47 protein-coding genes and 3 tRNA genes (2 of these 50 running past the window's edge) are annotated in these 57,671 nt (G+C 57.9%); 36 read left to right on the forward strand and 14 right to left on the reverse strand.

Going from position 1 to position 57,671, the window contains the following annotated elements; genetic code table 11:
* Positions 1-1,575, forward strand: the 3' portion of a protein-coding gene (gene recD / locus ID864_RS12515; RefSeq protein ID WP_048917163.1) for an exodeoxyribonuclease V subunit alpha. Its footprint begins 264 nt before the window's first position; the window shows 1,575 of its 1,839 coding nt (coding positions 265-1,839); its start codon lies off the left edge, out of view; the stop codon is at positions 1,573-1,575.
* Positions 1,576-1,738: 163 nt separating this feature from the next.
* Here the strand turns inward: recD and argA are convergent, their stop codons facing one another.
* Positions 1,739-3,112 carry an amino-acid N-acetyltransferase gene (argA, locus tag ID864_RS12520; protein ID WP_180276712.1) on the reverse strand — a complete coding sequence of 458 codons (1,374 nt, stop codon included), beginning with the start codon at positions 3,110-3,112 and terminating at the stop codon, positions 1,739-1,741.
* 213 nt (positions 3,113-3,325) lie between these two features.
* Here argA and amiC point away from each other — a divergent pair, with 213 nt between their 5' ends.
* Positions 3,326-4,573: an N-acetylmuramoyl-L-alanine amidase AmiC gene (amiC, locus tag ID864_RS12525; protein ID WP_048917161.1), complete on the forward strand. Its 1,248-nt coding sequence runs from the start codon at positions 3,326-3,328 to the stop codon at positions 4,571-4,573.
* An 84-nt stretch (positions 4,574-4,657) separates the two neighbouring features.
* Here the strand turns inward: amiC and ID864_RS12530 are convergent.
* The 3 genes from ID864_RS12530 to ID864_RS12540 all read right to left on the reverse strand — a co-directional run bounded on the left by ID864_RS12530 (position 4,658) and on the right by ID864_RS12540 (position 4,999).
* Positions 4,658-4,734: transfer RNA gene (locus ID864_RS12530), tRNA-Met, on the reverse strand.
* A 43-nt stretch (positions 4,735-4,777) separates the two neighbouring features.
* A tRNA-Met gene (locus ID864_RS12535) sits at positions 4,778-4,854 on the reverse strand.
* Between the two features lie 68 nt (positions 4,855-4,922).
* Positions 4,923-4,999, reverse strand: a tRNA-Met gene (locus tag ID864_RS12540).
* Between the two features lie 202 nt (positions 5,000-5,201).
* Here ID864_RS12540 and mltA point away from each other — a divergent pair.
* Together mltA and tcdA are read left to right on the forward strand one after the other, a co-directional pair.
* Positions 5,202-6,344 carry a murein transglycosylase A gene (gene mltA / locus ID864_RS12545; protein ID WP_048917160.1) on the forward strand — a complete coding sequence of 381 codons (1,143 nt, stop codon included), beginning with the start codon at positions 5,202-5,204 and terminating at the stop codon, positions 6,342-6,344.
* 49 nt (positions 6,345-6,393) lie between these two features.
* Positions 6,394-7,197, forward strand: coding sequence for a tRNA cyclic N6-threonylcarbamoyladenosine(37) synthase TcdA (gene tcdA / locus ID864_RS12550; protein ID WP_048917159.1), 804 nt, complete (start codon positions 6,394-6,396; stop codon positions 7,195-7,197).
* An 84-nt stretch (positions 7,198-7,281) separates the two neighbouring features.
* On the opposite strand, the gene csdE is transcribed toward tcdA, so the two are convergent.
* Together csdE and csdA are read right to left on the reverse strand one after the other, a co-directional pair.
* On the reverse strand, positions 7,282-7,725 hold the full coding sequence (gene csdE / locus ID864_RS12555) for a cysteine desulfurase sulfur acceptor subunit CsdE (RefSeq protein ID WP_099753458.1): 444 nt from the start codon (positions 7,723-7,725) through the stop codon (positions 7,282-7,284).
* Positions 7,726-7,727: 2 nt separating this feature from the next.
* The gene (gene csdA / locus ID864_RS12560; protein ID WP_191149889.1) at positions 7,728-8,933 is read right to left on the reverse strand and encodes a cysteine desulfurase CsdA; all 1,206 of its coding nucleotides are present in this window, start codon (positions 8,931-8,933) and stop codon (positions 7,728-7,730) included.
* Positions 8,934-9,088: 155 nt separating this feature from the next.
* On the opposite strand from csdA, the gene ID864_RS12565 reads away from it, so the two are divergent.
* The 4 genes from ID864_RS12565 (at position 9,089) to rlmM (ending at position 12,145) form a co-directional block, all read left to right on the forward strand.
* Positions 9,089-9,313, forward strand: a complete 225-nt coding sequence (locus ID864_RS12565; RefSeq protein ID WP_048917156.1) for a YgdI/YgdR family lipoprotein — start codon at positions 9,089-9,091, stop codon at positions 9,311-9,313.
* A 347-nt stretch (positions 9,314-9,660) separates the two neighbouring features.
* The gene (locus ID864_RS12570) at positions 9,661-10,578 is read left to right on the forward strand and encodes a transcriptional regulator GcvA (RefSeq protein ID WP_048917155.1); all 918 of its coding nucleotides are present in this window, start codon (positions 9,661-9,663) and stop codon (positions 10,576-10,578) included.
* Positions 10,579-10,656: 78 nt separating this feature from the next.
* Positions 10,657-11,052: a DUF423 domain-containing protein gene (locus ID864_RS12575; protein WP_048917154.1), complete on the forward strand. Its 396-nt coding sequence runs from the start codon at positions 10,657-10,659 to the stop codon at positions 11,050-11,052.
* Positions 11,045-12,145, forward strand: a complete 1,101-nt coding sequence (gene rlmM, locus ID864_RS12580; RefSeq protein ID WP_048917153.1) for a 23S rRNA (cytidine(2498)-2'-O)-methyltransferase RlmM — start codon at positions 11,045-11,047, stop codon at positions 12,143-12,145. The genes ID864_RS12575 and rlmM overlap by 8 nt, the downstream gene beginning before the upstream one ends.
* An 89-nt stretch (positions 12,146-12,234) precedes the next feature.
* On the opposite strand, the gene xni is transcribed toward rlmM, so the two are convergent.
* The 3 genes from xni to queF form a co-directional block, all read right to left on the reverse strand.
* Positions 12,235-12,984 carry a flap endonuclease Xni gene (xni, locus tag ID864_RS12585; protein ID WP_099753455.1) on the reverse strand — a complete coding sequence of 250 codons (750 nt, stop codon included), beginning with the start codon at positions 12,982-12,984 and terminating at the stop codon, positions 12,235-12,237.
* Positions 12,985-13,022: 38 nt separating this feature from the next.
* The gene (gene ppnN / locus ID864_RS12590; protein WP_048917151.1) at positions 13,023-14,387 is read right to left on the reverse strand and encodes a nucleotide 5'-monophosphate nucleosidase PpnN; all 1,365 of its coding nucleotides are present in this window, start codon (positions 14,385-14,387) and stop codon (positions 13,023-13,025) included.
* Positions 14,388-14,542: 155 nt separating this feature from the next.
* A complete protein-coding gene (gene queF, locus ID864_RS12595; RefSeq protein WP_048917150.1) occupies positions 14,543-15,388 on the reverse strand; it encodes an NADPH-dependent 7-cyano-7-deazaguanine reductase QueF in 846 nt (281 codons plus the stop codon).
* Positions 15,389-15,504: 116 nt separating this feature from the next.
* On the opposite strand from queF, the gene syd reads away from it, so the two are divergent.
* The 5 genes from syd to ID864_RS12620 all read left to right on the forward strand — a co-directional run bounded on the left by syd (position 15,505) and on the right by ID864_RS12620 (position 19,492).
* Positions 15,505-16,056, forward strand: coding sequence for a SecY-interacting protein (gene syd, locus ID864_RS12600; protein WP_048917149.1), 552 nt, complete (start codon positions 15,505-15,507; stop codon positions 16,054-16,056).
* Between the two features lie 598 nt (positions 16,057-16,654).
* Positions 16,655-16,981, forward strand: coding sequence for a YqcC family protein (locus ID864_RS12605; protein WP_099753453.1), 327 nt, complete (start codon positions 16,655-16,657; stop codon positions 16,979-16,981).
* The gene (gene truC / locus ID864_RS12610) at positions 16,981-17,766 is read left to right on the forward strand and encodes a tRNA pseudouridine(65) synthase TruC (RefSeq protein ID WP_191149890.1); all 786 of its coding nucleotides are present in this window, start codon (positions 16,981-16,983) and stop codon (positions 17,764-17,766) included. Before ID864_RS12605 ends, truC begins: the two co-directional genes overlap by 1 nt.
* A 14-nt stretch (positions 17,767-17,780) precedes the next feature.
* Complete coding sequence (locus ID864_RS12615) at positions 17,781-18,230, forward strand: flavodoxin (RefSeq protein ID WP_048917146.1); 450 nt, start codon at positions 17,781-17,783, stop codon at positions 18,228-18,230.
* A 119-nt stretch (positions 18,231-18,349) separates the two neighbouring features.
* Complete coding sequence (locus ID864_RS12620; RefSeq protein WP_191149891.1) at positions 18,350-19,492, forward strand: glycerate kinase; 1,143 nt, start codon at positions 18,350-18,352, stop codon at positions 19,490-19,492.
* 76 nt (positions 19,493-19,568) lie between these two features.
* Here ID864_RS12620 and barA read toward each other — a convergent pair whose 3' ends face one another.
* Positions 19,569-22,295 (reverse strand): two-component sensor histidine kinase BarA, encoded by a 2,727-nt coding sequence (gene barA / locus ID864_RS12625; RefSeq protein WP_191149892.1) that lies wholly within the window; start codon positions 22,293-22,295, stop codon positions 19,569-19,571.
* Between the two features lie 140 nt (positions 22,296-22,435).
* On the opposite strand from barA, the gene rlmD reads away from it, so the two are divergent.
* The 8 genes from rlmD (at position 22,436) to queE (ending at position 34,730) form a co-directional block, all read left to right on the forward strand.
* Positions 22,436-23,752: a 23S rRNA (uracil(1939)-C(5))-methyltransferase RlmD gene (gene rlmD, locus ID864_RS12630; protein ID WP_048917143.1), complete on the forward strand. Its 1,317-nt coding sequence runs from the start codon at positions 22,436-22,438 to the stop codon at positions 23,750-23,752.
* A 32-nt stretch (positions 23,753-23,784) separates the two neighbouring features.
* Positions 23,785-26,022: a GTP diphosphokinase gene (gene relA / locus ID864_RS12635; RefSeq protein ID WP_048917142.1), complete on the forward strand. Its 2,238-nt coding sequence runs from the start codon at positions 23,785-23,787 to the stop codon at positions 26,020-26,022.
* A 73-nt stretch (positions 26,023-26,095) separates the two neighbouring features.
* Complete coding sequence (gene mazG, locus ID864_RS12640; RefSeq protein WP_180276711.1) at positions 26,096-26,878, forward strand: nucleoside triphosphate pyrophosphohydrolase; 783 nt, start codon at positions 26,096-26,098, stop codon at positions 26,876-26,878.
* Between the two features lie 199 nt (positions 26,879-27,077).
* Positions 27,078-28,715 carry a glutamine hydrolyzing CTP synthase gene (pyrG, locus tag ID864_RS12645; RefSeq protein ID WP_048917140.1) on the forward strand — a complete coding sequence of 546 codons (1,638 nt, stop codon included), beginning with the start codon at positions 27,078-27,080 and terminating at the stop codon, positions 28,713-28,715.
* 83 nt (positions 28,716-28,798) lie between these two features.
* Positions 28,799-30,094, forward strand: coding sequence for a phosphopyruvate hydratase (gene eno, locus ID864_RS12650; RefSeq protein ID WP_048917139.1), 1,296 nt, complete (start codon positions 28,799-28,801; stop codon positions 30,092-30,094).
* A 207-nt stretch (positions 30,095-30,301) separates the two neighbouring features.
* Positions 30,302-32,188 carry an acyltransferase family protein gene (locus tag ID864_RS12655; protein WP_048917137.1) on the forward strand — a complete coding sequence of 629 codons (1,887 nt, stop codon included), beginning with the start codon at positions 30,302-30,304 and terminating at the stop codon, positions 32,186-32,188.
* A gap of 108 nt (positions 32,189-32,296) precedes the next feature.
* Positions 32,297-33,964, forward strand: coding sequence for a methyl-accepting chemotaxis protein (locus ID864_RS12660; RefSeq protein ID WP_048917136.1), 1,668 nt, complete (start codon positions 32,297-32,299; stop codon positions 33,962-33,964).
* A 94-nt stretch (positions 33,965-34,058) separates the two neighbouring features.
* Complete coding sequence (queE, locus tag ID864_RS12665) at positions 34,059-34,730, forward strand: 7-carboxy-7-deazaguanine synthase QueE (RefSeq protein WP_048917138.1); 672 nt, start codon at positions 34,059-34,061, stop codon at positions 34,728-34,730.
* A 51-nt stretch (positions 34,731-34,781) separates the two neighbouring features.
* On the opposite strand, the gene ID864_RS12670 is transcribed toward queE, so the two are convergent.
* On the reverse strand, positions 34,782-35,654 hold the full coding sequence (locus ID864_RS12670) for an MBL fold metallo-hydrolase (RefSeq protein WP_048917135.1): 873 nt from the start codon (positions 35,652-35,654) through the stop codon (positions 34,782-34,784).
* Between the two features lie 99 nt (positions 35,655-35,753).
* Here ID864_RS12670 and ID864_RS12675 point away from each other — a divergent pair, with 99 nt between their 5' ends.
* The gene (locus ID864_RS12675; protein WP_191149893.1) at positions 35,754-36,650 is read left to right on the forward strand and encodes a LysR family transcriptional regulator; all 897 of its coding nucleotides are present in this window, start codon (positions 35,754-35,756) and stop codon (positions 36,648-36,650) included.
* A gap of 50 nt (positions 36,651-36,700) precedes the next feature.
* Here ID864_RS12675 and queD read toward each other — a convergent pair whose 3' ends face one another.
* Positions 36,701-37,060, reverse strand: a complete 360-nt coding sequence (queD, locus tag ID864_RS12680; protein WP_048917133.1) for a 6-carboxytetrahydropterin synthase QueD — start codon at positions 37,058-37,060, stop codon at positions 36,701-36,703.
* Positions 37,061-37,346: 286 nt separating this feature from the next.
* On the opposite strand from queD, the gene cysJ reads away from it, so the two are divergent.
* From cysJ to ID864_RS12695, 3 genes are read left to right on the forward strand one after another with little or no spacing between them, the layout of a single operon-like run.
* Positions 37,347-39,149: an NADPH-dependent assimilatory sulfite reductase flavoprotein subunit gene (gene cysJ, locus ID864_RS12685; RefSeq protein ID WP_191149894.1), complete on the forward strand. Its 1,803-nt coding sequence runs from the start codon at positions 37,347-37,349 to the stop codon at positions 39,147-39,149.
* Positions 39,149-40,864 carry an assimilatory sulfite reductase (NADPH) hemoprotein subunit gene (cysI, locus tag ID864_RS12690; protein WP_191149895.1) on the forward strand — a complete coding sequence of 572 codons (1,716 nt, stop codon included), beginning with the start codon at positions 39,149-39,151 and terminating at the stop codon, positions 40,862-40,864. Before cysJ ends, cysI begins: the two co-directional genes overlap by 1 nt.
* A gap of 12 nt (positions 40,865-40,876) precedes the next feature.
* Positions 40,877-41,608 (forward strand): phosphoadenylyl-sulfate reductase, encoded by a 732-nt coding sequence (locus ID864_RS12695; protein WP_191149896.1) that lies wholly within the window; start codon positions 40,877-40,879, stop codon positions 41,606-41,608.
* 126 nt (positions 41,609-41,734) lie between these two features.
* Here the strand turns inward: ID864_RS12695 and ID864_RS12700 are convergent, their stop codons facing one another.
* A complete protein-coding gene (locus ID864_RS12700) occupies positions 41,735-42,019 on the reverse strand; it encodes a YciI family protein (RefSeq protein ID WP_048917129.1) in 285 nt (94 codons plus the stop codon).
* A 15-nt stretch (positions 42,020-42,034) separates the two neighbouring features.
* A complete protein-coding gene (locus ID864_RS12705) occupies positions 42,035-43,021 on the reverse strand; it encodes an aminopeptidase (protein WP_191149897.1) in 987 nt (328 codons plus the stop codon).
* A 255-nt stretch (positions 43,022-43,276) separates the two neighbouring features.
* Between ID864_RS12705 and cysG the strand changes: the two genes are divergently transcribed.
* The 11 genes from cysG to ID864_RS12760 form a co-directional block, all read left to right on the forward strand.
* The gene (cysG, locus tag ID864_RS12710; protein ID WP_133622883.1) at positions 43,277-44,692 is read left to right on the forward strand and encodes a siroheme synthase CysG; all 1,416 of its coding nucleotides are present in this window, start codon (positions 43,277-43,279) and stop codon (positions 44,690-44,692) included.
* 9 nt (positions 44,693-44,701) lie between these two features.
* On the forward strand, positions 44,702-45,610 hold the full coding sequence (gene cysD, locus ID864_RS12715; RefSeq protein WP_048917126.1) for a sulfate adenylyltransferase subunit CysD: 909 nt from the start codon (positions 44,702-44,704) through the stop codon (positions 45,608-45,610).
* 9 nt (positions 45,611-45,619) lie between these two features.
* Complete coding sequence (cysN, locus tag ID864_RS12720; RefSeq protein WP_191149898.1) at positions 45,620-47,050, forward strand: sulfate adenylyltransferase subunit CysN; 1,431 nt, start codon at positions 45,620-45,622, stop codon at positions 47,048-47,050.
* A gap of 1 nt (position 47,051) precedes the next feature.
* Complete coding sequence (gene cysC, locus ID864_RS12725) at positions 47,052-47,657, forward strand: adenylyl-sulfate kinase (protein ID WP_048917124.1); 606 nt, start codon at positions 47,052-47,054, stop codon at positions 47,655-47,657.
* Positions 47,658-47,746: 89 nt separating this feature from the next.
* A complete protein-coding gene (locus ID864_RS12730; RefSeq protein WP_048917123.1) occupies positions 47,747-48,067 on the forward strand; it encodes a DUF3561 family protein in 321 nt (106 codons plus the stop codon).
* Positions 48,068-48,259: 192 nt separating this feature from the next.
* On the forward strand, positions 48,260-48,574 hold the full coding sequence (ftsB, locus tag ID864_RS12735; protein ID WP_048917122.1) for a cell division protein FtsB: 315 nt from the start codon (positions 48,260-48,262) through the stop codon (positions 48,572-48,574).
* 8 nt (positions 48,575-48,582) lie between these two features.
* On the forward strand, positions 48,583-49,290 hold the full coding sequence (gene ispD, locus ID864_RS12740; RefSeq protein WP_191149899.1) for a 2-C-methyl-D-erythritol 4-phosphate cytidylyltransferase: 708 nt from the start codon (positions 48,583-48,585) through the stop codon (positions 49,288-49,290).
* Between the two features lie 12 nt (positions 49,291-49,302).
* On the forward strand, positions 49,303-49,776 hold the full coding sequence (gene ispF, locus ID864_RS12745) for a 2-C-methyl-D-erythritol 2,4-cyclodiphosphate synthase (protein ID WP_048917120.1): 474 nt from the start codon (positions 49,303-49,305) through the stop codon (positions 49,774-49,776).
* A 2-nt stretch (positions 49,777-49,778) separates the two neighbouring features.
* Positions 49,779-50,828 carry a tRNA pseudouridine(13) synthase TruD gene (gene truD / locus ID864_RS12750; RefSeq protein WP_048917119.1) on the forward strand — a complete coding sequence of 350 codons (1,050 nt, stop codon included), beginning with the start codon at positions 49,779-49,781 and terminating at the stop codon, positions 50,826-50,828.
* A gap of 261 nt (positions 50,829-51,089) precedes the next feature.
* Positions 51,090-52,745 (forward strand): ShlB/FhaC/HecB family hemolysin secretion/activation protein, encoded by a 1,656-nt coding sequence (locus ID864_RS12755; protein WP_191149900.1) that lies wholly within the window; start codon positions 51,090-51,092, stop codon positions 52,743-52,745.
* 48 nt (positions 52,746-52,793) lie between these two features.
* Positions 52,794-57,671 carry the 5' portion of a two-partner secretion domain-containing protein gene (locus ID864_RS12760; RefSeq protein WP_191149901.1) on the forward strand. Its footprint extends 570 nt past the window's final position, so 4,878 of the gene's 5,448 nt are visible here — the first part of the coding sequence; its start codon is at positions 52,794-52,796; its stop codon lies off the right edge, out of view.

Genomic DNA, 57,671 nt, shown 5'->3' on the forward strand with positions numbered 1-57,671 from the left:
CTGCTGGCGCAGCCGGCGGTCAGCGACGGTAGCGCGGCAACGCCGCTGGTGCTGCACCAGCAGCGCCTGTATCTGCACCGCATGTGGCAGAGCGAAGGTGAAGTGGCGCAGTTTATTCAGCGCCAGCCGATCCCGCAGGTGCGGGAAGAGGCGCTTATTCGTCTGACGCTGGACCGCTACTTTGGTCAGCAGCCTGATGACTGGCAGAAGATAGCCGCGGCGGTGGCGCTCACGCGGCAGGTGGCGGTGATTTCCGGTGGCCCTGGCACGGGCAAAACCACGACGGTGGCGAAGCTGCTAGCCAGCCTGATCGAACTGTCGCCGGGTACGCCACGCATTGAGCTGGCGGCACCGACCGGTAAAGCGGCGGCGCGCCTGACGGAGTCGCTGGGCAAAACTCTGCAGAGCCTGCAGCTGGATGCTGCGGTGCTGAAAAGCTTTCCGCAGGAGGCGACCACGCTGCACCGGCTGCTGGGCGCGCTGCCCGGCAGCCAGCGGATGCGCTATCACGCGGCGAACCCGCTGCACCTCGACGTGCTGGTGGTGGATGAAGCCTCGATGGTCGATCTGCCGATGCTGGCCAGCCTGATCGCCGCGCTGCCGCCGCAGGCCCGGGTGATATTCCTCGGCGATCGTGACCAGCTGGCCTCGGTGGAAGCCGGTGCCGTGCTGGGCGATATCTGCCGCTGTGCCGAGTCTGGCTACAGCGTGCAGCGTGCCGCCGAACTGTCGCGCCTTACCGGCTGTGAAGTGGCAGGGCGGGACGATGCTGATGCGCCCCAGGTGCGCGATGCTCTCTGCCTGCTGCGCAAAAGCTACCGCTTCACGGAGTCTTCAGGGATTGGCCAGCTGGCACTGGCGGTGAATGCCGGAGAGGTGAAGCGGGTGGAGCAGGTCTTTGCCCAGGGCTTTAGCGATATCAAGCGTCACGCGCTCAGCAGCAGCGAAGACTATCAGCAGCTGCTGAATGAGTGCGTGGCGGGCTATCGTGACTATCTGATGCGGCTGAAGAGCGGAGCATCACCTGCGGAGGTGCTGTCGGCCTTCAGCCGCTTCCAGCTGCTGTGCGCGCTGCGCGAGGGGCCATTTGGCGTGGCGGGATTGAATGAGCGCATTGAGCAGGTGCTGCGTGCCGCCGGACTTATCCGCCGTAATGTGGCGCTGTACGGCAAGTGGTATGCCGGGCGGCCGGTGATGATCGCCCGTAACGACCGTGCGCTGGGGCTGTTTAACGGCGATATTGGTATTGCGATGCTGGATGACGAGCAGCAGCTAAAGGTATTTTTCCCGCTGCCGGACGGCACGATTAAAGCGGTGCAGCCCAGCCGCCTGCCGCCGCACGATACGGCTTTTGCGATGACGGTGCATAAATCCCAGGGATCGGAGTTTGAGCACACGCTGATGGTGCTGCCAAACCAGGTAATGCCGGTATTAACGCGGGAGCTGGTCTACACCGCGATTACCCGCGCCAAACAGCAGCTGACGCTGTACGCCGATAAAGCGGTATTTAGCAGTGCGGTGAAAATGCGCACCCGGCGCCGGAGTGGATTAGTAGAGCGCCTGACGATTGCGTAGGGGCGGAGCGCTGTTTGGGACCGCCCGAGGGTCGACCGGAAAAAATGGTCGACCCCTACAGTTCACTTCAGGATGTTCGGCTGCTGCAGGTTTTTTGTAGGGGCGGAGCGCTGTTTGGGGCCGCCCGAGGGTCGCCCCCTACGGTTAATCGCGCGGTGCGGGATTAACTCTGCCGGGTATGCACGCTGGCTTCGCGCAGGTCGACCATCAGCACTTTTGAACGGCGCTGATAGTTATACATCTCTTTTTTGCTCTCCGGCAGCAGCTCGACATCCACCGGCATAAAACCGCGCTCCTGGAACCAGTGAATGCTGCGGGTGGTCAACACGAACAGCTTTTTCAGCCCCATCTGCCGCGCCTGCAGCGCGACGCGCTCCAGCAGCGCCTCGCCGCGTGAAGAGCTGCGATAATCCGGGTGAACCGCCACGCAGGCCATCTCGCCGATCTGCTCTTCCGGGAACGGATAGAGTGCCGCACAGCCGATGGTCAGGTTGTCGCGTTCAATGATGGTGAACTTGTCGATCTCCATCTCCAGCTGTTCACGCGAGCGGCGCACCAAAATACCCTGCTGCTCCAGCGGGCGGATCAGCTCCAGAATGCCGCCGATATCGTTAATGGTGGCGCGACGGATCTGCTCGGCGCTCTCCATGACAATCTGGGTACCGATACCGTCGCGCGAGAACAGCTCCTGCAACAGGGCGCCATCCTCCTGATAGCTGATCAGGTGGCTACGGCGCACGCCGCTGCGGCAGGCCTTCACCGCACCGCGCAGGAAGCGCACCGTGCCGGAGTGATAATCCTCGTCGCTCTCCAGCTCTTCAATGCGCTTTTGCGCCTCGTTCGGGAACAGCTCAGAGACAATCATGCCATCGCGGTTGGTCACGCCCTGCTCGGAGCAGAAGCCGATCATCTTCTCGGCCTTGAGCTTAATCGCCAGCTGCGTCGCCACCTCTTCTGAGGTCAGGTTAAAGCTTTCGCCGGTCACGGAGACCGCCACCGGGCCCATCAGCACGATAGCGCCGCTGTCGAGCTGACGATGGATCGCCTCTTCATCAATGCGGCGAATGCGCCCGCTGTGGCAGTAATCTACCCCGTCATCGACGCCGAGCGGCTGGGCGATAATAAAGTTACCGCTGACGACATTAATATGCGCACCCTGCAAAGGCGTATTGTTGAGGCTCATCGACAGGCGGGCGGTAATATCCAGCTGTAGACGGCCAGCGGCCTGCTTCACCAGCTCCAGCGACTGAGCATCCGTGACGCGGGTGTGTTTATGGTAGAGCGGTTCCAGATTGCGCTCGGCAAGGCTGGCGTCGATCTGCGGGCGGGCGCCGTACACCACCACCAGGCGGATGCCGAGGCTGTGCAGCAGGCCGATATCATTAATGATGCCGGAGAAGTTCTCGTGCTCGATGGCTTCACCACCCAGCATAATGACAAACGTTTTACCACGGTGGGCATTGATGTAGGGAACGGTATGACGAAATCCCTGAACCAGCTCGGTACTACGTTCCTTCACGGCAAACCCTCTCTGCATTATTATTCGGTAAAAGTGTATTTTTATTCTTTTCTCGCCCTGGGTGCAAGTGACTTTTATCCTTACTTATCACCCGCTCGCGCATTTCCAACAGTCTAATATGCTGCATTTATTCGCTTTTTCGGGGTGACACTGCCTGGTGGATTCGTTAAAGTTTTTGCAAAATTTTCTCTGTTGGCTTTTTATTAGACAAATTACAGCATCTGGAGTGGCATGACCGATTCAACTTCGCTTAACCGGCGGCGATTTCTACAGGGCGCCGGGGCCGTCTGTCTGCTCAGCGTTAGCCGGGTAGGCTGGGCAGCCAGCAGTCACGTGGTGGCCATCCGCATCTGGCCTTCCACCACCTATTCGCGCCTGACCATTGAGTCGAATACCGCCCTGAAATATAAGCAGTTTGCGCTGAGCAACCCTGACCGCGTGGTGGTGGATATTGAAAATATTCATCTTAACCACGTGCTTAACGGCGTCGCCAATCTGGTACGCCAGGATGACCCCTACATTAAAAATGCGCGCGTGGGTCAGTTTGATCGCAACACCGTGCGGCTGGTGCTGGAGCTAAAACAGAACGTCAGCCCGCGGGTGTTCACCCTCGATCCGGTCGCCGGGATTAAAAACCGTCTGGTGCTCGATCTCTACCCGGCGCGGGACCGGCCGCAGGATGATGATCCGCTGCTCGCGTTGCTGAAAGATTACAACCAGGGGGATCTGGAACGTAGCCAGCCAGCGGAGGCCGCGCTGCCGGGCAAAGCAGGGAGAGACCGGCCAATTGTGATAATGATCGACCCTGGCCACGGCGGGGAAGATTCCGGCGCAATTGGTAAGCATAAGACGCGGGAAAAAGATGTGGTGCTGAAAATCGGCCGCCGCCTGAAGCAGCTCATCGACAAGCAGCCGAATATGCGCGCTTATATGACGCGTAATGAAGATGTGTTTATCCCGCTGAAGGTGAGGGTGGCCAAAGCACGCAAGCAGCGCGCCGATCTGTTTGTTTCGATTCATGCCGATGCCTTCACCAGCCGTGCGGCGCGGGGCTCTTCGGTCTTTGCCCTGTCGACTAAAGGGGCAACCAGCACCGCTGCGCGTTTTCTCGCTCAGACGCAGAATGAATCGGATCTGATCGGCGGCGTCAGCATGAGCGGCGACCGTTATCTCGACCACACCATGTTTGATATGGTGCAGAGCCTGACCATCAACGACAGCCTGAAGTTTGGTAAAGAGGTGCTTTCGCGCATGGGGAAGATTAACCATCTGCACAAGCGCAGCGTTGATCAGGCCGGGTTTGCGGTGTTGAAAGCGCCGGATATCCCGTCAATTCTGGTTGAGACGGCTTTTATCAGCAATGTTGAAGAGGAGCGCAAGCTGCGCACCACGCGTTTTCAGCATCAGGTGGCAGATTCGATTCTGGCGGGGATAAAAGCCTACTTTGCCAACGGCGCGTCACTGGCACCGCATAAATAGTCAGCGGGCGGAAAGGATTCTGCCGGGATATTGGGTAAGGGGACAAATTTCAGATACAAAAAAACACCCTTAAGGGTGCTTAATTGGTTGCGGGAGCCGGATTTGAACCGACGACCTTCGGGTTATGAGCCCGACGAGCTACCAGGCTGCTCCATCCCGCGTCCGATTGACGCTTTAACTCTACTTCTCACCACGAGACAAAATTGGTTGCGGGAGCCGGATTTGAACCGACGACCTTCGGGTTATGAGCCCGACGAGCTACCAGGCTGCTCCATCCCGCGTCCGCGTGGTTTGTCGCTTCCATCACGACACTATCTTTTACTGCTGCTTCACTAAGCTACTAGTGAATTGGTTGCGGGAGCCGGATTTGAACCGACGACCTTCGGGTTATGAGCCCGACGAGCTACCAGGCTGCTCCATCCCGCGTCCGTGGAAGCGCACTATACGCCTGATGGGTTTTGTTGCAACCCCTTTTTGCGGATAAGTGGGTAAAATCGTGCTTATAACTCATTTTTTAACCCAGCTGCTGAATTGTTGCACAAATGCGTACTTTTTCCGGCGGCACGTTTAAATCTGACCACGCCTTTGCTATCTTCGCGCAGGGTTCCCGTATAAAGGTAAACAAGGCATGAAAGGACGTTGGGCGAAATATCTGGTGACCGGCACGCTGCTGGCACTGCTGGCGGGCTGTTCGTCAAAACCCACCGATCGTGGGCAACAGTATAAAGACGGGAAACTGGATCAGCCGCTCGGGCTGGTCAACCAGCCCAACGCCAAAGGCCGACCGGTTAATGGCAGAGACTTTGCCGACCAGGTGGGGCAGATCCGTTCATATTCATCGGGCATGTATTCGCGCCAGTCGGGCACCTACAGCGCGATTGAGAGCTGGCTGATGGCCGGGGGCGATACGCGCCAGCTGCGCCAGTTCGGGCTGGATGCTTATCAGATGGAAGGCACCGACAACTATGGCAACGTGCAGTTTACCGGGTACTACACGCCGGTGATTGAAGCACGATATACCCGCCAGGGTGAGTTCCAGTATCCGCTGTACCGCATGCCGCCAAAACGTGGCCGCCTGCCAAGCCGTGCAGATATCTACAGCGGTGCGCTGGGTGAACGCTATATCGTGGGCTACAGCAACTCACTGATGGATAACTTTATTATGGATGTGCAGGGCAGCGGCTACGTTGACTACGGCGACGGGCGCCCGCTGACCTTCTTCGGCTACGGCGGGAAAAACGGCCATGCCTATCGCAGCATCGGCAAAGTGCTGATCGACCGCGGTGAAGTGAAGCGTGAAGATATGTCGATGCAGGCGATTCGCCACTGGGGTGAAACGCACAGCCCGGAAGAGGTGCGTGAACTGCTGGAGCAGAACCCATCCTTTGTGTTCTTCAAGCCCGAAACGTTTGCGCCAGTACGTGGGGCAAGTGCGGTGCCGCTGGTGGCAAAAGCCTCGGTAGCTTCTGACCGTTCGCTGATCCCACCGGGAACGGCGCTGCTGGCAGAAGTTCCTTTACTGGACAACAACGGTAAATTTACCGGAAAATATGAGATGCGCATGATGGTGTCGCTGGACGTCGGCGGCGCAATCAAGGGCCAGCATTTTGATATTTACCAGGGCATCGGCCCGGACGCCGGTCATATGGCCGGATGGTTTAATCACTACGGCCGCGTGTGGGTTTTAAAAGCCGCACCGGGCGCGGGCCAGCCGGTATTCTCATCGGCACAGAACAGTTCTTCTCAGGGGTCATTACTGGTCAGTCAGTAAACCCCGACGGGCCGCTTGCTGCGGCCCGCTGCTTTTAAGGAATTAATCCATGATGGTTCTTTCAGACGCCTGGCGGCAGCGCTTTGGCGGTACGGCGCGTCTATATGGTCAGTCTGCGCTACAGCTGTTTGCCGACGCGCATGTCTGCGTGGTGGGGATTGGCGGCGTGGGGTCGTGGGCGGCGGAAGCGCTGGCGCGTACCGGAATTGGGGCGATCACCCTGATCGACATGGATGATGTCTGCGTCACTAATACTAACCGGCAGATCCATGCGCTGAAAGATAACGTCGGGCAGGCGAAAACCGAGGTGATGGCGCAGCGGATCCGCGAAATTAATCCGGAGTGCCGCGTCACCTGCATTGATGACTTTATTACCCCGGAAAATACCGCAGAGCTGATGAGCCAGGGCTACAGCTATGTGATCGACGCTATCGACAGCGTGCGCCCGAAAGCGGCGCTGCTGGCGTGGTGCCGTCGCAATAAGATGCCGCTGGTGACCACCGGCGGGGCGGGCGGGCAGATTGATCCCACGCAGATCCAGGTCGCCGATCTGGCAAAAACGATTCAGGATCCGCTGGCGGCGAAGCTGCGCGAGCGGCTGAAAAACGATTTTAACATCGTCAAAAGCAGCAAGGGTAAGCTGGGCATTGACTGCGTGTTCTCAACCGAGGCGCTGATGTACCCGCAGCCGGATGGCTCAGTATGCGCGTCACGCAGCACCGCTGAGGGGCCAAAACGCATGGACTGCGCCGCAGGTTTTGGTGCGGCAACCATGGTAACCGCCACCTTTGGCTTTGTCGCGGTGTCGCACGTATTGAAGAAGATGATGGCGAAGGCGGCACGCCAGGCGTAACGCGGATTTGGGGCAACTGCACTGGCCGACCCTCTTGTCAGGTCGGCTCGGTTTGCCCGGGCCGACCAGAAAAGCTGCCGGCCCCTACGGCAAGTGACTGCTCGCCATCACCGCATCGGCCAGCGCCTGCAGCCCCGCGCTGCGCGAGGCGCTCAGCTGATCTTTCAATCCCAGCCCGTCAAACAGCGCCAGCGGGTCCGATCCCCGGATCTCGGCGGCAGTTTTTCCCTCTACCGCACACAGCAGTACGGCTAACAGCCCGCGCACAATGCGCCCTTCGCTGTCGCCGTAAAAGTGCATCTGCCCATTTTCAAGCTGCTGATGGCCAAGCCAGACGCGGTTTTCACAGCCGCTCAGCTCAATGTCGGCCGTTTTCAGCGCCTCCGGCAGGGCCGGCAGTTTCTTACCCAACAGGATCAGCTGGCGATAGCGATCCTCCCACTGGTGAAAGCTGGCGAACTGCGTCAGTAGCGAGTCGGCAGTTATCGATGTGCCAAACGGGTGCGGGGCGATCGGGGATAAATTCATAATTAATCAGCCAGTAGCGCCAGAGCGGTGGTCATCGCCGCGGCCAGCGCGTCCACATCTTCCAGCGTGTTATAGGGGGCGAAGGAGGCGCGCAGTGTCCCGCTGACGCCGAGCGCAGCCAGCAGCGGTTGCGCACAGTGCTGACCGGCGCGCAGGGCGATGCCGCTTTCCGCCAGCAGCGTCACAACGTCGCTGTGATGAATACCGGCGATATCAAACGCCAGCAGGCTGGCGTTGCCGCAGCGGTAGCTTTGAAAGCCGGGCAGGGCAGCGAGCCGCGCTTCAGCAAGGTCGGCAAGGTCGCAGCTCCAGCGCTCGGCGGCGGAAATATCAACGCCGCTCAGCCACTCCAGCGCGGCGCTCAGGCCAATGACGCCGGCAACGTTTGGCGTGCCTGCCTCGAAGCACCACGGCACTGCCTGCGGGGTGAATCCGTTAAAGTCGACGCGGCTCAGCATCTTGCCGCCGCCCTGCCACGGCGCCATCTCTGCCAGCAGGTCCGCCCTGCCGTACAGCGCGCCGATGCCCATTGGTCCATACAGCTTGTGTCCAGAAAAAGCGTAGAAATCAATATTGAGCGCCTGTACATCCGGCGGGCAGTGCACCACGCCCTGGGCGCCGTCGACCATCACTTTTGCACCGCACGCATGGGCCAGTGCAATAATCTGCTGCAGGTCCGGACAGCCGCCGGTCACGTTCGACATCTGACCGACAGCCAGCAGGCGGGTGCGGTCGTTGAGCAGTGCGGGTAGCAGGCTGAGATCCGGCAGGCGGTCGGCGCCAATCGGCCACTTCACCACTTTGGCCCCGGTTTGCTCAGCCACCATCAGCCACGGCACCAGATTGGCGTGGTGCTCGGCTTCGCTAACCAGGATCTCATCCCCCGGCTGCAGGCGCGGACGCAGATAGCTTTGCGCGACCAGGTTAATGGCCTCGGTGGTGCCTTTGGTCCAGACGATGTTGCTGCTATCACAGGCATTCAGCAGCCTTGCCACCTGACTGCGCGCGTCTTCATAGCGCGCGGTGAGCTGCTGCGCGGCCGCGAACTGACTGCGGTGAACCGTCCCGGCGCTCAGGCGATAAAACTGCTCGGTGGCTTCGATCACCGCCAGCGGTTTTAGCGCGGTAGCGGCACTGTCCAGGTAACATCCGGCATCGCCCAGCGCGGGAAACTGCTGGCGAAAGTGCAGCGGGTTAAATGACGTCATCTGTTTCTCGTAATTTAGGACCAGGCTGAAATTTATGTACTTTTCTGGCAAAGACGGCAAAGCGCGTTATGCTAATTCAAGTAAAGTTTAAACGATTACCTGTCATTAAGAGCAACGTATGCAGGTAGTTTCACTCTCAGCATGGAGATATAAAAATGAAAAAATTAGCCGCAGTTATTGCAGCCTGTGCCATGACTTTTACTCTGGCCGCGTGTTCAAGCAACTATGTTATGCATACCAATGATGGTCGCACTATCGTATCCGATGGTAAGCCAGTGGTCGACAACGATACGGGCATGATCAGCTACAAAGATGCCAACGGCAACAAGCAGCAGATCAACCGTTCTGACGTGAAAGAGATGGTTGAGACCAACCAGTAATAGCGACAGGCAAAAAAAAGCACCGCGCTAAGCGGTGCTATTAAAATCACTTGGACAGACAGGGTAAATCTACAGGAATAAAAGGTAGCTCAGCTACCAGACCCGAAAATCGTCAGGTCAATTGCAAACACAACATCACGACCACAAGCCAAAAGCCCCTCAAAATTCCGCGAGTTAACCCGTAATTTCAATGCACTTTTCGTTCCGGCTCAGGAAGTGGCGCAACTATAGGTATTTGCTGGTAGTTCCTCAACGGACAAATTATAATGGCTCGGATAAAAAAAACTAATACGTCACTCTGACTGTCAGAGCTGTACCCGGCCTTGAGCGAAAAGCACCCATCTACCATGTCTAAACGTTTACCACCGCTGAATGCCCTGCGCGTTTTTGATGCCGCAGCGCGTCACCTCAGCTTCACGAAAGCGGCTGAGGAACTGTTTGTCACCCAGGCCGCCGTCAGCCACCAGATCAAGTCGCTGGAGGATTTCCTCGGCCTGAAGCTGTTTCGCCGACGCAATCGCTCGCTGCTGCTGACCGAAGAGGGGCAGAGCTATTACCTCGATATCAAAGAGATTTTTACCGCGCTGAACGACGCCACGCGCAAACTGCAGGCGCGCAGTGCCAAAGGCGCGCTCACCGTCAGTTTGCTACCGAGTTTTGCTATTCAGTGGCTGGTACCGAGGCTAACCAGCTTTAACTCAGCTTATCCGGGTATCGACGTGCGTATCTCCGCCGTCGACCGCGATGAGGAGAAGCTGGCTGATGATGTCGACGTGGCGATTTTCTACGGGCGCGGTAACTGGCCGGGTCTGCGGGTGGAAAAACTGTATGCGGAATATCTGCTGCCGGTCTGTTCCCCACTGCTGCTAACCGGCGAGCGCCCGCTGACCTCCCCGGCCGGGCTGGCCAATCATACGCTGCTGCACGATGCTTCACGCCGTGACTGGCAGGCGTATACGCGTCAGCTCGGGCTGGGCAGTATCAATGTGCAGCAGGGGCCGATATTCAGCCACAGCGCGATGGTGCTGCAGGCGGCGATCCACGGCCAGGGCGTGGCGCTGGCCAATAACGTGATGGCGCAGAGTGAGATAGAAGCGGGGCGTCTGGTCTGCCCGTTTAACGATGTGCTGGTCAGTAAAAATGCTTTTTATCTGGTTTGTCATGACAGTCAGGCAGAACTGGGTAAAATAGCCGCCTTCCGGCAGTGGATCCTTGCGAAAGCCGCAAGCGAACAGGAAAAATTCCGCTTTCGTTATGAACAATAACCCCGCCTGGCGCGCCGATACCGCCGGGCAGTAATTAAGCACCACGGAGCGCGCTCCGTGTTCTCAGAGGATGTTGTTATGTCCAGTCGTGCAATGCTGATTTTCGTCGCCATCAGTGGATTTTTCTACGTGGCGCTGGGGGCTTTTGGCGCCCACGTATTGAGCCGGTCGCTGGGTAGCGCCGAAATGGCCTGGATGAAAACCGGGCTGGATTACCAGGCGTTTCATACTCTTGCGGTACTGGGTTTGGCTGCAGCCATGCTGCGCCGCGCCGATATCTGGTTCTACTGGAGCAGCGCATTTCTGGCGCTGGGCACGGTGTTATTCAGCGGCAGTCTTTACTGTCTGGCGCTGTCGCACCTGAAAATTTGGGTGTATGTTACGCCGATCGGAGGCACCTGCTTCCTGATCGGTTGGATTTTGATGTTGGTTGGCGCGCTGCGTCTGAAAAAAAGGGCAGATCGCCATGAATAAGATTTTACTGTATTGCCGTCAGGGTTTTGAGAAAGAGTGCGCGGCGGAGATCACCGCTAAGGCCGCCGAGCGCGAGATTTTCGGTTTCGCCCGCGTGAAAGATGACTCTGCCTATGTGCTGTTTGAGTGCTATCAGCAGGGGGAAGCCGAGAAGCTGCTGGCCTCACTGCCGTTTAGCGAGCTGATCTTCTCCCGCCAGATGATGGTGGTCGGTGAGCTGCTGCGCGATTTACCGAGCGAGGACCGCATCACGCCGGTGGTGGGGATGCTGACCGGCGCGGTAGAGAAGGGCGGCGAGCTGCGCGTTGAGGTGCCGGACACCAATGCCAGCAAAGAGCTGCTGAAATTCTGCCGCAAGTTCACCGTGCCGCTGCGCGCCAGCCTGCGTAAAGCGAATATTCTGCTGAACTATGAGACCAACAAGCGTCCGGTGATCCACGTGTTCTTTATCGCTTCGGGCTGCTGCTATGTGGGTTACTCGCTGCCGGGCAACAACTCGCCGCTGTTTATGGGCATCCCGCGCCTGAAGTTTCCCTCCGATGCCCCAAGCCGCTCCACGCTTAAGCTGGAAGAGGCTTTCCACGTCTTTATCCCTGCCGACGAGTGGGATGAGCGCCTGGCAAGCGGGATGTGGGCGGTGGACCTGGGGGCCTGCCCGGGCGGCTGGACCTATCAGCTGGTGCAGCGCAGCATGATGGTTAACGCCGTGGATAACGGCCCGATGGCGCCGAGCCTGATGGATACCGGGCAGGTATTCCACCAGCGTGAGGACGGCTTTAAGTACCGCCCGACGCGCAGCAATAACTATTGGGTGGTGTGCGACATGGTGGAAAAACCGGTGCGCGTGGCGAATCTGATGGCGGACTGGCTGGTGAACGGCTGGTGTCGTGAGGCGATCTTTAACCTCAAACTGCCGATGAAGAAGCGTTATGAGGAAGTGTCGCAGAATCTGCAGATGATCCACAAGAAGCTGGTGGAAAACGGCATTAACGCGCAGATCCAGGCGCGTCAGCTGTACCACGATCGCGAAGAGGTGACGGTGCATATTCGCCGTATCTGGGCCGCCACGCCGGGCCGCCGCGACGAGCGTTAATTTTTCCATCGTCAATCGCGCGCGGGCCGATCAAAAAGATGATCGGCCCCTACTTTAGGGGCGGACCGCTTTTCTGGTCCGCCCGCGAATTACGGCAATCGTAAATCCTTTAAATTCCCCGCCAGTACCAAATCCGTTCTCAGCGTGGCGACCTGCTGGCAGATTTCCGCCATCTGGCGATGCTGCTCCAGCTTATTGCGCCACTTCTCCGGCACCCGATCCAGCTGCTGATAAATTCCTGCCAGGCTACCAAACTGCTGCAGCAGCTGCGTGGCGCTTTTGCCGCCGATACCGGCCACGCCCGGGATCTTACTGCTGCTGATCCCTGCCAGCCCCCAGTAGTCGGTGAGCTGGGCTGGCGCCACGCCAAATTCGGCGGCAATAAACGGCACGTCGAGCCAGCGTTTCTGGAAATAGTCGCGGATCTGCACATTAGGTGCCAGCAGCTGGCAATAGCCTTTATCGGTGGAGACAATGGTGGCCTGATGCCCGGCGGCGGCCACTTTACTGGCAAGCGTGGCGGCGAGGTCGTCAGCCTCATCGCCGGGAGAGTGCCAGCAGTTAACCCCTACGCCGGCAAAGGCCGCGCGCAGCAGCGGCATTTCATTGTGCAGCGCATCCGGCATCGGCGAGCGCCCGGCTTTGTAATCCGGCAGCAGCCGGTGCCGCCAGCTGTCAGCGCGGTCGTCATCGTCAAAAACCGCCACAGCATGCGTCGGGCGGGTATGCATCAGCAGCTGATGGATGGCATTCAGGCAGGCGTCCTGGCAGGGAGAACCCTGGACGGCGTGTATGCGGCGAATCAGATTCAGCGCATCGATAATCAGTAAATGGTGCAAAATCGTTAATCCTGAGCGGCCCGCAGGCCGCTCGTCGGTTACTTGATGATTTCGTAGCAGGGAATGTAGGCACTGCCCGGCAGCTTCATGCGGTGCTGAGCCACAAAGCCCTGTAGCAAATCGTCCATGCGGCGCATGATCTGCGGATCGCCGTGCAGCTTGTATGGCCCTTTCTCTTTGATTGCGCGAATGCCGACATCCTTAACGTTACCGGCGACGATCCCGGAGAAGGCGCGACGCAGTGCCGCAGCCAGATCCTCGGCGGGCTGATCCGGCGACAGGTTAAGGTTTGCCATATTTTCATGGCTCGGCATAAACGGCATCTGCAGGTCAGGAGCAATACGCAACGCCCAGTTAAAGCTGTAGGCGTCGCCGGTTTCGCGGCGATGCTCTTTCACCTTCGGCATCGCTTTCTTCATCAGCCGCGCCACTTCCGCCGCATCATCGATAATGATGGTGTAGTGTTTACGCGCCTCATCACCCAAGGTGCTGGCGATAAATTCGTCCAGCACCTTAAAGTAATCGGCGCTCTCTTTCGGCCCGGTGAGGATCAGCGGCAGCACCTGGTCATGGTTATGCGGGTTCATCAATATACCCAGCAGGTAGAGCAGCTCTTCCGCCGTACCTACGCCGCCCGGGAAGATAATGATGCCGTGCGCCATGCGTACAAAGGCTTCCAGACGTTTTTCAATGTCCGGCATGATGATCAGCTCGTTAACCAGTGGGTTTGGCGGCTCGGCGGCGATAATTGACGGCTCGGTCAGGCCAATAAAGCGGCCCTCTCTGTAGCGCTGCTGGGCGTGGCCGACGGCGGCCCCTTTCATTGGCGCTTCCATCACGCCCGGTCCGCAACCGGTGCAGATATTCAGTTCGCGCAGGCCGAGCTGAGCACCAACGGTGCGGCAGTACTGATATTCCACGGCGTTAATCGAGTGACCACCCCAGCACACTACGGTGTTCGGCTCCTCGCCGACGTGCAGCGCGCGCGCATTGCGCAGAATGGAGAATACCAGGTTGGTGAGATGAACCGGATCTTCAATTTTCAGCCGCTGGAAGCGACCGGCTTGATCGATCTGGCCGTTGACGAACAGGATGTCGCGCAGCACGGCAAACAGGTTAGCCTGCAGCGCACGGATAATCCGGCCATCAACAAACGCCTCTTCCGGCGGGTTGATCAGCTCCAGTTTGACGCCGCGCTCACGGCGCAACACGTTAATATCAAAACTTTCGAAGCGGGAGAGCAGCTCATGGCTGCTGTCGGTTTGGCTACCGGAGTTGAGCACGGCGAGTGAGCAGTTACGAAACAGCTGGTAGAGATCACTGCTGGCCGTGCGCTTCAGCATGTCGACTTCCAGTTGTGAAAGCAGGTCCATCGAGCCAAGAGGGCTGATATGTGTAATCAAGTGAACTCCTTTACACCCGCCTGGGTGTGCAGTAACCCCGTGATATGGCGGTCAACGGGGCAAAATTTCCCTGGGCAGCGTGCTGCTGCTGCCCGTGTCCAGATTAGCCTTTTCGCCTTTGATTTAACAACAGATTAACAGAGATAAACCGGAGATTACTGGCGAACCAGGCGCGAGCGTCCCGGCTTGAATTGGCCATTGGTGCGCCACGGGTTGATATCCAGCCCGCCGCGGCGCGTGTAGCGCGCGTAAACGCTCAGGCTTTCCGGCTGACAGTAGCGCAGAATATCGCTGAAAATACGCTCTACGCACTGCTCGTGAAACTCATTGTGATGGCGGAATGAGACCAAGTAACGCAGCAGGGCTTCGCGCTGAATGCGCGGGCCGCGATAGCTGATCTGCACCGAACCCCAGTCGGGTTGATTGGTGATCAGGCAGTTAGATTTTAGCAGGTGGCTCACCAGCTGCTCTTCAACGATCTCCCCAGCGGCCGCGTCGCGCAGGTAGTCAGCATTGAACTGATAATCATCAATCACGATGTCCTGCTCATCAATACAGCTGCCGTCGAAATGGCCAATGGGCTGCCCTTCAATTTCCTGCAAGCGGAACAGAGCCACGCTGACCTTGCCTGCGGCGCAGGCACTGAGATCGCGCTCCAGCGTCTGACGCACTTCGCCCCAGTCGGCAAATTTTGTCTGGTTAAAGCTGTTGAGGTAGAGCTTAAAGCTTTTCGACTCGATCAGGTTCACGCTGTCGGCATCCAGCGCCACTTCACCCACCGCCACCTGCGGCAGCCCTTTGCTGTTGAGCCAGGAGAGCTCGTACAGGGTCCAGATATCGGCTCCGGTGAACGGCAGGGTATCCGGATAGAGCCCCAGCGGTTCACGATTGAGGCTACGCGGCACTGCCTGTAGCAGCGCAGGCTGATAGCTGTCGTGGTATTCTGTGGGTTTCCCCAGAGTCAGGCCTTCCAGTGCCTGATGATGGTCGTATGAAGACATGCTGATACCTTATTGCGCCCGTCGGGACAGGCGAGATGACGAATTCGTTAGCCTGATTAGCATTCAGGCTACAATGGCCTGTAAGTGTAACCCAGCCAGCTAAGAGTGAAAAAAGAATGATCGAAGAAACCGCCCAGGCATTACGCGATTTTAGCCAACGCTACTGTGACCTCTGGCAGCAAGAGAGCGGCCACCTTCCCGCCAGCGAGGAGCTGCTCGGCATCCCTTCGCCGTGTGTCGTGGCTACGCAGGGCGATGCCGTTTGGTGGCAGCCGCAGCCATTTACGCTGGCCAAAAATCTGGAGTCGGTAGAGCGTGCGCTGGATATCCAGCTGCAGCCGTCCGTTAGCGGCTTTTATACCGCACAATTTGCCGCAGATATGTCGGGAACTTTTTCCGGTCAGCGCGTGTCTTTGGTACAGGTCTGGAGTGAAGATGATTTTCAGCGCGTGCAGGAGAACCTGATTGGTCATCTGGTCATGAAGCGTCGGCTGAAGCACTCCCCGACTTTATTTGTCGCCACAACAGACTCTGAGCTGGAAGTGGTGTCGGTGTGTAATTTGAGCGGCGAAGTGATCCTTGAGCAGTTGGGCACGCTAAAACGTCAGATTCTCGCCCCATCTCTTCAGAACTTTCTTATTCATTTACAGCCGCTTAATAGCCTGTAATGCGCTTTTCTCTGCCCGTCCTGTGCGAGATCTCTCACAAAGGTTGTGAGAGATCGCTACGAATGAACTTAATGTCTGCTAGCATTCAAATGTAAAAATATTGTAGATCATTAAGTTAGCCAGATTGTTGCGAATTATCTTAAGCTTATGCCACAAAAAGCCGTGAGAAGTATCTTGTTTGCTTATGACAATCAGGCAGAATTACCTCATCGGAAGGGCATTCAGGAACAGGATTAACGTCAAGGAGTGACGTACTCATGGAATGAGTTGGACCCATCAGGATGATGTCGCAGGGACAGGCTTCGGGATTGAAGCAGGGAAACCTCAGGATGAGGTAATGGACACCTCCAGGAAGGAGAACGTGAACCGTACAGGATGACGGCTAGCAGGGAAGTGAACGGATAACATCAGGATGATGTTTGCTCAGGAGAGCACAGGAACAGTTTTCAAGGAAGAGCAGGGAGCATAAAGGTAGCTGGAAAGCTGCGAACGAACCGGGGGCACTGTTAATACAGTGCCCCTTTTTTTCGTGCATACTTTTCACTGAGCAGCGTGTGAATGCTATGCTCTGCGCCCTTAACCACAGTGGGAGATCCCTATGAGCCGTGAACAACAGATTCAGGAACGATTACTGGCAATTGAATCGTTGCTTAAACAGGCGGGGCTATGGCAATCCGTTGCGCCTAACAGCGAAGCTTTTACCAGCACTGAACCTTTCTGCCTTGACACCATGACGCCGCTGCAGTGGCTGCAGTGGGTGTTCCTGCCACGTATGCAGGCCCTGCTGGATGCGGCTGCACCTCTGCCCGTTGCGCTGGCCATCGCCCCCTACTATGAAGTCTGGCTGGAGGGCGAAATTCCGGAGCGCGCCGCGCTGCTGCACCGCTTAAACGCTTTCGATCAGCTGTTCGAGTCGCCCAACTAATGCTGGAGATTATTTATCAGGATGAGTGGCTGGTTGCGGTAAACAAACCCTCGGGCTGGCTGGTGCACCGTAGCTGGCTCGACCGCCATGAAACCGTGTTTGTGATGCAGACCGTGCGCGACCAGATTGGCCAGCATGTTTTCACCGTACACCGGCTCGATCGCCCAACATCCGGCGTGCTGCTGATGGCGCTGTCCAGCGAGGTGGCGCGCCTGCTGTCGCAGCAGTTTGAACAGCATAAAATACAAAAAACCTATCATGCCGTGGTGCGCGGCTGGCTGGAGGGCGAAGAGACGCTCGACTATCCGCTGACCGAAGAGCTGGATAAAATCGCCGACAAGTTTAGCCAGCCGGAAAAAGCCCCGCAGCCTGCGGTAACCCACTGGCGCGGAGTGGCAACGGCAGAGCTGCCGGTCGCGGTCGGACCTTACGCCACCACGCGCTATTCGCTGGTGGAAATGCTGCCGGAGTCGGGGCGCAAGCATCAGCTACGCCGTCATATGAGGCATCTGCGTCATCCGATTATCGGCGACAGCGCCCATGGCGACCTGAAACAGAACCGCTCAGCGGCAGCCAACTTTGCTATGAATCGCCTGATGCTGCATGCCAGCGAGCTGCGCCTGAACCATCCGGTGAGCGGCGAGCCGCTGCTGTTACGAGCCGGGCTGGATGCAGTATGGCAGCGCGCGATGACGCACTGCGGCTGGCAAAACACGCTCCCGCATATCCCCCGGGTTGAGTTTGCTGCTGAAAGCCCGCAGGATAGTGAGAAATTTGAGTTCTGATAAGGAGAGAGGGTATGGCTGAGGTAGGCATTTTTGTTGGCACGGTTTACGGTAACGCGCTGTTGGTAGCCGAAGAGTCCGAAACTCTGCTGCTTGAAGCCGGGCATCAGGTCAAGATTTATGAAGATGCAACGCTGGAAGAGTGGCAGCACTACGCGGATAAAGTGGTGCTGGTGATCACCTCGACCACCGGGCAGGGCGATCTGCCGGACAGCATCGCGCCGCTCTTCCACGCGATTAAAGATAAGCTCGGCCACCAGCCAGGGCTGCGCTACGGCGTGATTGCGCTGGGCGACAGCAGCTACGACGATTTCTGCGGCGGCGGTAAAAAGTTTGCTGAACTGCTGCAGGAGCACGGCGCGCAGCGCGTCGGCGAGATGCTGACGGTGGATGCCTGCGAAAATCCGGAGCCGGAGGAGGTCACCTCCCCGTGGGTTGAGCAGTGGGCTAAGCTAATCGGATGATTAATGTGGGGGCGGAGCGAAAAAGAAGGTCTGCCCCAACACTACATGTAGGGGACGACCCTTTTTCCGGTCGCCCCGTGCCGGGAGTTTACGTCCAACGCCAACCTGATGGATAACTTATGAAAATCGTTATCGCCCCGGATTCCTATAAAGAAAGCCTCTCTGCGTTACAGGTTGCCACCCAAATCGAACTGGGTTTTCGCGACATCTTTCCCGATGCACACTACGTCAAACTGCCCGTCGCCGATGGTGGTGAAGGCACCGTTGACGCCATGGTTGCTGCTACGGGGGGCCGTATTATTCCACTGCGCGTTACCGGTCCGCTGGGCACGCCGGTTGATGCTTTTTACGGGCTGTCCGGTGACGGGCGCAGTGCCATTATCGAAATGGCCGCCGCCAGCGGGCTGGAACAGGTGCCTGCCGATCGGCGTGATGCGCTGCACGCCACCAGCTGTGGTACCGGCGAGCTGATCCGCGATGCGTTGGATAAAGGCGTAGAAAGCCTGATTATTGGTATTGGCGGCAGCGCCACCAATGACGGCGGCGCGGGAATGGTGCAGGCGCTGGGGGCTAAATTACTCGACGCCAGCGGTAAGCCCGTGGCTTACGGTGGCGCGGCGCTGGCGAAGCTGGATTCGATTGACCTCAGTGAATTCGATGCGCGTATCAAAAGCTGCCGTATCGACGTCGCCTGTGATGTGACCAATCCGCTGCTTGGAGAGACGGGGGCATCGGCGGTGTTTGGCCCGCAAAAAGGGGCATCGCCGCAGCAGGTGAAACAGCTGGATGAGGCGCTGGCGCAGTTTGCCCGCATTATTCAGCGTGACCTGCAGTGTGACGTGTTAAGCGTGGCGGGCGGCGGCGCAGCAGGGGGGATGGGCGCAGGGCTGTTCGCGTTCTGTCAGGCCACCCTGCGCCCGGGCATTGAGATTGTTACCGATGCCTTAGGTCTGGATGCACTGGTGCAGGATGCCACGCTGGTGATCACCGGCGAAGGGCGTATCGACAGCCAGACTATTCACGGTAAAGTCCCGATTGGCGTGGCGCGGGTGGCTAAGCGCTATCACGTACCGACGATCGCCATTGCTGGCAGCCTGACGCACGATGCGGGCGTGGTTCATCAGCACGGGCTGGACGCGGTATTCAGCGTGATCTACCGCATCTGCAGCCTGCAGGAGGCGCTGGACGAAGCGGCAGAAAATGTGCGTATTGCCGCGCGCAATATCGCCGCCACGCTAGCCATTGGGATGCATACCCGTTAATGGCGGCCGCGCCCGCTGGCGTGCGGGAAATTCCGTAGGGGTCAGGCAAGCCTGACCCGCGATTCCCAACCCGCTACTAATGTTTTAAGCGTTCCGTTGCCAGTCTCGCCACATTCTGCATCTCATCCAGTAGCTCAAACAGCTCAGGCTCAACGGCGCTGATATCCTCATGGTGCCGCAGATTTTGCTCCAGCTGCAGGCAGAGCTGTTTCATGCGCGGCACGCCGCTGTAGCTGGCGCTGCCGTGCAGCTTATGGATGATATCGCGCAGCGCCGGGATATTATTTTCGCCAATATACTGGTCGATCAGCGACTGCACTTCCGGCAGGAAATCCACCAGCATCTGCAGCAGATCGCGGGCGAGGTCGGGCTTATTAGCCGCCTGGCGCAGCGCCAGCGCCCAGTCGAGGGACGCCGGGACCTCAATCACCGGCGGCAGCGCCTGGCGCGCGCCCGGCGAATAGCGCGCCAGCAGGCGGCTGAGTTTTTTCTCGTCGATCGGCTTGGCAAGATAGTCATTCATCCCCGCTTTAATCAGCTGTTCGCGTTCACCATCCAGCGCGTGCGCGGTCACGGCGACAATCGGCGTATTCGCGTGCTGCGGCAGGGCGCGGATCTCTTCACTGGCGCGGATGCCGTCAATTTCCGGCATCTGAATATCCATCAGAATAATGTCGAGATGCTGAAGCCGGGCCTGCTTGATCGCCGCTTCGCCGCTATCACACAGGACAATGTGCGCCACCTGCTCTTCGAGAAGAGCGCCAATCAGCTTGAGGTTGGCTGGGTTATCGTCAACCGCCATCACCCGCAGCGGCAGGCGCGGGCGCTCAATCAACTGCTGAACATCTCTGGCATGGTGATCGACCAGAATCGGCAGCAGGCGCGTCATCGAAATCGGTTTGATCAGGCAGGCGGTCACGCCGCGCGCTTTTAGCTCTTCGGTGTACACCTGCATCTGGAACGGCAGACCCATAATCACGCTGTCGGCGCGCTGCAGAATCGGCGTCAGCTGCTCACCGGTCATTTCCAGATGATGGCGATCGGCCACCGGCAGCCCCATCAGCAGCACATCGTAGTGCGGGTCCGGCAGCTCGGCCAGCGTTGGGCTGTAGTGGATTTTCATCGGCGTGATGCTGAGCATCTCCATCATCGCTTTGGCGGCGGCGGCGTTAGGCTCAACGTAGGCCAGGCTTTGCCCCTCAATACAGTCCATCAGGCGCGGATCGCTTGCCGCGTTGGGGTTCAGCGCCAGATTAATGTGGAACCAGAAGGTGGAGCCGTGGTTCAGGCGGCTGTGGAAGGAGATCTCACCGCCCATTTCGTTGACCAGCTTTTGGGTGATCACCAGCCCCAGCCCGGTGCCGCCGTGGCGCCGCGAGATGCTGGCATCGGCCTGGCGGAATGCCTGGAACAGCTGCGACTGCTGCTTTTCGGAAATGCCGATGCCGCTATCGTGAATCTGTACTTCCAGCTCCATGCGGTTGTTGCTCAGCGCCCGTTTTTCCACGCGAATATCAATATTGCCGCGCTCGGTAAATTTAATCGCGTTGCCCAGCAGGTTGACGATGATTTGCTGCATGCGCAGCGGATCGCCGATGGCATTATCCGGCACGTCGCTCTGAATATTCAGCGTCAGCTCCAGCCCTTTATCGTGCGCCGACTGCGCCAGCAGCACCACCACCTCGTCCAGCGTGGCGCGCAGCGGGAACGGAATGGTTTCCAGAATCAGCTTGCCCGCCTCCAGCTTGGAGAAGTCGAGCACGTCATTGATGATGCTCAACAGATTATTCGCCGAGCGTTCGATAGTGTGCAGGTAGTCGCGCTGCGTCGAGTTGAGAGTGGTTTTTAGCGTCTGGCGGGTAAAGCCGATGACGCCGTTGAGCGGGGTGCGCAGCTCGTGCGACATATTGGCGAGGAACTCGGACTTGATGCGCGCCGCCTCCTGCGCACGTTTTTTTGCCAGATCCAGCTCAACGTTCTGGATCTCCATCTGCTCCAGCGTTTCGCGCAGATCCGACGTCGCCTGGTCGATATTCTGCTGCATCTCTTCGTGATAGGCCGTCAGCGACATCGCCATCGAGTTAATGCCGTTTTTCAGTACGTCCAGCTCGCCGAGCATATAGCCTTCAACGCGGCTGTCGAGCTGCCCACGGCGAATGCGGTCAACGGTACTGACCATATTCCGAATTGGCCCGGTAACGTCGCGCATCAGGCGGTAGGCAAACAGCATCGCAATACACAGGCACAGCAGCAGCAGCAGGGTGGAGATAAACACTTCTTTATACTGCTGCAGGCGCACCGACTGCAGGTCGAGCTCTATCGCCACATAGCCTAGCGGATTACCGGTCGGTTTGGCGTCCTGCCCCGGAGACTCATCGGGGTAGTAACTCTCAGAAAGGATTGGCGTGCGCAGAATAACGGAGTTACCCTGGCGCTGCTTCAGGTATCTAGCCGTCAGCGGCGTGTTATCCGGCAGGCGCAGCAGGTCAGGGGACTGATGATAATTCGAGGTGACGAACAGCTGATTGTGGTCATCAAACACTGAGATAGCGCGCACGATATCCGAATGGCGGCGGTGCAGCAGGCTGACCAGCTGGCGCACCGATTCGCGGCTGTGGAAGGTCATACCGTATTCGCTGGAAACGGCCAGCGGCTCGATAATATTTATCCCGGCATCGGTCAGCTGGGTTTGCAGCTCGTTATAGCGATTGACGACAAAAAACGTCGACAGCAGCAGCCCGATCATCAGCGTCGGCGCCAGAATTAAGATCATCATGCGTGCCCGCAGGCTGTATTTGGTCATAATATTCCCTGTGCGCGGCGTGCAGCTCTGCCGTCCGTGTTGCGTATTATCCTGAATCAGTCGAATTTTTTCTGCCGCTATGCCAGGCTACACCCGATTTTTTCCGGCAATAACCCTGACTTTTGAGAAGCAAAGAAATAATGGCGCAATTCTACTCTGCAAAACGGCGCGTGACGACCCGCCAGACGATAACGGTAACGGTTCATGATCTGGATGCTTTTGGTCAGGGCGTGGCACGCCACAATGGCAAGGCGCTGTTTGTGCAGGGCGCGCTGCCCGGCGAACAGGTCGAAGTCAGGATCGAGGAGGATAAGCGCCAGTATTCACGCGGAGTAGCGCAGCGCATTATTAGCGCCAGCCCGCAGCGAGTGGTGCCGCGCTGCCCGCATTTCAGCCGCTGCGGTGGCTGCCAGCAGCAGCATGCATCCAGCGAACTGCAGCAGCAGAGTAAGGCAAAAGCGCTGGCGCATCTGCTGACGCGGGAAAGCGGCTTTGCCGTGAGCGTCGACGACGTGATTGCCGGGCAGCCCTGGGGCTACCGCCGCCGCGCCCGTCTCAGCCTCAATTATCAGCCGAAAACCCAAGCCCTGCAGATGGGGTTTCGCGAAAAGGCCTCCAGCGAGCTGGTCAATATCACGCAATGCCCCATTTTGAAGCCCGAACTTAATGCGTTGATTCAGCCACTTCGCGCCGTGCTTAATGATCTGCAGGCGGTGCGGCGCCTCGGGCACGTTGAACTGGTGCTGGCGGATAACGGCCCGCTGCTGGTTTTACGCCATCTTGACCCCCTTGCTGACAGCGACCGACAAAAACTGGAACAGTTTTCGCATGAGCATCAGTTGGCACTGTATCTTGCCCCTGACAGTGACACGCTTGTGCAGATTTCGGGAGAGATGCCACACTATCGTTCTCACGACCTGACGCTGACCTTCAGCCCGCGCGACTTTATTCAGGTCAATGACGAGGTCAATCAGCAGATGGTGGCCCGTGCGCTGGAGTGGCTGGAGCTGAAAGCGGACGACAGGGTGCTTGATCTGTTCTGCGGAATGGGAAATTTTAGCCTCCCAATGGGTAAACTGGCTGAAAATGTCGCAGGTGTGGAGGGTGTTGCAGCATTAGTGGCGAAGGGTGCGTATAATGCAGAATTGAATAATTTGCATAACGTGTCGTTCTGGCAGCATAACCTCGAAGAGGATGTCAGCCGCCAGCCCTGGGCTGCTCAGGGATTTAACAAGGTGTTACTGGACCCGGCGCGTGCCGGTGCCGCCGGCGTGATGGCGCATATCATTAAACTTGCGCCGCAGCGGGTGGTCTATGTTTCCTGTAACCCGACGACACTGGCACGGGATAGTCAGGCATTACTGACGTCCGGCTACCAATTGGAACGGGTGACAATGCTCGATATGTTCCCACATACCGGGCATCTGGAATCCATGGTGCTGTTTAGCCGAAAATAGGTCCCTGAACGGGGGCTACGCCAGGAGAGGATATGGTTGCGGTAAGAAGTGCACATTTGAATACGGCTGGCGAGTTTGCGCTCGACCAATGGATCACCAGTCTGGGGATCTCCAACCAGCAGTCATGTGAACGACTGGCCGAAACCTGGCGCTATTGTGAGGCGACCACTAAAGACCATCCTGATGCCGCGCTGCTGCTGTGGCGCGGCGTTGAGATGGTTGAAATCCTCTCGATGCTCAGCATGGACTGCGAAACGCTGTGTGCCTCGCTGCTGTTCCCGCTGGCCGACGCCGGCGTGGTTACCGAGCAGCGGCTTGAGGAGCAGCACGGTAAAGCTATCGTCTCGCTGGTTCACGGCGTGCGCGATATGGACGCTATCCGCCAGTTAAAAGCCACCCATAATGACTCAATGGCCTCTGAGCAGGTCGATAACGTGCGCCGCATGCTGCTGGCGATGGTGGAAGATTTCCGCTGTGTGGTCATCAAGCTGGCGGAGCGTATCGCCCACCTGCGCGAAGTCAAAGACGCGCCGGAAGATGAGCGCGTGCTGGCGGCGAAAGAGTGCACCAATATCTATGCTCCGCTGGCTAACCGCCTCGGTATCGGCCAGCTGAAGTGGGAGCTGGAAGATTTCTGCTTCCGCTATCTGCACCCGGAAGAGTACAAGCGCATTGCCAAGCTGCTGCACGAGCGCCGTATCGATCGCGAAGACTATATCGATACCTTTGTGCAGTCGCTGCGTACCGAGATTGTGAAAGAGGGCGTGAAGGCGGAAGTGTATGGCCGCCCGAAACATATCTACAGCATCTGGCGCAAGATGCAGAAGAAAGCGCTGGCCTTTGATGAGCTGTTCGACGTGCGTGCCGTGCGCATCGTGGCGGAGCGTCTGCAGGATTGCTACGGCGCACTGGGCATTGTGCATACCCTGTATCGCCATCTGCCAAGCGAGTTCGACGACTATGTCGCGAACCCAAAACCGAACGGCTACCAGTCCATTCACACCGTGGTGCTGGGGCCGAAGGGTAAAACCGTTGAGATTCAGATCCGCACGCGCCAGATGCATGAAGATGCCGAGCTGGGCGTGGCGGCGCACTGGAAGTACAAAGAGGGCGCGGCAGCCGGCGGCAGCGCACGCGGCGCCTCCGGCCATGAAGGGCGTATTGCCTGGCTGCGCAAGCTGATTACCTGGCAGGAAGAGATGGCGGACTCCGGCGAGATGCTCGACGAAGTGCGCAGCCAGGTGTTTGACGATCGGGTCTATGTGTTTACCCCTAAAGGGGATGTGGTGGACCTGCCGGCCGGCTCCACGCCGCTCGACTTTGCCTACCATATTCACAGCGATATCGGCCACCGCTGCATCGGCGCGAAGATTGGTGGGCGCATCGTGCCGTTTACCTATCAGCTGCAGATGGGCGACCAGATTGACATCATCACCCAGAAGCAGCCGAACCCGAGCCGCGACTGGCTGAACCCGAACCTCGGTTACGTGACCACCAGCCGCGGGCGCTCTAAGGTGCACGCCTGGTTCCGCAAGCAGGATCGCGACAAGAATATTATCGCCGGGCGCCAGATCCTCGACAACGAACTGGACCACCTCGATATCAATCTGAAAGATGCCGAGAAGCTGCTGCTGCCGCGCTACAACTTCAACACGCTGGATGAACTGCTGGCGGCAATTGGCGGCGGCGATGTGCGCCTCAATCAGATGAGCAACTTCCTGCAGTCGAAGCTGCACAAGCCAAGTGCGGAAGAGGAAGACCGCGAGGCGCTGCAAAAGCTGACGCAGAAAACGTCCAACAGCGTACCGCGCAGTAAAGAGAGCGGGCGCGTGGTGGTCGAAGGTGTCGGCAATCTGATGCACCATATTGCGCGCTGCTGCCAGCCGATCCCCGGCGATGATATCACCGGCTTTATCACCCAGGGGCGCGGGATCTCGATTCACCGCGCCGACTGCGATCAGCTGACGGACCTGATGTCGCACGCGCCGGAACGCATCGTCGATGCCGTCTGGGGTGAGTCTTATTCCAGCGGCTATTCGCTGGTGGTGCGTGTCACCGCCAACGATCGCAGCGGCCTGCTGCGCGACATCACCACCATTCTGGCTAACGAAAAGGTCAATGTGCTGGGCGTTTCCAGCCACAGCGATACCAAGAGGCAGCTGGCGACCATAGATATGGATATTGAAATTTATAATCAGCAGGTGCTGAGCCGGGTGATTGCGCGGCTGAATCAGGTGCCGGATATCATCGACGCCAAACGCCTGCATTAATCGGGTCGGGCATGCCCGACCCCTACGTAGGGGCGACGCATGCGTCGCCCGCCCATTCAACATGGATATCATTATGACTTCTCTCGATCGCCTGCTGGGCATCATGAAAACCCTGCGCGATCCGGAAAACGGCTGCCCCTGGGATCGCCAGCAGACCTTTGCCACCATCGCGCCTTATACCCTTGAAGAAACCTATGAAGTGATCGACGCGATCAACCGCGCCGACTTTGACGATCTGCGCGGTGAACTGGGCGATCTGCTGTTCCAGGTGGTGTTTTACGCGCAGATGGCGCAGGAAGAGGGGCGCTTTAACTTCGACGATATCTGCAACGCTATCAGCGATAAGCTGGAGCGCCGCCATCCACACATCTTTGCCGATGCTCAGGTGAGCGGCAGCGCTGAGGTGCTGGTTAACTGGGAAAAAATCAAAAGCGACGAGCGTGCGCAGAAAGCACAGCATTCGGCGCTTGACGATATCCCTGCCGCGCTGCCAGCGCTGATGCGCGCCCATAAAATCCAGAAGCGCTGTAGCAGCGTGGGCTTTGACTGGACCACCATCGGGCCGGTGCTGGACAAAGTACACGAAGAAATTGATGAGGTTATGCACGAAGCGCAGCAGGCGGTCATCGACCAGGACAAGCTGGAAGAGGAGATCGGCGACCTGCTGTTTGCCACGGTTAACCTTTCACGCCACCTCGGCAGTAAGGCGGAAACCGCGCTGCAGAAAGCCAATACCAAATTCGAACGCCGCTTCCGCCAGGTTGAACAGATTATCGCCAGTCAGGGGATGGAAATGTCGCAGGCTACCCTGGACCAGATGGAAGACGCGTGGCAGGTGGTAAAATCCCAGGAATAATTGGCTGACACGATTCAACAAAAATGTGACATGCATCAACCTTATTTTCCCGCCATTCAGGTAATGTCAGGGCGGTAAATGCGGTGGACGGCACACAACCGGAAACGATCAATTGTCGCACCCGGGGGATTCGGGTATACTATTTTCCCGTCCTGGTTATTCATTCCATCGTCTTTAAACCTACATTCTCAGGTTCAGCATGACAACGAACTATATATTTGTGACCGGCGGGGTCGTTTCCTCTCTGGGTAAAGGCATTGCCGCAGCCTCCCTGGCCGCCATTCTCGAAGCACGTGGTCTTAATGTGACCATCATGAAGCTGGACCCGTACATCAACGTGGATCCGGGCACCATGAGCCCGACTCAGCACGGTGAGGTCTTCGTGACCGATGACGGCGCAGAGACCGATCTTGACCTCGGTCACTACGAGCGCTTCATCCGTACCAAAATGAGCCGTCGTAATAACTTCACCACTGGCCGTATCTACTCAGAAGTGCTGCGCAAAGAGCGCCGCGGTGACTATCTGGGCGCGACCATTCAGGTGATCCCACATATTACCAATGCGATCAAAGAGCGCATCATCGAAGGCGGCGAAGGCCACGATGTCGTGCTGGTTGAAATTGGTGGCACCGTGGGTGACATCGAATCACTGCCGTTCCTCGAAGCGATTCGCCAGATGGCGGTTGATGTAGGTCGTGAGCACACCATGTACATGCACCTGACGCTGGTGCCTTATATGGCTGCTGCGGGCGAAGTGAAAACCAAGCCAACCCAGCATTCGGTGAAAGAACTGCTGTCGATCGGTATTCAGCCTGACGTGCTGATCTGCCGTTCTGACCGCGCTGTACCGGCCAACGAGCGGGCGAAAATCGCGCTGTTCTGTAACGTGCCGGAAAAAGCGGTTATCTCACTGAAAGATGTCGACTCCATCTACAAGATTCCTGGCATGCTGAAATCGCAGGGCCTGGATGACTATATCTGTAAGCGCTTCAACCTGAATGCCCCGGAAGCCAACCTGGCCGAGTGGGAGCAGGTGATTTACGAAGAAGCCAATCCAGGCGGCGAAGTGAACATCGGTATGGTCGGCAAATACGTCGAGCTGCCGGATGCTTACAAGTCGGTGATTGAAGCGCTGAAGCACGGCGGCCTGAAAAATCGCGTCACCGTGAATATCAAACTGATTGACTCACAGGATGTTGAAACCCGTGGCGTGGAACTGCTGAAGGATCTGGATGCTATCCTTATTCCTGGCGGTTTCGGCTATCGCGGCGTGGAAGGCAAACTGATGACGGCGCAGTATGCGCGTGAAAACAACATCCCTTACCTTGGCATCTGCCTGGGGATGCAGGTTGCGCTGATGGAATTCGCCCGCAACGTGGCACATATGGAAGGCGCGAACTCGACTGAATTCGTCCCGGACTGTAAGTACCCGGTGGTGGCGCTGATTACCGAATGGCGCGATGAAGACGGCAACGTCGAGCAGCGCACTGAGCAGAGCGATCTGGGCGGCACCATGCGCCTCGGCAGCCAGCAGTGTCAGCTGACCGAAAACAGCCTGGTGCAGAAGCTGTATGGCTCTGACACCATCGTTGAGCGTCACCGTCATCGTTATGAAGTCAACAATATGCTACTGAAGCAGATTGAGGCGGCTGGATTACGTGTCGCAGGCCGCTCAGGGGATGACCAGCTGGTTGAGATCATTGAGCTTCCTGACCACCCCTGGTATGTTGCGTGTCAGTTCCACCCGGAATTCACCTCAACACCTCGAGACGGGCACCCGCTGTTCAGCGGCTTTGTAAAAGCCGCCAGCGAGTACCAGAAGCGTTTGGCAAAATAAGTGTTTTCATAACAGCCTGAAAATTTGAACGTTTCAGGCTGTTTGTGTCTAAGTTTAAGTTAACTTGTACTGAGGAAAAACTAATGTCCAAAATCGTTAAAGTCATCGGTCGCGAAATCATCGACTCCCGCGGAAACCCGACCGTTGAAGCTGAAGTTCATCTGGAAGGCGGCTTTGTCGGTCTGGCAGCAGCGCCATCAGGTGCTTCTACTGGTTCTCGCGAAGCGCTGGAACTGCGTGACGGTGACAAATCTCGTTTCCTGGGTAAAGGCGTAACCAAAGCGGTAGCCGCCGTTAACGGTCCAATCGCTGACGCGGTAACCGGTAAAGATGCGAAAGACCAGGCCAACATCGACAAGATCATGATCGATCTCGACGGTACTGAGAACAAATCTCAGTTTGGTGCTAACGCCATCCTGGCCGTTTCCCTGGCTGCGGCCAAAGCAGCAGCAGCTGCTAAAGGCATGCCACTGTACGAGCACATCGCTGAACTGAACGGCACCCCAGGCAAGTTCTCTATGCCACTGCCAATGATGAACATCATCAACGGCGGTGAGCACGCAGACAACAACGTCGACATTCAGGAATTCATGATCCAGCCAGTTGGCGCGAAAACGCTGAAAGAAGCTGTGCGTATGGGTTCTGAAGTTTTCCATACCCTGGCAAAAGTGCTGAAGTCGAAAGGCATGGGCACTGCGGTCGGTGACGAAGGTGGCTACGCGCCAAACCTGGGTTCTAACGCCGAAGCACTGGCTGTTATCGCTGAAGCGGTAAAAGCAGCAGGCTACGAACTGGGCAAAGACATCACCCTGGCGATGGACTGCGCAGCGTCTGAATTCTACAAAGACGGCAAGTACGTGCTGGCAGGCGAAGGCAACAAATCCTTCACTTCTGAAGAGTTCACTCACTTCCTGGAAGACCTGACTAAGCAGTACCCAATCGTCTCTATCGAAGACGGTCTGGATGAATCTGACTGGGCTGGTTTCGCTTACCAGACCAAAGTGCTGGGCGACAAAATCCAGCTGGTGGGTGACGATCTGTTCGTTACCAACACCAAGATCCTGAAAGAAGGTATCGACAAAGGTATCGCTAACTCCATCCTGATCAAATTCAACCAGATCGGTTCACTGACCGAAACCCTGGCTGCGATCAAAATGGCAAAAGACGCCGGTTACACTGCGGTGATCTCTCACCGTTCAGGTGAAACTGAAGATGCCACCATCGCTGACCTGGCGGTGGGTACAGCTGCAGGCCAGATCAAAACCGGTTCAATGAGCCGTTCTGACCGTGTCGCTAAGTACAACCAGCTGATCCGTATCGAAGAAGCGCTGGGCAACCGTGCGCCATTCAACGGCCTGAAAGAAGTTAAAGGCCAGTAAGCTGCTGATATCTGAAGCCTGATGGGCTGAGGATTATCTGAAAAGCCTCGTCTGTGGACGGGGCTTTTTTTTGCTTATTATATTGTTTTCAGTGAGTTAGATGAGAATTCTTCCGATGCGGAAAAGTCCTGGTTCACGGCGAGTGGGGCGTTTTCTTCGGTAATTTTGTGTAAATTCCTGGTACTATTTGTAATCGGGAACGTGAAAATGAAATACCGAGCTGATGTTGACGGGCTACGCGCACTCGCCGTACTGCCCGTTATTGCGTACCACATGGGGATGGGTGGTATACCCGGCGGCTTCACCGGGGTGGATATTTTCTTCGTCATTTCAGGCTATCTGATCTGCGGGATTATCTATAACAACGCGATGGCGGGAAATTTCTCTTACCTCGACTTTTATAAGCGCCGCTGCCTGCGCATTCTGCCGCCGCTGTTTGTGGTGCTGCTGGCTACGCTTGTCTTTGGTTATTACCATCTGCTGCCCGCGCAGTTTAGCGACCTGAGCAACAGTGCTCTGGCGGCGCTGCTCTCCGCCTCTAACATCTTCTTCTGGAAAACCACCGGTTACTTTGACGGCCCGGCCGATCTGAAACCCCTGCTGCACACCTGGTCGCTGGCGGTTGAAGAGCAGTTCTATATCCTCTTCCCTATCGTACTGCTTTTGGTGGTGCGCCTGTTCCGCAGCCGCACGACGCAGGTGATGCTGCTGGTCATTGTCGCCTCGCTGCTGCTGAGTATCTATGGCGTGACCCGCAAGCCGACATTTACCTTTTACATGCTGCCAACCCGCGCCTGGGAACTGGCGCTGGGGGGGATTATTGCGGTTGCCGGGCTGGAAGCAAAAACGGCGCGCTTAACCGCCGGGTTGAAGCACGGCATGAGTCTGACCGGGCTGGCGCTGATCCTTTACGGCTTCTTCCAGCTGAATACCGATATGCCTTTCCCGGGGTGGAATGCGCTGTGGCCCTGCGTCGGTAGCTTCCTGATTATCCTTGCCGGCCAGCAGTCAGTGGTCTCGCGCGTGCTGGCCCTGAAGCCGATCGTCTATATCGGCATGATCTCCTACTGCCTGTACCTCTGGCACTGGCCAATTATCGTCTATGCGCGCATGTTCTTTAACTTCGAGCCGGGCGTGCGCGAGCTGACGATCCTTGGCCTGACGTTTGCCCTGGCGATTGCCTCACGCTATCTGATTGAAATACCCTTCCGCTACAAACTGGCCTGGGTTTCCCCCGGGCGTATTGTGACCGCATCGGTGGTGGGCCTGGCGGTGATGTCTGCCGGGGCGATCTATAAGGGCCATCTCAGCAACGGCTCCGGGCAGTTCTCAGCGCAGGCGCTGTCGCTGGCGCAGTATGCGCAGTACAGCAAAATGCCGGAGTTTGACTATCAATACCGTCGCGGGCAGTGCTTTGTCGATGGCAAAAGCCATGAGGATAAACCGTTTGACCGCCAGTTCTGCCTGCAAACCGTGCCGGAAAAGAAGAACTACGTGATGATCGGTGACAGCCATGCGGCGCACCTGTGGCGTGCTGTCAGCCTGGCGGCAGGCAGTGACATCAATGTTATCCAGGCGACCTCGGCGGGCTGTAAGCCGCTCTCCAGACAGTCTCTGCGCAATCCGTGCAGCGAGCTGGTGGATTACGTGTATGACCAGTGGATACCCGAGCATAAAATTGATGGCGTGATTATTTCCGCGCGCTGGGCAGCGGAAGATATTGCGCCGCTGCGCGCCACGCTCGACCATTTGAAAACGCGTTCGGATAACATCATCGTGATGGGGCCGACCGTGGAGTACACCGAAGCCCTGCCGGACCTGCTGGCCTATCAGACCGACGGTCGTAAGGATCTGGTCGCCTCCTCCGTCAAGAAAGAGGTGCGTGCAACGGATGCGCAGATGAACGCGGCAATGCTGGCGCAGGGGACGCGCTATATCTCGGTCTACTCGATTGTCTGCCCGGATAACGTCTGCCGGGGAATCGCCTCCGACGGCCATCCGCTCTCTAACGATTACGGCCATTTCACCCTCAGCGGAGCGAAAGATGTGGCAAAGCAGGCGATGATTCAGATGCACGACAAAAACTTTATGTAACCCGCCACCCCCGGCAGCCGTCGGGGGTTTTTGTAATTAATTTAAGTAAGAATCATCTTATGCCGATACTACCTGTACCAGGAGTTTTCCTATTACAGAGTGGGCATCATGCTTAAAAATATCAAAGTCGTTACCAGCATTATCATTATGCTGCTCATTTTCAGCACGCTGCTGCTGGTTTCCAGCGCGCTGTCGTTTAATGCCATCAGCAAGGACAAGGATAATTTTACCCGCGCCACTATCCTGACCCAGCAGCAGGGGCAGCTGAGCGACGCGTGGCAGACGCTGGTTAAGACCCGCGTCACGATTAACCGTGTGGCCATCCGCATGCTGAAAAATCAGACGGACGAGAAGTCCCTGGCCGCCATCAGTAAGCTGCTGAGCCAGGCACAGGAGACGCTGGATGATGCGAACCAGCACTTCGCCCGTTATAAAAGCTTCCCGATGCAGGTTGGCGAAAATGAACAGCTTGCTAACACCGTTGAGCAGCACTATCAGCAATTTTCCGAAACGTTAAAAATGTCAGTGCAATATCTGGGTGCCAATAACTATCAGGCTTACGGCAATCTGGAAGCGCAGGAAGCCCAGGATAATCTGGAAAAAAGTTACGATACCTGGCGCGTCCAGAATGGCAAACTGCTGCAGACCGGCACCGAAGATAACCAGCAAGGTTATCGTAATATGGTGTGGACGCTGGCACTGGTGGTACTGAGTCTGGTGCTGCTGGTTATTGCCGTCTGGATGGTGATTAAACGCGTGCTGCTGACGCCGCTGAAACAGCTGCTGGAACATATTCAGCGCATCGCCTCCGGTGACCTGTCAGAAACGCTGGTGGTGGCAGGGCGCAGTGAAATGGGTCTGCTGGCTGAGGGTCTGACGCAGATGCAGCAGTCGCTGATCGGCACCGTGAGCAACGTGCGCGACAGCGCTAACGCCATCTACACCGGCGCCAGCGAAATCTCGCAGGGCAACAACGACCTCTCGTCGCGCACCGAGCAGCAGGCTGCCTCGCTGGAGCAGACTGCAGCCAGCATGGAAGAGCTGACGGCGACCGTGAAGCAGAACGCCGAAAATGCGCGTCAGGCCTCATCACTGGCAAAAAGCGCGTCAGAAACGGCAGAAAAAGGCGGGCGTGTGGTCAATGGCGTGGTGAAAACCATGAGCGAAATTGCCGACAGCTCCAAAAAGATTGCTGATATCACCAGCGTGATCGACGGCATCGCCTTCCAGACCAATATTCTGGCGCTTAACGCCGCGGTTGAAGCCGCGCGTGCCGGTGAGCAGGGGCGTGGATTTGCCGTGGTGGCGGGGGAAGTGCGTAATCTGGCGCAGCGCAGCGCTCAGGCGGCGAAAGAGATTAAAGGGCTGATTGAAGCCTCCGCAAGCCGCGTGGATGCTGGTTCCCAGCAGGTTACCACCGCCGGGGAGACCATGAACGACATCGTGAGTGCGGTGGTGCGCGTCACCGACATTATGGGGGAGATCTCCTCCGCCAGCGACGAACAGAGCCGCGGTATCGACCAGATTGGTCAGGCAGTTACCGAGATGGACCGCGTGACGCAGCAAAACGCCGCGCTGGTGCAGGAGTCCGCAGCCGCTTCAGCCTCACTGGAGGAGCAGGCGGGCCGTTTGTCGCAGGCGGTGGCGGTGTTTAAAATCAGCCAGCATCAGGCAAAGAGCCTGACGGCGCCCGCTGTTAAGGTGCAAAAGCCGCTAAAGCTGACGGCTCCGCGCCAGGTAACGGCCAGCGATGAAGGCAGCTGGGAGACCTTTTAACGTCTGATGGCGGAAAAAAGCACAGTGTGATTGGCCTTATCCCGTCAATCTGCCATAATCTGCGCCCTTATTTTAGCCGCCAGTCGAGATGTGCATGCAGTACCCGATAAATGAAATGTTCCAGACGTTGCAGGGCGAAGGTGTTTACACCGGCGTGCCGGCAATTTTTATCCGCCTGCAGGGATGCCCGGTGGGCTGCAGCTGGTGTGATACCAAACACACCTGGGATAAGCTGGCCGATCGGGAAACCTCGCTGGGGGATATTCTCCTGAAAACCGTAGAAACCGATGCCTGGGGCGCGGCGGATGCGGCGGCTCTGCTTGAGGTTATCCGTCAGCACGGTTGGACGGCTAAGCATGTCGTGATTACCGGTGGTGAACCCTGTATTCACGATCTGACGCCGTTGACCGCAGCATTGCAGGAGAATGGCTTTAGCTGCCAGATTGAAACCAGCGGGACCCACGAGGTGCTCTGTACCCCGGAAACCTGGGTTACGGTCTCACCGAAGGTGAATATGCGCGGCGGTTACGATGTGCTGAACCAGGCTTTAATCCGCGCCGACGAAGTGAAGCACCCGGTAGCACGCCAGCGTGATGTTGACGCGTTGGACGATTTGCTGGCGACGCTCAGCGATGATAAAACGCGGATTATCGCGCTGCAGCCGATCAGCCAGAAAGACGATGCGACCAGGCTGTGCATCGAAACCTGCATTGCGCGTAACTGGCGCCTGTCGATGCAGACCCATAAATATCTGAATATTGCCTGATTAACCCTCTTTCGGGCCGATCGTTTCGATGATCGGCCCGCTATCAATGGCCTACATCGGCCACTTCATTTCGCCTTTCAGTACCTTAGCGCTTAATTCCAGGCTGGAAGTATCCTTCAGCTGCGGATATTGCGCGTTCATTGCGGCAATAAACGCGCGCGAGTCCTGACTTTTGGCAAGGTTCTTTTCCGCATTCTGCAGATAGCGCTGAGTAAAGTTTACCGAAGTTATCGTTTCTGCCGCGCCGGGCAGGAAATGGCCCGGGATCACCCGCAGTGGTCGCAGGGCTTTGATATCCTCCAGCTTCTGCTGCCAGACGGCACGCTCTTCGGCCGATTGCGCGTCCGCCAGCCAGACGTGAATATTATTGCCTGATACCAGCACGCCCCCCAGCGCGGTTTTTAGCGTTGGGATCCACAGCCAGCTATTCTGCGGCTGCGGGCCATCGAACCCTTTCACTTCTATAACCTCGCCGTCAACCTTGAGCGTGTGACCCTCCAGTACCTGCGGGACAATCAGCGACCGCGGGGCATTCTCCGCCATCTTCGGCCCCCAGAATGCCAGCTTGCCATCTTTAGTCTGTTTTATCAGATCGACCGTGGCGGCAGTGGCGAGGATTTTTGCCTGCGGGAAAGCGTTATGGATGGTTTCAAGGCCGAAGTAGTAGTCCGGATCGGACTGGCTGATAAACACCGTAGTCAACTGCTTGCCGGTTGCTTTGATGCGTTTTACCAGTGCTTCGGCATCATTGCGCTGAAACTGGGCGTCAATCAGCACCACTTCACGCGGGCCGGAGATAATTTCGCTGGAGACCGCAAAGATACTCGATTCGCCAGGGTTATAAACTTCCAGCTTCAGTGATTCAGCCGCATAAAGTGGAGCGCTGGCAGCAATAGCCAGCAACAGAGTAAGACGAGCTTTCATAATGGGCACCTTAAGCCTAAAAAGAACCAGTTTAAGTTGCATAAATCAGCAGATAAACCGACTATCAGGCAACAGATTGTTGCATAAAACGGACAAGTCATGGATCGCCTCACTGCAGCCCACGTCTTTATAACCATTGTTCAACGCGGCAGCCTGTCCGCCGCGGCGCTCACCCTTGATATGTCGCGAGCGATGGTCACCCGCTATCTTACCCAGATGGAAAGCTGGTCAGGGGCGCGCCTGCTCCACCGCAGTACGCGCCGACTGAGTCTGACCCCGGCCGGAGAACATGCGCTGGTGCGCTGTGAGCAGATTATCGCGCTGGCGCAGGAGATAGAGCACAGCCCGCCGCCGCAGGGCCAGGCGCTGTCGGGCCGCCTGCGCATCTCCTGCTCGCTGTCACTCGGGCAGAGCGTATTGATGAGGGCGATCGAGGTATTCCAGCAGCGGCACCCGCAGGTGCATATCGATCTGCACATCAGCAATGAGCGGGTCAATCTGATAGAGGAACGTCTCGATCTGGCGCTTCGAATCACGGCGCAGCTTGACCCGAATGCGATCGCGCGCCGGCTGGATACCTGCCGCTCAGTGATTTGCGCGTCACCCGCTTATCTGGAGCAGGCGGGAACTCCGCAGCTTCCGGCGCAGCTGGCGCAGCACAACTGCCTGTGTTATTCGCACTTCGGTAAAAGCCTGTGGCATTTCAGTCAGGGGGGGGAAAAGCAGGCGGTGGCAGTCAGTGGTAATGTGAGTGCCAATGACTCCGTGATGCTGCTGTCAGCGACGCTGGCAGGCGTGGGCATCTCAATGCAGCCAACCTACAGCGTAACTCCCTTGCTCGCCAGCGGTCAGCTGGTCGCGCTGCTGCCGCAGTATCAGTTAGAGGAGCTGGGGCTGTATGCGATTTATACCTCACGCCAGCATCAGCCACCGCGGCTGCGGGCGCTGCTGGATTTTCTGGCAGAGTGGTTTCGTGGGGAACAGGTGCAGAGATAGCAGAAGATGACAACGAGGGATCCAGGGGCGAGGCATGCCTCGCCCACCATTTAACCGCGATACACGCAGCCAGCCGTGCAGGTTTCTTTCACCATCACCGCGCTAAGCAGCGGCAGCACCGGTTTCATCTGCTGCCAGATCCAGGCAGCCAGTACTTCGCTGGTCGGGTTCTCAAGGCCCGGAATATCGTTAAGATTGTAGTGATCCAGACGATCGTAGACCGGCTTAAAGGCCGCTTTAATCTCTGAGAAATCCATCACCCAACCGGTATGCGCGTCCACTTCGCCTGTAATTTCCAGCCGGACCATAAACGAATGCCCGTGCAGGCGGCCGCATTTGTGCCCGGCTGGCACGTTTGGCAGGTGGTGCGCGGCTTCAAATTGAAAATCTTTAAATAGCGTGGTCGCCATAATTGCAGTCTCAGTCTTTGTCTTAAAAACCGCCGCAGGATACCGGAAAACAGCTTTTTTCGCACCCGTTTCGCAGCTATTGGCAGTAAGTGAAAGTGTTATCAAATAGTGACGCTTCCAACTCTTTGAAAAATAACACGATGATTAATCTGTTTTGCTGCTAACGCTTACCCGAAAAACCGTTTAGTCATTTTGGTTATTAATTATTTCCAACCCTTATTTAAGGGTTATTATGCTTGCCCTTACCCTGTTGCTATAGAACTTCGACTGTGGAATTTTCAACGCAATGACGACTCAGGCTCCCAATAACTTGCTTCCGTTAAACCCGGACCAGCTCGCCCGCTTGCAGGCAGCCACCGGTGATTATTCAGCGACCCAACTGGCGTGGCTTTCCGGTTATTTCTGGGGCATGGTTAACCAGGCGCCGGGTAGTGCTGTTGCGGCGGCGCCTGCTGCGGTTGAAGCACCTACCATCACTATTCTTTCCGCTTCTCAGACCGGCAATGCCCGCCGGCTCTCTGAACAGCTGCGCGATGACCTGCTGGCCGCCAAACTCAACGTAAACCTGGTGAATGCCGGTGACTACAAGTTCAAGCAGATTGGCCAGGAAAAACTGCTGGTGGTAGTGACCTCCACTCAGGGGGAAGGCGAACCGCCGGAAGAGGCGGTGGCGCTGCATAAATTCCTGATGTCGAAAAAAGCGCCAAAAATGGACGGCAGCGCCTTTGCGGTGTTCGGCCTTGGCGACACCTCATATGAGTTCTTCAGCCAGGCAGGGAAGGATTTCGACGGCAAGCTGGCTGAGCTGGGCGGTGAGCGCCTGTTAGAACGCGTGGATGCCGACGTGGAGTACGCGGCGCAGGCGGAAGCCTGGCGCAAACAGATCGTTGAGATCCTCACGGCACGCGTGCCGGATGCCAGCGCCACCCAGTCAGCGGCAGCCGCGGCGGGCAGCGTGAATGAAATTCACAGCAGCCCGTACAGTAAAGAAGCGCCGCTGACCGCCAGCCTGGCGGTGAACCAGAAAATTACCGGCCGCGACTCCGATAAGGACGTGCGCCACATTGAAATCGACCTTGGCGATTCCGGCCTGCGCTACCAGCCGGGCGATGCGCTTGGCGTCTGGTTTGAGAATGATGCCGCGCTGGTGCAGGAACTGCTGGAGCTGCTGTGGCTGAAAGGTGACGAGAGCGTTACCGTTGATGGCAGCACCCTGACGCTTGCTGAAGCGCTGCAAAAACATTATGAACTGACGGTGAATACCCCGCAGATTGTTGCGGAGTATGCCAAACTTTCCCGTCATGAAGCGCTGCTGGAAACGGCCGGCGATAAATCCAGACTGCAGCACTTCGCGCAGAACACGCCGATTGTCGATATGGTGCGTTTCGCCCCGACCGAACTGAATGCCGAACAGCTGACCGGCCTGCTGCGTCCGCTGACGCCGCGCCTCTACTCGATTGCCTCTTCCCAGGCAGAAAGCGAGAGCGAAGTGCATATCACCGTGGGCGCGGTGCGCTATGAGATTGAAGGGCGTGCCCGTGCGGGTGGGGCATCCAGCTATCTTGCTGACCGCCTTGAAGAAGACGCGGAAATCCGCGTGTTTATCGAGCATAACGACAATTTCCGCCTGCCCGCCAACCCGGAAACCCCGGTGATTATGATTGGTCCTGGCACCGGTATCGCCCCGTTCCGCGCCTTTATGCAGCAGCGCGACAACGATGGCGCCAGCGGTAAAAACTGGCTGTTCTTCGGCAATCCGCACTTTACTGAAGACTTCCTCTACCAGGTTGAGTGGCAGCGCTACGTCAAAGATGGCCTGCTGACCCACATTGATTTAGCCTGGTCGCGTGATCAGCAGCATAAAGTTTACGTTCAGGACAAGATCCGCGCCAAAGGGGCGGAAGTGTGGCGCTGGATTGAAGAGGGCGCGCATATTTACGTCTGTGGCGATGCTAACCGCATGGCGAAAGATGTAGAACAGGCATTACTGGAAGTGGTAGCTGAATTTGGTGCAATGGACATCGAATCGGCCGATGAATTTTTGAGTGAGCTGCGCATTGAGCGCCGTTATCAGCGAGATGTGTACTAATGAGCGATGAAAAATATCCAGGACCGCTGGTTGTCGAAGGCAAGCTGGTTGACGCCGAGCGTCTGAAAAAAGAGAGCAACTATCTGCGCGGCGGCATCGCAGAAGACCTGAATGATGGTCTGACCGGTGGCTTCAATGGCGATAACTTCCTGCTGATCCGTTTTCACGGTATGTACCAGCAGGATGACCGCGATATCCGCGCCGAGCGCGCCGAGCAGAAGCTGGACGCACGTCATGCCATGATGCTGCGCTGCCGTCTGCCGGGCGGCATTATGACGCCAACCCAGTGGCTGGCGATTGATAAATTCGCCGCCGACAACACCATTTATGGCAGCATCCGTCTGACCAACCGTCAGACTTTCCAGTTCCACGGCATCCTGAAAGGCAACGTGAAACCGGCGCACCAGATGCTGCATGAAGTGGGCCTTGACGCCCTGGCGACCGCCAACGACGTGAACCGTAACGTGCTGTGCAGCTCAAACCCGATTGAGTCCGAGCTGCATCAGGAAGCCTACGAGTGGGCGAAGAAGCTCTCCGAGCATCTGCTGCCGCAGACCCGCGCTTACGCTGAGATCTGGCTGGATCAGGAGAAGGTCGCGACCACCGACGTGGAGCCGATCCTCGGCGAAACCTATCTGCCGCGTAAGTTCAAAACCACCGTGGTGGTGCCGCCGCATAACGACGTCGATCTGCACGCCAACGACATGAACTTTATTGCCATTGCTGAAAACGGCAAGCTGATCGGCTTCAACCTGCTGGTGGGCGGGGGCTTATCTATCGATCACGGTAACAAAGCAACTTACGCCCGCACCGCAACCGAGTTCGGCTATCTGCCGGTTGAGAAGATCCTCGACGTGGCGGCTGCCGTGGTGACCACCCAGCGCGACTGGGGCAACCGCACCGACCGTAAAAACGCCAAGACCAAATACACTCTGGAGCGCGTCGGTCCTGAGGTGTTTAAAGCGGAAGTTGAACGCCGGGCCGGTATCACCTTTGAGCCGACCCGTCCTTATGCGTTTACCACGCGTGGCGACCGCTTCGGCTGGGTGAAGGGTATCGATAACAAATGGCACCTGACCCTGTTTATCGAAAACGGCCGTATTCTTGACTATCCTGGCCGGCCGCTGAAAACCGGCCTGGCGGAGATCGCCAAGATCCACCAGGGCGACTTCCGCTTAACCGCCAACCAGAACCTGATTGTCGCGGGCGTGCCGAAGTCGGAGAAAGAGAAAATTGAACAGCTGGCGGTATCGCACAGCCTGATGGAGAACGTCAGCCACCAGCGTGAAAACTCGATGGCCTGCGTCGCGTTTCCGACCTGCCCGCTGGCGATGGCCGAAGCCGAACGTTTCCTGCCAGAGTTTGTCACCCGCGTTGAGGGGATCCTGACTCAGCACGGCGTCGGCGATGAGCACATTGTGCTGCGCGTCACCGGCTGCCCGAACGGCTGTGGCCGTGCGCTGCTGGCCGAGATCGGGCTGGTAGGCAAGGCGCCGGGCCGCTATAACCTGCACCTTGGCGGTAACCGCATCGGGACGCGTATTCCGCGGATGTATCGCGAAAACATCAACGAAGAGCAGATCCTGGCTACCCTTGATGAACTGATTGGCCGCTGGTCGCAGGAGCGTGAAGCCGATGAAGGCTTTGGTGACTTCACCATCCGTGCCGGTGTGGTTAAGCCGGTACTCGATCCGGCCCGTGATTTTTGGGAATGATGGAGGCGTGATATGGCAGTTCTCGATCTCTCTGTACTGAACGAGTTACCGAAGGTTGAGCGCGTGATGGCGCTCGCCAAAATTAACAACCAGCTGGACAAACTCTCCGCCGAGGATCGGGTGATCTGGGGCCTGGAGAATCTGCCGGGCGAAGCGGTACTGACCTCCAGCTTTGGTATTCAGGCGGCGGTCAGCCTGCACCTGGTTAACAAACAGAAACCCGGCATTCCGGTTATCCTTACCGATACCGGTTATCTGTTTCCGGAGACCTACCAGTTTATTGATCAGCTGACTGAGAAGCTGGATCTTAACCTGCAGGTGTTCCGTGCTGAGCACAGCCCGGCATGGCAGGAAGCGCGCTACGGTAAGCTGTGGGAGCAGGGCGTTGAGGGCATCGAACGCTACAACCAGATCAACAAGGTCGAGCCGATGAACCGCGCGCTGGAAACGCTGAAAGCGCAGACGTGGTTTGCCGGCCTGCGCCGCGATCAGTCCGGCAGCCGTGCGCATCTGCCGGTGCTGGCGATCAAAAAAGGGGTATTTAAGCTGCTGCCGATTATCGACTGGGATAACCGCCAGGTTTATCAGTATCTGCAGCAGCACGGCCTGGGTTATCACCCGCTGTGGGAGCAGGGCTACCTGTCGGTGGGCGACACCCACACCACGCGCAAGTGGGAGCCAGGTATGGCAGAAGAAGAGACCCGTTTCTTCGGCCTGAAGCGCGAGTGTGGGCTGCACGAGTAATATGCCGGCCGGGTGAGGCATGCCTCACCCCTGCGCACTGACGCGTGCTCCCCGTCGGGATATTCTGAGCACTCGGTTTTTTGCACGGGTCGGGCACGCCCGACCCGCTGATCCAGCCAGCGTAAATCAAATCCCCGTCAGCTCGGCAAACTTCTTCGCGGAGCGGGTAATATTCACTTTGGTGACGTCATAGCTGGCGACCTGCTGGAAGGGGTCTTCTGCCAGAATCACATCCAGCTGTTTCCGATCCATTTCCCTTACCATGATCATGCCACCGGTGCGCGGATCTTTACGTCCAGCGCTGATAAAGGCCCCGGCGGTGAAGTAACGATTGAGCCAGTCAAGGTGCGGCTCTAACAGCGCTTCAACTTCTTCCATTGGGCGGGTGTAGGTCAGAAATACGATATACATCGGCAACTCCAGAGTTTAAGGATTAGCAAGTTCGCGGATCAGCGGCAGCAGCACGGTGACGCTGTCGTGCGTGCGGCGCGTGATGCGGCCCGGCAGCCAGCGGTCAATATAGGTTAAATTATCACGCTGTGCCTGATGGCGCAGCAGGGTGGGGAATTTCTCAGCGACTGCCCGTGGCGCCTTTCCGTTGACCCCATCGCTGGCCATCACCAGCAGCAGCGGGAAGCCTGCGCGATCGAACGGCCCCTGCTCCTGCGCGGCGTTGAGTTTGATGGCGCTGATACCGTGGCGGTGGGCCAGCGCTATTGCCCGGTCGCGCGTCTGCATGATCACCGCTTTTGGGGTTTTGCTGCCGCTGGTGAACGCCAGCTGATTACCGATAATCAGGCTGTCGAGGTTAATCACCAGCAGGGTGTTATGTTTCTCTTCCGGCGTCATGCGCGACAGGTAATCTTCGCTGCCCTGCTGGCCAATCTCTTCACCGCTGAGCGCCACGAAACGCAGGCTGTAGTGCAGCGGCGTGCTGGCAAGCCGTGCGGCCAGTTCCATTATCACGCCGAGGCCTGAGGCATTATCATCAACGCCCTGATCGCTCAGTCCCCCGAGATTTTGCTGCATCTCTTTGTCGCTGTGCGGCATCCAGCTGTCGCTGTGGGCGATAATCACAATCTGCTGCGGCACTTTGCCTTCGCGCGCGGCAATCACCGAGGTGGCATTCACATTACGCCACGCCTTATGCCCGTCCTGATATTGATACTGGTAGCGGGTATTAAAACGGCGCTGGTCGCTGTGGTAACCCAGCTGGCTGAACTGATGCTGCAAATAGTCGGCGGTGAGCATCTCTGCCGGGCTGCCCGCCATGCGGCCGGGAAAATAGGTGGCGATATGACGTAACTGCTGTTCTGCCATGCTGCCGCTCTTAAGGCTGGCTGCATGAGCTGGCAAACTGAGGCCGCAGCCGAGCAGCGCTGCCAGCGCTCCCAGACGCAGTAGAGTGAACATTTGCGATCCTTAATCGTCATCCTGTGACGTAATGTGCGAAAATATTTGCCGGGCTAGTATGAAATTGTGAAGCGGGTTACACAATTTCAATCTCTCTGAAAGCCCCCAAATATCATCCGTTAAGCACATTTTGTTCGCTGCTTTACCAGGACGTTATTCCATTCAGTAACTACTCATTCCAATTAGTAATTTCATAAGCTTGCTGGCCGGGACGTATAGTCCCTTTTAACTTAACGTGTTTAAGACAGGGTTCACGTGGATTATCTCCCTTTATTTGCTGATATCAGGCATAAGCCGGTGCTGGTGGTAGGCGGCGGCGATGTTGCTGCGCGCAAGATTGAGCTATTGCGCCGCGCCGGAGCACACGTGCAGGTGGTCTCACAACAGCTGTGTGAAGAGCTGACGGCACTGGAGTCCAGCGGCAGTATCGAATGGCTGGCGACAGAGTATCAGGCCGCGCAGCTCGACCGGGTATTCCTGGTGATTGCCGCAACCGACGACGGCGATTTGAACGGCCAGGTTTTCATCGATGCCACCGAGCGCCATCTGCTGGCGAACGTGGTGGATGACCAGCCGAAGTGTTCATTTATTTTCCCTTCTATTGTTGACCGCTCCCCGCTGGTGGTGGCGATCTCCTCCAGCGGCACGGCGCCCGTACTGGCACGCCTGCTGCGCGAGAAGCTGGAATCTCTGCTACCCGCCAACCTCGGCCAGATGGCAGAAATCGCCGGGCAGTGGCGCAACAAGGTCAAAGCACGTTTTAACATGATGTCGGATCGCCGCCGCTTCTGGGAAAAGGCGTTTAACGGCCTGTTTGCCAACCAGGTGGCATCCGGCAACGTCGAGGGGGCAAAGCGCACCCTTGACCAGCAGCTCACGGACCCGGAAGCGTCCCAGGGCGAAATAATCCTGGTGGGTGCGGGCCCGGGCGACAGCGGTCTGCTGACGCTGCGCGGCTTGCAGGTGATGCAGCTGGCGGACGTGGTGCTGTATGACCATCTGGTCAGCGATGAGGTGCTTGACCTGGTGCGCCGCGATGCCGATCGCATCTGCGTGGGCAAACGTGCTAATGCGCACAGCGTATCGCAGGAAGAGACCAATCGCCTGCTGGTAGAGCTGGCTCGCCAGGGTAAACGCGTGGTGCGCCTCAAAGGCGGGGACCCGTTTATCTTTGGTCGCGGCGGCGAAGAGCTGCAGGCCGCAATGGCGGCGGGCATTCCCTTCCAGGTGGTACCGGGCGTCACCGCCGCAGCGGGCGCCACCGCTTATGCCGGGATCCCGCTGACGCACCGCGATTACGCGCAGAGCGCCCTGTTTATTACCGGCCACTGCCGTGCAGACGGTGAGGATATGGACTGGCCATCACTGGCGCGCGCCAGTCAGACGCTGGCGGTGTATATGGGAACAATGAAAGCCGGGGAGATTTCCAGCCAGCTGATCGCTCATGGTCGCGACCCGCACACGCCAGCGGCGGTAATCAGCCGCGGCACCCGTCAGGACCAGCAGGTTCTGACCGGCACCTTACAACAGCTTGAAGAACTGGCACGCAACGCCCCAACTCCGGCGCTGATAGTGATTGGCGAAGTGGTCAATCTGCATCAGCAGCTGGCGTGGTTTCAACATTCAGCGCAGCAGGATGGACGCGAGTCCCCCGTTGTGAATTTGGCTTGAGGAAAAGTTATGGATCAAAAACGACTCACTCATCTGCGTCAACTGGAAGCGGAGAGTATCCATATTATTCGCGAAGTGGCGGCAGAGTTCGGCAACCCGGTGATGATGTACTCCATCGGAAAAGACTCATCGGTGATGCTGCATCTGGCGCGTAAAGCCTTCTACCCGGGTACGCTGCCTTTCCCCCTGCTGCACGTTGATACCGGCTGGAAATTTCGCGAGATGTACGAGTTCCGCGACCGCATGGTGAAAAACATCGGCGCCGAGCTGCTGGTGCACCGTAACCCGGAAGGGGTGGCGATGGGGATTAACCCGTTTGTCCACGGCAGCGCGAAGCATACCGACATCATGAAAACCGAAGGGCTGAAGCAGGCGCTGGATAAGTACGGCTTTGATGCGGCCTTCGGCGGCGCACGGCGTGATGAAGAGAAGTCACGCGCCAAAGAGCGTATCTACTCCTTCCGCGACCGCTTCCACCGCTGGGACCCAAAAAATCAGCGTCCTGAGCTGTGGCACAACTACAATGGCCAGATTAATAAAGGCGAAAGCATTCGCGTGTTCCCGCTCTCTAACTGGACCGAGCTGGATATCTGGCAGTACATCTTCCTGGAAAACATTGAAATTGTTCCGCTCTATCTGGCCGCCGAACGCCCGGTGCTGGAGCGTGACGGTATGCTGATGATGATCGATGACGATCGCATTGACCTGCAGCCGGGTGAAGTGATCGAGCAGCGCATGGTGCGTTTCCGTACCCTTGGCTGCTGGCCGCTGACCGGAGCGGTGGAGTCAGAAGCGCAAACGCTGCCTTCGATCATTGAAGAGATGCTGGTCTCCACCACCAGCGAGCGCCAGGGGCGCATGATTGACCGCGATCAGGCAGGCTCCATGGAGCTGAAGAAACGTCAGGGTTATTTCTAAGGAGCCGTCATGAACACTATCATTGCACAACAGATTGCCGATCAGGGCGGGGTGGAAGCCTGGCTGCACGCACAGCAGCACAAAAGCCTGCTGCGATTCCTCACCTGCGGCAGCGTCGACGACGGCAAGAGCACGCTGATTGGCCGCCTGCTGCACGACACGCGCCAGATTTATGAAGACCAGCTCTCCACGCTGCATAACGACAGTAAGCGTCACGGCACCCAGGGGGAGAAACTTGACCTTGCGCTGCTGGTGGATGGCCTGCAGGCCGAGCGCGAGCAGGGCATCACCATCGACGTGGCATACCGCTACTTCTCCACCGAGAAGCGCAAATTTATCATTGCCGACACCCCAGGCCACGAGCAGTACACGCGCAACATGGCGACGGGTGCCTCAACCTGCGACCTGGCGATCCTGCTGATCGATGCGCGCAAAGGCGTGCTGGATCAGACGCGCCGCCACAGCTTTATCTCGACGCTGCTGGGTATCAAACACCTGGTGGTGGCAGTCAACAAAATGGACCTGGTGAACTACAGCCAGGAGACGTTTGAGCAGATCAAACAGGACTACCTTGATTTCGCGGCGCAGCTGCCGGCAAATCTTGATATCCGCTTTGTTCCGCTGTCGGCGCTGGAAGGCGAAAACGTGGCGTCAACCAGTGCGCAGATGAACTGGTACAGCGGCCCGACGCTGCTGGACGTGCTGGAAACCGTTGAGGTGCAGCGCGTGGTAGAGCAGCAGCCTATGCGTTTCCCGGTGCAGTACGTCAACCGCCCGAACCTCGACTTCCGCGGCTATGCCGGGACGCTGGCTTCCGGCGTGGTGCAGGTAGGGCAGCGAGTGAAAGTGCTGCCGTCCGGCGTGGAATCTTCCATTGCGCGCATCGTCACCTTTGATGGCGATCTGGAGCAGGCAGCCGCTGGCCAGGCGATTACCCTGGTGCTGAAGGACGAGATCGATATCAGCCGTGGCGATCTGCTGGTGGCGGCCGATGCCGATCTTAAGCCGGTACGCGGCGCAGCGGTTGACGTGGTGTGGATGGCAGAACAGCCGCTGTCACCGGGTCAGAGCTTTGACGTCAAAATCGCCGGCAAGAAGACCCGCGTGCGCATCGAAAATATTCAGCATCAGGTGGAGATCAATAACCTGACGCAGCACGTTGCTCAACAGCTGCCGCTGAACGGCATTGGCCTGGTCGATGTCATTTTCGATGAGCCAATGGTGCTCGACGCTTATCAGCAGAACCCGGTAACCGGCGGGATGATCTTTATCGATCGCCTGAGCAACGTCACCGTGGGCGCAGGCATGATCCGCCAGCCGCTGGCAGAGGAGATGCAGCAGCACAGCGGCGATTTCAGCGCCTTTGAGCTGGAGCTGAACGCGCTGGTGCGCCGCCACTTCCCGCACTGGAATGCCCGCGACCTGCTGGGCGGTAAGTAATATGGCGCAGCATGATGAAAATGTGGTGTGGCACGCCCATCCGGTAAGCCGGGAGGAGCGCGAGTCGCAGCACGGTCATCAGGGCGCGGTGCTGTGGTTTACCGGGCTGTCAGGCTCCGGTAAATCCACCGTGGCCGGGGCGCTGGAGCAGGCGCTGCACCGGATTGGCGTCAGCACCTATCTGCTGGACGGCGATAACGTACGCCACGGCTTATGCCGCGATCTTGGCTTCAGCGATGATGACCGCAAAGAGAATATCCGCCGCGTCGGTGAAGTGGCAAAGCTGATGGTGGATGCCGGGCTGGTGGTGCTGACGGCGTTTATCTCTCCGCACCGCGCCGAGCGTCAGATGGTGCGTGAAATGCTGGGGGAAGGGCGCTTTATCGAGGTGTTCGTTGACACGCCGCTGGCGATTTGTGAAACGCGCGATCCAAAGGGGTTATACAAAAAAGCCCGTGCCGGAGAGCTGCGTAACTTCACCGGAATTGACGCGGTGTATGAAGCGCCAGAGCCTGCGGATATTCATCTTGATGGCGAACAATTGGTAACACAATTAACCGCTCAGCTATTAGACCTGCTGCGTCAGCGAGATATCATCAAATCCTGAGATGGCTATGGCCAACGCCCCCTGCGGGGGCGGTGATCGGGCGGCGACGGCGTAACAGGCTGAAGCCGCCCAGCTTCAACGGGATATTTATGCAAAACGTTACCCCCATGCTGGCACGAAAAGACGAACGCGAACGCGAAGAGCCCTCATGGTCTTTTCCCGGCGGTGTCGTGGGCTTTGTTTCCTGGTGGGTCGCGCTGGCGATACCTTTCCTGCTGTATGGTTCCAACACGCTGTTCTTCTTCCTCTACACCTGGCCTTTCTTCCTGGCGTTACTTCCGGTCTCGGTGCTGGTCGGTATTGCTACCAGCGTGCTGCTGCGCGGCCAGCTGCTGTGGACGATGCTGATCACCGCCCTGCTGGTGATTTGCCTGTTCTGGCTGCTGTTCACGCTGCTCAGCGGCTGGTAACCTCTCCTCGTTGATGAACAAACGCATCGCTGCGTTACAAAATTTTGCCGTCGACCTGCGGCTGCCGGGCTGTTTCTGGTGCTTTTTAACGCGTTTTTATGCCGTATTCTGAGAAAGTGGTTCTATTTCACCTGTAGTGTGGAGTCGTACCAAAAGTTATGGGATGATTGAGCCGTTTTTCAGGGGGCGGGGATGGGAAAACTTACGCTGCTGTTACTTGTACTACTTGGCTGGTTGCAATATTCGCTCTGGCTGGGCAAGAACGGCATTCATGACTATACGCGCGTTAATGAGGATGTTGCGGTGCAACAGGCGAATAACGCGAAGCTAAAAGCGCGCAACGATCAGCTGTTTGCCGAAATCGACGATCTTAACGGCGGTTCGGAAGCGATTGAGGAACGCGCACGCAATGAGCTGGGGATGATTAAACCCGGCGAGACTTTCTATCGCCTTGTGCCGGATCAAAACAGAAGAAACGCGCAGCAAGGTCGAACCGCTAACCAGTAACGATACTCATGACTCCTATCGTCTCCTTCCCGGATGTGATTGCCGTGGTTCCTGCGGCAGGCATCGGCAGCCGTATGCTGTCAGAATGCCCAAAACAGTATCTCACCATTGATGGAAAAACCCTGCTCGAGCATAGCCTGGATGCGTTACTGGCGCACCCGGCGATAAAGCGCGTCATTGTTGCCCTGAGTCCGCTGGACAGCCATTTTTCTCAGCTGCCGGCTGCGCGGGATCCGCGCATCACTACCGTGATCGGCGGTGGCCAGCGCGCGGATTCGGTACTGGCCGGGCTTCAGGCGGCTGATGGCGCGGATTGGGTGCTGGTGCACGACGCAGCGCGCCCCTGTCTGCACCTCACTGACTTAACCCGCCTGCTGGCGATAACCGCGACCAGCCAGGTTGGTGGCATTCTTGCCGCGCCGGTGCGCGATACCATGAAGCGCGCCAGCCACGGACGCGCAGATATCGACCACACCGTCGATCGTGAAGCGCTGTGGCACGCACTGACCCCGCAGCTGTTTCCGCTCACCCTGCTGCGCGACTGCCTGCTGAAAGCGATTGAGGAAGGCGCCACTATTACCGATGAAGCCTCGGCGCTGGAATACTGTGGCTACCGTCCCGAACTGGTCAGCGGCCGCAGTGATAACCTGAAGGTGACGTGCCCGGAAGACCTCGCGCTGGCGCAATTCTATCTCACCCAAATACACAAAGATTAAGGAGTGCGCGTGATGCGTATCGGACACGGTTTTGATGTACATGCCTTTGGCGGCGAAGGCCCGCTGATTATTGGCGGCGTGCGTATTCCATATGAAAAAGGTTTACTGGCGCACTCCGACGGCGACGTGGCGCTGCACGCGCTGACGGATGCGCTGCTGGGGGCTGCTGCACTCGGCGACATCGGCAAACTGTTCCCTGACACCGATGATGCCTATAAAGGCGCCGACAGCCGCGAGCTGCTGCGCGAAGCGATGCGTCAGATCGCCAAAAAAGGTTATCGCGTGGGTAACGTCGACGTGACGATTATTGCTCAGGCGCCCAAAATGCTGCCGCACTCGCCGCAGATGCGCATCAATATCGCTGAAGATCTCGGGATCCATATGGATGAGGTCAACGTTAAGGCGACCACCACTGAAAAGCTCGGCTTCACCGGGCGCGGCGAGGGCATTGCCTGTGAAGCCGTTGCGCTGTTGATGAAGGCATAACGATGGATTTAACCACTCAGGGCTGGCTGTACGGCCAACCCACCGCCAGCGGCGTACTGAAAGCCAACGCCGAAGATTTCGTGGTGATTGAAGACCTTGGCTACGCGCCGGATGGTGACGGTGAACAGCTGCTGGTGCGCATTCGTAAAACCGGCTGCAACACCCGTTTCGTGGCGGAAGCGCTGGCAAAGTTTGCCGGGATCCACCCGCGGGACGTGAGCTTTGCCGGAATGAAAGATCGCCATGCGGTCACCGAGCAGTGGTTCTGCCTGCGTATTCCAGGCAAGGTCACGCCCGATCTCAGCACCTTTGAACTGAGCGGCGTGCAGGTGCTGGAAAGCGCCCGTCATCGCCGCAAGCTGCGTACCGGTGCGCTACAGGGCAATGCGTTTACGCTGATCCTGCGCCAGATCTCCGACCGCGCTGCGGTGGAGCAGCGCCTGCAACGGATCGCTGCGGGCGGCGTACCAAACTACTTTGGCAGCCAGCGTTTTGGTCATGAAGGCAATAACCTGACGATGGCCCAACGCTGGGCGGCGGATGAGATCAAAGTGCGCGAGCGTAATAAGCGCAGCTTTATTCTGTCGGCAGCGCGCAGTGCGATGTTTAATCAGGTGGTCAGCGATCGCCTGGCGCAGCAGGGCTCGCTGGGCAAAGTGTTAGCAGGTGATGCACTGCAGCTGACCGGGCGCGGTAGCTGGTTTGTGGCGGAAGCCGCAGAGCTGGAGAGCCTGCAGCAGCGCGTGGATAACAATGAGCTGCGCGTCACCGCACCGCTGCCGGGATCGGGCGAGTGGGGCACGCGTGAGGATGCGCTGGCCTTTGAGCAGAACAGCCTGGCAAGTGAAGCAGCGCTGATCGCGCTGATGGATCGTGAGCGCGTTGATGCGGCGCGCCGTGCGATGCTGGTTATCCCGCGTGATTTGCGCTGGGAGTGGCAGGATGATGCGACGCTGGAGATGAATTTCTGGCTACCGGCAGGCAGTTTTGCCACCAGCGTGGTGCGCGAACTGCTGCAGACGCAGAGCGCGCACGACGACGCCGACGAATAATCTGCCGGGTTACCGCTTCTGCGGTAACCCAATATTTCCCTTCTGTTTTTTTCTGCTGTTAATAACGAATCTAATAACTAAATTCAGCCAATTAAATATCAGGTAAGCACGGGTGTTTGTTATTTTACTGAATGATTTTATTCCGGCATAAAATGCGGTGTCTGTTTTTAATCCTATATTTAATCTTCAGTTGATGTAGTCTCATTTCCGTCAGGAATTAAGCGTCACGCATTAACAAATGGATAAATAATGATGCCAGGGATGAAATACATTTCAGCCGCAGCGGTGATGTGCCTGCTATTAGCCAATGCCGCATCGGCAAACCTGCCCGCGCTTTCGCAGGAGATTATCGAACAGCAGCAAAAGGCGCGGCTGGAGCAGGCACAGCAGCAGCGTGAAGCGCTGCTGACGCCTCAGAATATTCCCTTATTACCTGCCATTGCGGATAAGGACAGCGGCAGCTGCCAGTACATCACGCGGATTAAATTTATCCGGGCTAACAGCCTGTCGGAAAAAGATAAAGCCGCGCTGGTGCGCCCCTTTGTTGGGCGCTGCCTGACGATGAGCAATATTATGCAGCTGCAACGTGCCGCAACCAATCGCTATATCCAGCGCGGTTTCATCACCTCACATATTTGGCTGTCTCCGCAGGATCTGACGCACGGAACGCTGGCTCTCACCGCCAGTGAAGGGCGGGTTGAGTCTATCACCCTGGGGGGAGATCGCCCGCTGATGCTTAACAGTGCTTTTCCGCACCTGATCGGACGCGTTCTGAACCTGCGCGATCTTGAGCAGGGGCTTGAGCAGCTTAACCGCCTGCGTTCGCAGCAGGTCACCATTGATATTCAGCCGGGAACCCGCGCCGGCTATTCCGCCGTGGTATTGCATCGTGATAACAGCAGGCTGCCGCTGCAGGCTGAACTGGGCATCGACAATAGCGGACAGAAAAGCACCGGACGCGGCCAGCTCAACGCCAGCGCCTCGCTGGATAACCTGCTGCGGCTGGCCGACCGCTGGCTGATTTCAGCCAGCCATAACAGCGACTTTGCCAGCAGTTACCACAGCCGGGCAGTTAACGGGGCGCTGACGTTGCCGTGGGGCTGGTGGCTGCTGAGCGTGCAGGGCGGGTGGAGCGAGCAGCTACAGACGATCCATGCCCGCAGCGGTAGCTGGGACTACCGGGGGAAGAGTGTCAGCCAGCGGCTTAATCTGAGCCGCATGCTGTGGCGAAATGACCGGAGCAGACTGGCTGCCGATGTGGGGCTGAACCACCGACGGATCACCAACCGTCTGGCGGGTGAAAAGCTGCACGTCAGCAGCCCCAGGCTCAGCGTGCTACAGCTTGGCGCCAGTTTCTCCACGCAGCTGGCGGGCGGCTACCTGACGAGCAATCCACAGGTGGATCGCGGGATAGTGCTGTCCGCTGAGGGAAAGGGCGCTGCGCAGGCGCAGGGAGGTCCGCGCAGAACCTTTACTAAATACAGCCTGAATACCAGCTATCTGTACCCGCTCAGCGAACGTCTCTCCTGGCTGACTTCTGCCTATGGGCAAGCTACGGCGGACAACCTGCACGCCAGTGAACGGCTCTCCGTGGGCGGGCAGTATTCGGTGCGCGGGTACAAAGATCGGTATCTCAGCGGTAATCGTGGCCTGTACTGGCGTAACGAACTGAACTGGCAGTTAGGCAGCCTGCCCTCGCTGGGCAGCATCAGCATCACGGCGGCGCTGGATGGCGGCTGGCTGGATGGAGAACGAGGAAACATTAGCGGTGGCAAGCTTGGCGGTAGCGCGCTGGGAATAGCGGCCGAGGGACGCGGGTTCAGCCAGTCGCTCAGCGCGGCAAAGCCGCTGGCCTATCCGCGTGGACTGCACCCGGACAGCTGGGTGATGTACTGGCAAGTGGGCGTTCGCCTGTAGCCTGCTGTTATCACGGGCCTGTCGGCCCACCCTTCAAAGGACTGAATCATGAATAAACACACTCATCCGCTGGCGCGCGGCGTCAGCTACCTGCTGATAGTTTTGACAGCGCTACAGCCTGCGCTGGCGGGAGGGATCACCGCCAGCCAGGCGGCAACCCAGGTACAGCAGGGAACGGTGCCGGTGGTGACGATTGCCCCGCCAAATGCCGCCGGGATCTCACATAACCGCTATGCCGACTTCAATGTCGCCCAACCCGGCGCCGTGCTGAACAACTCGACCGTGGCAGGGCAATCCGCGTTAGCCGGGGCGCTTGACGCCAACGCCAGCCTGCAGGGAAAGGCGGCGCAGCTGATCATCAATGAAGTGACCGGCAGCAGCCGTTCTGAGCTGCAGGGCCAGCTGGAGGTGTTTGGTCAGCGGGCGGACGTGATGATCGCTAACCCCAATGGTATCAATTGCGATGGCTGCGGAGCGATCAACAGTGCAGGGCTGACGCTGACCACCGGAAAACCGCAGCTTGATGCGCAGGGTATGCTCCACGCGCTGGAGGTGACTCAGGGCACGGTATCCATCGGTCCCGGCGGCCTGAACGGCAGCGGGCAGGACTATGTGGAGATCCTCAGCCGGGCCAGCGAGCTGAACGGCAGGATCACCGCCCGCAGCCTGGCGCTGACCCAGGGAGCCAACCGTATTGATTATCATCAGGGGCGGGTAGAGCCGATTGCCGGGGTGGGGGCGGCCCCGCAGCTGGCGGTGGATACCAAAGCGCTCGGCGGTATGTACGCCAGTAAAATTCGCCTGCTGGGCACCGAGCAGGGCGTGGGGGTTAACCTTAGTCACATAACCAGCGACCAGCAGTCGATCGTGCTCAGCGCCAACGGCAAGCTGCAGCTGGCTGATATCAATGCGAAAACCGACCTTAACGCCAGCGGCCGCGAAATCAGCGTTGCCGCCGGGAACAGGCTGAACGCGGGTAACGATATGACCCTGAGCGCGGATGCGCTGACGAATCAGGGCTCGGTTGTGGCCGCGAAAGATATGCGCATTTTCAGTGAGCGTATCAGCAACACAGGCAGCCGCGCGCGGCTTGAGGCCGGTAACAACCTGTGGCTGCAAAAGGATGCGCAGGGTGCGAAGGCGCTGCTGGTTGAAAACCGTTCGGGGACCATCACCACCGGCAGCGGCGACATGGTGATCCGCACCGAGAAGCTGAACAATCTGCGCGATCGCCTGGTGTTGGATACCCGACGAGGGGAGCATGATGAAACGGGCACCTTTCTTTATGACGACGCGTTTAATGCCGCTAAGTATCCGGATGTCAGCAAACGCCCCAAAACCAATGCGGTAAGAGAGAGATTTGACCGGTGGTGGGGGCCGGGCACCCTGTTTGAGCGGGCTATCATTCGTTATTTCGCTGACGTTTGGGTGAACAATGAGAGCACCGAATATTTTTCCCTCACCAGCGAGCAGCCAGGGGTAATTGCCTCCGGCCATCATCTCTACGCCAGCGCCGGTGAGCTGACCAATGCCGCCAGCAGCATCAGCTCAGGCGGCAAGATGGTCCTCACCGGTAACCATCTCGAGGTGCTGAGCTATGACGGCGGGATAAAAAAAGATTTCTCGATTTACCGGCGTGATGTTGCAGCTGACGGAGAGTACGAGCGCAGAAATCTGAGGGGTTACAACAATTTTTTTAAAACGGCAACCCAGGGCGTGGCACTGGAAACCGGAGAAACGCTCAACTCACGCCTGAGCGCAGAAGGCGATCTGGTGGCTGATTTTAGCGACAGCATCAGCGCCAGCCTGCCGCTACCGTTCGCGCCAACGGAAAAAACCGAGCTGACATCGGCACTGCGTCCGGACACCTTCAGCGCCCGTAACATTCTGCTGCATGCGGGGCGTATCACCAGCAATGACGGCATGACTGCCAGCGGCAATATGACCTTGATCGCTGACGACGCCATCCTCAATCAACGGGGATCGCTGACGGCCGGTGGTAACCTGTCGCTGACGGCGATTAACGACATTGAAAATATTCAGGGCAACCTGTGGGGAGAGATCGTTGAACTGCTCAGCCGCCAGGGCAGCATCCTCTCCTCCACGCCGGACCAGCCACGCGCCTTCTCCGCCGATCGTATGCAGCTGTTTTCCACTATCAACGCCGGGGCGCTGGCAATCAGTGCCGGAAAGCATATCGCGCTGAACGACACCGAGCTGCAGGTGCAGCACAGCATCAGCGCAAACAGCGGTGGCGACCTGACGATTGCGGCCAGTGACCGGCTGCTGACCCCCCCTGATTTTCTCAAGGCCGGATCAACCCTGACCGCGTTCGAGCATTACAACCGGGCGCTGCTGATCCCTGGCCGGGCGGCGGTGGACGGGGAGATATCGCTGACGGCAGGTGGGGAGATGGCATTGAACGGCGTGGGGCTGCGTGCCGGAAAGGGCATTCTTCTCTCTGCGGGCCAGAGCATTTCTCTTAGCCCTCGCACAATTTCACAGCAGAACCGCTTGCTGGATAAATGGCTCACCGTAGAAAGCCATGCAAAATATTTTCCGTCGTGGCGAGCCCCCGAACTGCGAGCCAGCCTGAACAGCGGTGCAGATCTGCAAATCCATGCCGCAGCGGATATCACTGCGCAGGGGGCACAGCTGACCAGCGTCGGAACCACCACGCTGTACGCCGGGCGCGATCTGCTGCTGGGTGCACAGGCCTATTCGTTTATCGATGCCTCAAACGATAATAACAAAGATGAACGCCAGCTGGTGGCAGACATTCAGGCAGGGAAAAACCTGACGCTGGCCGCTAACGGCAGCCTTATCACACAAGGCAGCAGTGTGAGCGCGGGCGGGGATTTAACCGCGACTGCGGGCGGCAATATGCGTTTCGAATCGGTGGCTAACCGTATCTACCGCGAGCTGAGCAACGGTTATAGCGAAACCCTAAGCCAGCAGGGAACCGCACTGACCAGCGGTGGGGTGCTGACGCTGATTGGCAGCGGCAGCATTCTGTTCCAGGCCACCCGGCTGCTGGCACAGCGCAGCCTCGACGTTGCCGCGCAAGGGGGATATCTCTATGCCCAGGAGATGGAAGAGAGCAGCAGCTATGAGAAAAAAACCACCAAACGCAAGTGGTGGGGCAAGAAAACGACCATCAGGCAAACCGGCCGTACGGTAACGAATAAAGTCACCGCCTTCACCGCTGGGGAGGATATCAGCCTGCTGAGCGGCGAAGACAGTACCTTTGAGGCCAGCAAAATCAATGCGGGCAGAAATGCCAGCCTGATTAGCCAGCGCGGTCAGGTCAACTTTCGTGCGGTAAACAACAGCGCCTTCGAGCAGACCGTTACCACCTCTAAAGGCTTCTTCATCAGGCAGGCAAACCGCGGCTATAAAGCCAGCAGCTGGGTGCTTCCCACGGTGCATTTTGGGGGTGCGCTGATGATCGAAGCGGCAGAAGGCATCAGTGCTGATGTCAAAGCTCAGAACCGCCAGCAGTTACAGGCCACGCTGGCGGTTCTGGGTAATGCGCCGGGTAACGAATGGCTTAACGCACTGAACACCCGGACTGATGTGCAGTGGAAGCCGGTTCAGGATGCTTACGAAAACTGGGATTACCACCACCAGAGCCTGAACCCGGCCGTGGCGGCGGTGATCGCTATTGCCGCTGCCGCCGTCACGGCAGGTAGCGGGCTGGCGGCAACGGCCGGCAGTGCAGCCGCCGGTAGTACGGGGGGAATGACCGGCACGGCTGCCTTCGGTGGCGGTTACTCGGGGATGATGGCGCTCACTTCTCAGGCGGCAGTGGCGCTGGTGGAAAACCAGGGTGACCTGTCTAAAACTCTTAAGGCGCTGGGGAGCCGTGAATCGGTGAAATCTCTGGCCACCTCCATGGCGGTGGGTGGCGCGCTGGCCGGTTTCGACCGGGTGCTGGATATTCAGGCGGTGAATCCGGGCAATGCCCGCCTGCCGGTGCTGGCGAACGATAACTGGCTGAAGGTCGCTCAGCGCGTAGCCGGACAGTCGGTTATCAGCTCCGGCCTGACCACCGTGATTAACGGCGGCAGCTTCCAGGATAACTTCAGCAAGGCGCTGCTGGCTTCCCTTGGCGAGCAGCTGAACGCTGAAGGCGCCGGGCTGATCGGTGACAACGGTGCGGTGCTGGGTGAACCGGGCAGGGTGCTGAGCCATGCGGTCGTCTCCGGTATTAGCGCGGAGATTGCAGGCGGCAGTGCGAAAGGCGCGGCGGTGGGCGCACTGGCGGCGGAGGTCGCAGGCATTGTCATGCAGAGCACGCTGTTCGAACCGCAGTATCTCAATGAGAACGAACGCCAGCTGGACAGGCTGCAGGAGGCGCTAAACGGCAGCGAAGCGAAAGCGCAAACCGCACGCTTTGTCGGAGCGCTGGCCGGGGCGATAAGCACCCATACTCCGGAGGGAGCCTACAGCGCGGCGAAGAGCGGCGAGCTGGTTTACCGCTACAATATGACGGAGCATATGCTGGAGCAGTTCGCGCTGGAACAGCAGCTCGACATGCTGGCAGCAGATAAAGGCGACAGCGACGCCGCGATACGCGTGGCCGGCAGGCGCGATGCGATGGCGGCGGTGGTGATTGTCGGCAGCGGCGGTCTGGCAGCGATGGTGGGCGGAACCGTGATTGCCGCCGCCGCCCCGGAGATGATACTGGCCGCCCGGCTGGCGCTGGCGGGGTGTAAAAGCAACCCGGTATTATGCCTGAACCAGGCCGGAATTTATGCCGCGGATATAGCGGCGCCGGAAGCGGCGGTCGGCACCGGCAGCCTGCTTGCGGGTAGCACAATACTGGTGGGTAAAAGCCAGGAAGAGGCAGTACAATTCGGCAGGCAAGTAGTAGCCGCGTCCGGTAATCTGCTGAAGGACGGCAAGGCAAACCAGGGTAAGCTG

This window comes from Erwinia aphidicola (assembly GCF_014773485.1).
In the GTDB taxonomy this organism is placed as follows: domain Bacteria; phylum Pseudomonadota; class Gammaproteobacteria; order Enterobacterales; family Enterobacteriaceae; genus Erwinia; species Erwinia aphidicola.

Excerpts from the sequence above, each read along its gene's own strand:
- argA (WP_180276712.1), bottom strand. The coding sequence starts at position 3,112 with ATGCAGAGAGGGTTTGCCGTGAAGGAACGTAGTACCGAGCTGGTTCAG.
- amiC (WP_048917161.1), top strand. The coding sequence starts at position 3,326 with ATGACCGATTCAACTTCGCTTAACCGGCGGCGATTTCTACAGGGCGCC.
- mltA (WP_048917160.1), top strand. The coding sequence starts at position 5,202 with ATGAAAGGACGTTGGGCGAAATATCTGGTGACCGGCACGCTGCTGGCA.
- tcdA (WP_048917159.1), top strand. The coding sequence starts at position 6,394 with ATGATGGTTCTTTCAGACGCCTGGCGGCAGCGCTTTGGCGGTACGGCG.
- csdE (WP_099753458.1), bottom strand. The coding sequence starts at position 7,725 with ATGAATTTATCCCCGATCGCCCCGCACCCGTTTGGCACATCGATAACT.
- csdA (WP_191149889.1), bottom strand. The coding sequence starts at position 8,933 with ATGACGTCATTTAACCCGCTGCACTTTCGCCAGCAGTTTCCCGCGCTG.
- ID864_RS12565 (WP_048917156.1), top strand. The coding sequence starts at position 9,089 with ATGAAAAAATTAGCCGCAGTTATTGCAGCCTGTGCCATGACTTTTACT.
- ID864_RS12570 (WP_048917155.1), top strand. The coding sequence starts at position 9,661 with ATGTCTAAACGTTTACCACCGCTGAATGCCCTGCGCGTTTTTGATGCC.
- ID864_RS12575 (WP_048917154.1), top strand. The coding sequence starts at position 10,657 with ATGTCCAGTCGTGCAATGCTGATTTTCGTCGCCATCAGTGGATTTTTC.
- rlmM (WP_048917153.1), top strand. The coding sequence starts at position 11,045 with ATGAATAAGATTTTACTGTATTGCCGTCAGGGTTTTGAGAAAGAGTGC.
- queF (WP_048917150.1), bottom strand. The coding sequence starts at position 15,388 with ATGTCTTCATACGACCATCATCAGGCACTGGAAGGCCTGACTCTGGGG.
- syd (WP_048917149.1), top strand. The coding sequence starts at position 15,505 with ATGATCGAAGAAACCGCCCAGGCATTACGCGATTTTAGCCAACGCTAC.
- ID864_RS12605 (WP_099753453.1), top strand. The coding sequence starts at position 16,655 with ATGAGCCGTGAACAACAGATTCAGGAACGATTACTGGCAATTGAATCG.
- truC (WP_191149890.1), top strand. The coding sequence starts at position 16,981 with ATGCTGGAGATTATTTATCAGGATGAGTGGCTGGTTGCGGTAAACAAA.
- ID864_RS12615 (WP_048917146.1), top strand. The coding sequence starts at position 17,781 with ATGGCTGAGGTAGGCATTTTTGTTGGCACGGTTTACGGTAACGCGCTG.
- ID864_RS12620 (WP_191149891.1), top strand. The coding sequence starts at position 18,350 with ATGAAAATCGTTATCGCCCCGGATTCCTATAAAGAAAGCCTCTCTGCG.
- barA (WP_191149892.1), bottom strand. The coding sequence starts at position 22,295 with ATGACCAAATACAGCCTGCGGGCACGCATGATGATCTTAATTCTGGCG.
- rlmD (WP_048917143.1), top strand. The coding sequence starts at position 22,436 with ATGGCGCAATTCTACTCTGCAAAACGGCGCGTGACGACCCGCCAGACG.
- relA (WP_048917142.1), top strand. The coding sequence starts at position 23,785 with ATGGTTGCGGTAAGAAGTGCACATTTGAATACGGCTGGCGAGTTTGCG.
- mazG (WP_180276711.1), top strand. The coding sequence starts at position 26,096 with ATGACTTCTCTCGATCGCCTGCTGGGCATCATGAAAACCCTGCGCGAT.
- pyrG (WP_048917140.1), top strand. The coding sequence starts at position 27,078 with ATGACAACGAACTATATATTTGTGACCGGCGGGGTCGTTTCCTCTCTG.
- eno (WP_048917139.1), top strand. The coding sequence starts at position 28,799 with ATGTCCAAAATCGTTAAAGTCATCGGTCGCGAAATCATCGACTCCCGC.
- ID864_RS12655 (WP_048917137.1), top strand. The coding sequence starts at position 30,302 with ATGAAATACCGAGCTGATGTTGACGGGCTACGCGCACTCGCCGTACTG.
- ID864_RS12660 (WP_048917136.1), top strand. The coding sequence starts at position 32,297 with ATGCTTAAAAATATCAAAGTCGTTACCAGCATTATCATTATGCTGCTC.
- queE (WP_048917138.1), top strand. The coding sequence starts at position 34,059 with ATGCAGTACCCGATAAATGAAATGTTCCAGACGTTGCAGGGCGAAGGT.
- ID864_RS12670 (WP_048917135.1), bottom strand. The coding sequence starts at position 35,654 with ATGAAAGCTCGTCTTACTCTGTTGCTGGCTATTGCTGCCAGCGCTCCA.
- ID864_RS12675 (WP_191149893.1), top strand. The coding sequence starts at position 35,754 with ATGGATCGCCTCACTGCAGCCCACGTCTTTATAACCATTGTTCAACGC.
- queD (WP_048917133.1), bottom strand. The coding sequence starts at position 37,060 with ATGGCGACCACGCTATTTAAAGATTTTCAATTTGAAGCCGCGCACCAC.
- cysJ (WP_191149894.1), top strand. The coding sequence starts at position 37,347 with ATGACGACTCAGGCTCCCAATAACTTGCTTCCGTTAAACCCGGACCAG.
- cysI (WP_191149895.1), top strand. The coding sequence starts at position 39,149 with ATGAGCGATGAAAAATATCCAGGACCGCTGGTTGTCGAAGGCAAGCTG.
- ID864_RS12695 (WP_191149896.1), top strand. The coding sequence starts at position 40,877 with ATGGCAGTTCTCGATCTCTCTGTACTGAACGAGTTACCGAAGGTTGAG.
- ID864_RS12700 (WP_048917129.1), bottom strand. The coding sequence starts at position 42,019 with ATGTATATCGTATTTCTGACCTACACCCGCCCAATGGAAGAAGTTGAA.
- ID864_RS12705 (WP_191149897.1), bottom strand. The coding sequence starts at position 43,021 with ATGTTCACTCTACTGCGTCTGGGAGCGCTGGCAGCGCTGCTCGGCTGC.
- cysD (WP_048917126.1), top strand. The coding sequence starts at position 44,702 with ATGGATCAAAAACGACTCACTCATCTGCGTCAACTGGAAGCGGAGAGT.
- cysN (WP_191149898.1), top strand. The coding sequence starts at position 45,620 with ATGAACACTATCATTGCACAACAGATTGCCGATCAGGGCGGGGTGGAA.
- cysC (WP_048917124.1), top strand. The coding sequence starts at position 47,052 with ATGGCGCAGCATGATGAAAATGTGGTGTGGCACGCCCATCCGGTAAGC.
- ID864_RS12730 (WP_048917123.1), top strand. The coding sequence starts at position 47,747 with ATGCAAAACGTTACCCCCATGCTGGCACGAAAAGACGAACGCGAACGC.
- ftsB (WP_048917122.1), top strand. The coding sequence starts at position 48,260 with ATGGGAAAACTTACGCTGCTGTTACTTGTACTACTTGGCTGGTTGCAA.
- ispD (WP_191149899.1), top strand. The coding sequence starts at position 48,583 with ATGACTCCTATCGTCTCCTTCCCGGATGTGATTGCCGTGGTTCCTGCG.
- ispF (WP_048917120.1), top strand. The coding sequence starts at position 49,303 with ATGCGTATCGGACACGGTTTTGATGTACATGCCTTTGGCGGCGAAGGC.
- truD (WP_048917119.1), top strand. The coding sequence starts at position 49,779 with ATGGATTTAACCACTCAGGGCTGGCTGTACGGCCAACCCACCGCCAGC.
- ID864_RS12755 (WP_191149900.1), top strand. The coding sequence starts at position 51,090 with ATGAAATACATTTCAGCCGCAGCGGTGATGTGCCTGCTATTAGCCAAT.